This is a genomic window from Rhodococcus sp. IEGM 1409, from assembly GCF_030056735.1.
Lineage (GTDB): Bacteria > Actinomycetota > Actinomycetes > Mycobacteriales > Mycobacteriaceae > Rhodococcus_F.
In genome coordinates this window covers 166,029-221,825 of record NZ_JASHKN010000011.1, presented here as the reverse complement: position 1 = coordinate 221,825, position 55,797 = coordinate 166,029, and the positions used below count along the sequence as shown (strand labels likewise).

General features: G+C 62.2%; 42 protein-coding genes. 31 read left to right on the top strand and 11 right to left on the bottom strand.

Features of this window, described 5'->3' with window-relative positions:
• Positions 1 to 59 precede the first annotated feature (59 nt).
• The 4 genes from QM716_RS25185 to QM716_RS25170 all read left to right on the top strand — a co-directional run bounded on the left by QM716_RS25185 (position 60) and on the right by QM716_RS25170 (position 4,357).
• Positions 60 to 389: a GNAT family N-acetyltransferase gene (locus QM716_RS25185; RefSeq protein ID WP_349307366.1), complete on the top strand. Its 330-nt coding sequence runs from the start codon at positions 60 to 62 to the stop codon at positions 387 to 389.
• A gap of 93 nt (positions 390 to 482) precedes the next feature.
• On the top strand, positions 483 to 2,474 hold the full coding sequence (locus QM716_RS25180) for an ArnT family glycosyltransferase (RefSeq protein WP_283306876.1): 1,992 nt from the start codon (positions 483 to 485) through the stop codon (positions 2,472 to 2,474).
• Positions 2,475 to 2,508: 34 nt separating this feature from the next.
• Positions 2,509 to 3,747, top strand: coding sequence for a hypothetical protein (locus QM716_RS25175; RefSeq protein WP_283306875.1), 1,239 nt, complete (start codon positions 2,509 to 2,511; stop codon positions 3,745 to 3,747).
• A gap of 106 nt (positions 3,748 to 3,853) precedes the next feature.
• The gene (locus QM716_RS25170; protein ID WP_283306873.1) at positions 3,854 to 4,357 is read left to right on the top strand and encodes a GbsR/MarR family transcriptional regulator; all 504 of its coding nucleotides are present in this window, start codon (positions 3,854 to 3,856) and stop codon (positions 4,355 to 4,357) included.
• A 36-nt stretch (positions 4,358 to 4,393) separates the two neighbouring features.
• Here the strand turns inward: QM716_RS25170 and QM716_RS25165 are convergent, their stop codons facing one another.
• Both QM716_RS25165 and QM716_RS25160 read right to left on the bottom strand, forming a co-directional pair.
• Positions 4,394 to 5,425, bottom strand: a complete 1,032-nt coding sequence (locus tag QM716_RS25165; protein WP_283306872.1) for an iron-siderophore ABC transporter substrate-binding protein — start codon at positions 5,423 to 5,425, stop codon at positions 4,394 to 4,396.
• A 201-nt stretch (positions 5,426 to 5,626) separates the two neighbouring features.
• Complete coding sequence (locus tag QM716_RS25160; RefSeq protein WP_283306871.1) at positions 5,627 to 7,486, bottom strand: DUF4012 domain-containing protein; 1,860 nt, start codon at positions 7,484 to 7,486, stop codon at positions 5,627 to 5,629.
• A 192-nt stretch (positions 7,487 to 7,678) separates the two neighbouring features.
• Here QM716_RS25160 and QM716_RS25155 point away from each other — a divergent pair, with 192 nt between their 5' ends.
• Positions 7,679 to 23,944: a non-ribosomal peptide synthetase gene (locus QM716_RS25155; RefSeq protein ID WP_283306870.1), complete on the top strand. Its 16,266-nt coding sequence runs from the start codon at positions 7,679 to 7,681 to the stop codon at positions 23,942 to 23,944.
• A 506-nt stretch (positions 23,945 to 24,450) separates the two neighbouring features.
• On the opposite strand, the gene QM716_RS25150 is transcribed toward QM716_RS25155, so the two are convergent.
• Positions 24,451 to 25,104, bottom strand: coding sequence for a GNAT family N-acetyltransferase (locus QM716_RS25150; protein ID WP_283306869.1), 654 nt, complete (start codon positions 25,102 to 25,104; stop codon positions 24,451 to 24,453).
• A 123-nt stretch (positions 25,105 to 25,227) separates the two neighbouring features.
• On the opposite strand from QM716_RS25150, the gene QM716_RS25145 reads away from it, so the two are divergent.
• The 5 genes from QM716_RS25145 to QM716_RS25125 all read left to right on the top strand — a co-directional run bounded on the left by QM716_RS25145 (position 25,228) and on the right by QM716_RS25125 (position 31,739).
• Positions 25,228 to 26,625 (top strand): MFS transporter, encoded by a 1,398-nt coding sequence (locus QM716_RS25145; RefSeq protein ID WP_283306867.1) that lies wholly within the window; start codon positions 25,228 to 25,230, stop codon positions 26,623 to 26,625.
• Entirely contained in the window at positions 26,622 to 28,184 is a 1,563-nt protein-coding gene (locus tag QM716_RS25140; protein ID WP_283306866.1) for a pyridoxal phosphate-dependent decarboxylase family protein, read from the top strand. The genes QM716_RS25145 and QM716_RS25140 overlap by 4 nt, the downstream gene beginning before the upstream one ends.
• A 127-nt stretch (positions 28,185 to 28,311) precedes the next feature.
• A complete protein-coding gene (locus tag QM716_RS25135; RefSeq protein WP_283306865.1) occupies positions 28,312 to 29,643 on the top strand; it encodes a class I SAM-dependent methyltransferase in 1,332 nt (443 codons plus the stop codon).
• 20 nt (positions 29,644 to 29,663) lie between these two features.
• Positions 29,664 to 30,983 (top strand): lipase family protein, encoded by a 1,320-nt coding sequence (locus tag QM716_RS25130; protein ID WP_283306864.1) that lies wholly within the window; start codon positions 29,664 to 29,666, stop codon positions 30,981 to 30,983.
• A gap of 84 nt (positions 30,984 to 31,067) precedes the next feature.
• Positions 31,068 to 31,739: a DUF1345 domain-containing protein gene (locus QM716_RS25125; RefSeq protein ID WP_283306863.1), complete on the top strand. Its 672-nt coding sequence runs from the start codon at positions 31,068 to 31,070 to the stop codon at positions 31,737 to 31,739.
• A 4-nt stretch (positions 31,740 to 31,743) separates the two neighbouring features.
• Here QM716_RS25125 and QM716_RS25120 read toward each other — a convergent pair whose 3' ends face one another.
• Complete coding sequence (locus QM716_RS25120) at positions 31,744 to 32,373, bottom strand: LysE family transporter (RefSeq protein WP_283306861.1); 630 nt, start codon at positions 32,371 to 32,373, stop codon at positions 31,744 to 31,746.
• Positions 32,374 to 32,484: 111 nt separating this feature from the next.
• On the opposite strand from QM716_RS25120, the gene QM716_RS25115 reads away from it, so the two are divergent.
• Entirely contained in the window at positions 32,485 to 33,141 is a 657-nt protein-coding gene (locus QM716_RS25115; protein ID WP_003942413.1) for a nitroreductase family protein, read from the top strand.
• Positions 33,135 to 33,740 carry a dihydrofolate reductase family protein gene (locus QM716_RS25110; RefSeq protein ID WP_283306860.1) on the top strand — a complete coding sequence of 202 codons (606 nt, stop codon included), beginning with the start codon at positions 33,135 to 33,137 and terminating at the stop codon, positions 33,738 to 33,740. The genes QM716_RS25115 and QM716_RS25110 overlap by 7 nt, the downstream gene beginning before the upstream one ends.
• On the opposite strand, the gene QM716_RS25105 is transcribed toward QM716_RS25110, so the two are convergent.
• Positions 33,737 to 34,540, bottom strand: a complete 804-nt coding sequence (locus QM716_RS25105) for a sulfite exporter TauE/SafE family protein (protein ID WP_502942140.1) — start codon at positions 34,538 to 34,540, stop codon at positions 33,737 to 33,739. The genes QM716_RS25110 and QM716_RS25105 overlap by 4 nt on opposite strands.
• A gap of 92 nt (positions 34,541 to 34,632) precedes the next feature.
• Between QM716_RS25105 and QM716_RS25100 the strand changes: the two genes are divergently transcribed.
• The gene (locus tag QM716_RS25100) at positions 34,633 to 35,436 is read left to right on the top strand and encodes an AraC family transcriptional regulator (RefSeq protein ID WP_283306857.1); all 804 of its coding nucleotides are present in this window, start codon (positions 34,633 to 34,635) and stop codon (positions 35,434 to 35,436) included.
• Here QM716_RS25100 and QM716_RS25095 read toward each other — a convergent pair.
• The 3 genes from QM716_RS25095 to QM716_RS25085 all read right to left on the bottom strand — a co-directional run bounded on the left by QM716_RS25095 (position 35,414) and on the right by QM716_RS25085 (position 40,574).
• Positions 35,414 to 35,863, bottom strand: coding sequence for a DUF8021 domain-containing protein (locus QM716_RS25095; RefSeq protein ID WP_283306856.1), 450 nt, complete (start codon positions 35,861 to 35,863; stop codon positions 35,414 to 35,416). The genes QM716_RS25100 and QM716_RS25095 overlap by 23 nt on opposite strands.
• A 46-nt stretch (positions 35,864 to 35,909) precedes the next feature.
• On the bottom strand, positions 35,910 to 37,163 hold the full coding sequence (locus QM716_RS25090) for a glycoside hydrolase family 1 protein (RefSeq protein WP_283306886.1): 1,254 nt from the start codon (positions 37,161 to 37,163) through the stop codon (positions 35,910 to 35,912).
• A gap of 141 nt (positions 37,164 to 37,304) precedes the next feature.
• Complete coding sequence (locus tag QM716_RS25085; RefSeq protein WP_502942139.1) at positions 37,305 to 40,574, bottom strand: arabinosyltransferase domain-containing protein; 3,270 nt, start codon at positions 40,572 to 40,574, stop codon at positions 37,305 to 37,307.
• Between the two features lie 317 nt (positions 40,575 to 40,891).
• On the opposite strand from QM716_RS25085, the gene QM716_RS25080 reads away from it, so the two are divergent.
• The 11 genes from QM716_RS25080 (at position 40,892) to hisF (ending at position 49,048) form a co-directional block, all read left to right on the top strand.
• Positions 40,892 to 41,191 (top strand): hypothetical protein, encoded by a 300-nt coding sequence (locus tag QM716_RS25080; protein WP_283306855.1) that lies wholly within the window; start codon positions 40,892 to 40,894, stop codon positions 41,189 to 41,191.
• A 152-nt stretch (positions 41,192 to 41,343) separates the two neighbouring features.
• On the top strand, positions 41,344 to 42,666 hold the full coding sequence (hisD, locus tag QM716_RS25075; protein WP_283306854.1) for a histidinol dehydrogenase: 1,323 nt from the start codon (positions 41,344 to 41,346) through the stop codon (positions 42,664 to 42,666).
• 26 nt (positions 42,667 to 42,692) lie between these two features.
• Positions 42,693 to 43,835 (top strand): histidinol-phosphate transaminase, encoded by a 1,143-nt coding sequence (locus QM716_RS25070; RefSeq protein WP_283306853.1) that lies wholly within the window; start codon positions 42,693 to 42,695, stop codon positions 43,833 to 43,835.
• Positions 43,832 to 44,446 carry an imidazoleglycerol-phosphate dehydratase HisB gene (gene hisB, locus QM716_RS25065; RefSeq protein ID WP_003942383.1) on the top strand — a complete coding sequence of 205 codons (615 nt, stop codon included), beginning with the start codon at positions 43,832 to 43,834 and terminating at the stop codon, positions 44,444 to 44,446. The genes QM716_RS25070 and hisB overlap by 4 nt, the downstream gene beginning before the upstream one ends.
• A complete protein-coding gene (locus QM716_RS25060) occupies positions 44,443 to 44,592 on the top strand; it encodes a hypothetical protein (RefSeq protein WP_230813421.1) in 150 nt (49 codons plus the stop codon). Before hisB ends, QM716_RS25060 begins: the two co-directional genes overlap by 4 nt.
• A 74-nt stretch (positions 44,593 to 44,666) precedes the next feature.
• On the top strand, positions 44,667 to 45,788 hold the full coding sequence (locus QM716_RS25055) for an MFS transporter (RefSeq protein WP_283306852.1): 1,122 nt from the start codon (positions 44,667 to 44,669) through the stop codon (positions 45,786 to 45,788).
• A 9-nt stretch (positions 45,789 to 45,797) separates the two neighbouring features.
• A complete protein-coding gene (hisH, locus tag QM716_RS25050; RefSeq protein ID WP_003942389.1) occupies positions 45,798 to 46,433 on the top strand; it encodes an imidazole glycerol phosphate synthase subunit HisH in 636 nt (211 codons plus the stop codon).
• Positions 46,430 to 46,681 (top strand): hypothetical protein, encoded by a 252-nt coding sequence (locus tag QM716_RS25045; protein ID WP_283306851.1) that lies wholly within the window; start codon positions 46,430 to 46,432, stop codon positions 46,679 to 46,681. Before hisH ends, QM716_RS25045 begins: the two co-directional genes overlap by 4 nt.
• Positions 46,682 to 46,700: 19 nt before the next feature.
• Complete coding sequence (gene priA, locus QM716_RS25040; protein ID WP_003942371.1) at positions 46,701 to 47,435, top strand: bifunctional 1-(5-phosphoribosyl)-5-((5-phosphoribosylamino)methylideneamino)imidazole-4-carboxamide isomerase/phosphoribosylanthranilate isomerase PriA; 735 nt, start codon at positions 46,701 to 46,703, stop codon at positions 47,433 to 47,435.
• A gap of 9 nt (positions 47,436 to 47,444) precedes the next feature.
• The gene (locus tag QM716_RS25035; RefSeq protein WP_283306850.1) at positions 47,445 to 48,278 is read left to right on the top strand and encodes an inositol monophosphatase family protein; all 834 of its coding nucleotides are present in this window, start codon (positions 47,445 to 47,447) and stop codon (positions 48,276 to 48,278) included.
• Positions 48,275 to 49,048, top strand: coding sequence for an imidazole glycerol phosphate synthase subunit HisF (gene hisF, locus QM716_RS25030; protein ID WP_095969965.1), 774 nt, complete (start codon positions 48,275 to 48,277; stop codon positions 49,046 to 49,048). The genes QM716_RS25035 and hisF overlap by 4 nt, the downstream gene beginning before the upstream one ends.
• Here hisF and QM716_RS25025 read toward each other — a convergent pair.
• Entirely contained in the window at positions 49,045 to 49,662 is a 618-nt protein-coding gene (locus tag QM716_RS25025) for a TetR/AcrR family transcriptional regulator (protein WP_378449660.1), read from the bottom strand. The two genes, hisF and QM716_RS25025, sit on opposite strands and share 4 nt — an antisense overlap.
• Positions 49,663 to 49,780: 118 nt before the next feature.
• On the opposite strand from QM716_RS25025, the gene QM716_RS25020 reads away from it, so the two are divergent.
• Positions 49,781 to 51,262 (top strand): flavin-containing monooxygenase, encoded by a 1,482-nt coding sequence (locus QM716_RS25020; protein WP_283306848.1) that lies wholly within the window; start codon positions 49,781 to 49,783, stop codon positions 51,260 to 51,262.
• A gap of 22 nt (positions 51,263 to 51,284) precedes the next feature.
• Here QM716_RS25020 and QM716_RS25015 read toward each other — a convergent pair whose 3' ends face one another.
• Positions 51,285 to 51,806 (bottom strand): universal stress protein, encoded by a 522-nt coding sequence (locus QM716_RS25015; RefSeq protein ID WP_283306847.1) that lies wholly within the window; start codon positions 51,804 to 51,806, stop codon positions 51,285 to 51,287.
• 100 nt (positions 51,807 to 51,906) lie between these two features.
• On the opposite strand from QM716_RS25015, the gene hisI reads away from it, so the two are divergent.
• The 4 genes from hisI (at position 51,907) to QM716_RS24995 (ending at position 53,480) form a co-directional block, all read left to right on the top strand.
• Positions 51,907 to 52,254, top strand: coding sequence for a phosphoribosyl-AMP cyclohydrolase (gene hisI / locus QM716_RS25010; protein WP_283306846.1), 348 nt, complete (start codon positions 51,907 to 51,909; stop codon positions 52,252 to 52,254).
• Positions 52,255 to 52,260: 6 nt separating this feature from the next.
• On the top strand, positions 52,261 to 52,554 hold the full coding sequence (locus tag QM716_RS25005) for a DUF1905 domain-containing protein (RefSeq protein ID WP_283306844.1): 294 nt from the start codon (positions 52,261 to 52,263) through the stop codon (positions 52,552 to 52,554).
• A gap of 25 nt (positions 52,555 to 52,579) precedes the next feature.
• Positions 52,580 to 53,020: an SRPBCC family protein gene (locus QM716_RS25000; RefSeq protein ID WP_283306843.1), complete on the top strand. Its 441-nt coding sequence runs from the start codon at positions 52,580 to 52,582 to the stop codon at positions 53,018 to 53,020.
• 73 nt (positions 53,021 to 53,093) lie between these two features.
• Positions 53,094 to 53,480 (top strand): DUF2784 domain-containing protein, encoded by a 387-nt coding sequence (locus QM716_RS24995; protein ID WP_283306842.1) that lies wholly within the window; start codon positions 53,094 to 53,096, stop codon positions 53,478 to 53,480.
• Positions 53,481 to 53,542: 62 nt separating this feature from the next.
• Here QM716_RS24995 and QM716_RS24990 read toward each other — a convergent pair whose 3' ends face one another.
• The gene (locus tag QM716_RS24990) at positions 53,543 to 53,968 is read right to left on the bottom strand and encodes a nitroreductase/quinone reductase family protein (protein WP_283306840.1); all 426 of its coding nucleotides are present in this window, start codon (positions 53,966 to 53,968) and stop codon (positions 53,543 to 53,545) included.
• Positions 53,969 to 54,080: 112 nt separating this feature from the next.
• Between QM716_RS24990 and QM716_RS24985 the strand changes: the two genes are divergently transcribed.
• Together QM716_RS24985 and QM716_RS24980 are read left to right on the top strand one after the other, a co-directional pair.
• Entirely contained in the window at positions 54,081 to 54,503 is a 423-nt protein-coding gene (locus QM716_RS24985) for an ArsR/SmtB family transcription factor (RefSeq protein ID WP_230813410.1), read from the top strand.
• On the top strand, positions 54,500 to 55,537 hold the full coding sequence (locus tag QM716_RS24980; protein WP_283306838.1) for a cation diffusion facilitator family transporter: 1,038 nt from the start codon (positions 54,500 to 54,502) through the stop codon (positions 55,535 to 55,537). Before QM716_RS24985 ends, QM716_RS24980 begins: the two co-directional genes overlap by 4 nt.
• The last annotated feature ends 260 nt before the right edge of the window (positions 55,538 to 55,797 follow it).

Sequence of the window (55,797 nt, the reverse complement as noted above, 5' to 3'; positions counted from 1 at the left end):
CTCGATCGACCCGCAGCAGCACCCGCGACCGGCGAACACCACATTCAAAACCTGACCGGGTGGTGGGACCCGGTCAGACACACAACTTCACGCCGATAGGCTCCATCTCGCAGATACATCCGAGGTGGAGCCCAGAGGCCGTGCACGGATTGGTAATCGATCGAGCATTTTCGGGAGCCTCGATGGGTGAACGCCTACTGCGCTGGGCGCTTCGACGGTCTGCGGAGGAAGGCGCGCAGTACCTGCGGCTCGATTGTGTGGAAACGAACGTGCGATTGCGTCGCTACTACTTGGACGCGGGTTTCGTCGAGGTCGGGCGTCGTGACTTCGGAGATGATGCCGACAACGGTTGGTTCAGCGTCGTGCTGTTCGAGCGCACTCCGACCTGATCCATTCACAGCAACCTTCCAGCCGGGTCCCAGTGCCGCCGGGGTTGGAGACGCGATCGTTGGCAGGACAGTAACTCGTGAAGGGACTTCCTGATGACCGCCGTTCTGCATCCGGCCCCACCTCAGCGGCCGGCACCAACTGCCCATCGAGCCGAGCCCTCGCCGTCGTGGTTCCGCACTCGCGGTACAGGATTGGCGCTGACAATCCTGTTGGCAGCAACGGCGGTCTTGTATCTGTGGAATCTGACCGCGAGTGGATACGCCAACACGTTCTACGCTGCGGCTGCGCAGGCCGGCTCACAAAATTGGAAAGCGTGGTTCTTCGGTTCCCTCGACACCTCGAATTTCATCACGGTCGACAAACCGCCCGCTTCGTTGTGGGTCATGGGTCTGTCCGGACGAATCTTCGGATTTTCGAGTGCCAGCCTCCTCGTTCCGCAGGCATTGATGGGCGTCGGATCGGTTGCACTCGTATATGCGGCCGTCAAACGAGTGGCATCGCCCGCTGCGGGTCTTGTGGCAGGAGCTGTGTTGGCAGCTACGCCAGCTGCCGCCCTGATGTTCAAATTCGACAATCCTGATGCGCTATTGGTTCTGCTCATGACTCTCGCCGGCTACTTCGTGATTCGGGCTATGGGCACGGTGACGGGTCGGCGAGCTGCGCTGTGGGTAGCCCTCGCCGGTGTTGCGCTGGGGTTCGCTTTTCTCACCAAGATGTTGCAAGGGTTGATGGTATTGCCTGCATTCGGAGGTGCGTATGTGATTGCCGGACAGGCACGTCTGCGAGCTCGCTTGGTCCACTTGGTGATCGGAGCCACGGCCGTTGTCGTATCGGCCGGTTGGTGGGTATTGGCAGTGTGGCTGTGGCCGGCGGATTCGCGCCCGTACATCGGTGGGTCGACCAACAACAGCGTCATGGACTTGGTGCTGGGATACAACGGATTGGGTCGACTTTTCGGTAACACCGGTGGTGGTGGTGGAATGAACGGTGGCAGTGCAGGTTCGAGCTTCGGGGGGAGTACAGGACTGGAGCGGCTGTTCGGCAGCGAGATGGGTATACAGATTTCCTGGCTGATTCCTGCGGCACTGATCGCATTGGTGTTCGGACTCCTGGCCCGGGGACGCGCACCGCGCACAGATCTTGTCCGTGCGTCGTTGATCCTGTGGGGTGGTTGGTTTCTCGTTACCGGCCTGATCTTCAGCTATATGTCCGGCACGATCCATCCCTACTACACAGTTGCGCTTGCGCCCGCCGTCGCGGGGATGATCGGGACCGGTGGATTCGCTCTGTGGTCGGTTCGTGCCCGCTGGATCGGACGTTGCGGCTTGGCTGCGATGATGCTGGCCGCAGGAATCTGGAGTTGGGTATTGTTGCACCGCAATGCCGACTGGCTGCCGATGCTGAAGTGGATTCTGTTGGTAGGCACGATCGTCGGCGCGATCCTGGTTCTGGTGGGAGCCAAGGATCGATTCCGAAAGCTTGCTGTCGCTGGATTGATCATCGGCTCGTTGGCAGGGATAGCCGGTTCGGCGTCTTACGCGATTGCCACTGCCGCAACCGCGCACGGCGGATCCATTCCTACAGCCGGACCCGTCGGTGCGGTGTCCGATTCCGGAATGGGCGGGAGAGGAGGCATGGGTGGGGGTCCAGAACTGCGAAACGGTGACGCTCCGCCGAATTCTTCTGACGCGACTGTAAATCCGACGTCGAACGGGCAAGAACCAAGCAGCGGTAGCGAAAGTACTTCCGAGTTGACGGCAATGCTGGTCAATGCGGGCACCACATGGTCGGCCGCGACCAACGGTTCGCAAAGCGCAGCAACCTACGAGTTGGCCAGCAATACCGCGGTGATGGCGATCGGCGGTTGGAGTTCCGATCCCGCACCGACATTGGACCAATTCATCCAGTACGTGGCAGACGGAAAAGTTCACTACTACATTGCCGGTGGCCAGGGCGGAAGCCAGAGAGACGGCCAAACCGGGGACAGCACGTCGAGTGCCATCCAGGAATGGGTCGAAGCCAATTTCACATCGACGACAGTGGGAAATTTCACGGTTTACGACCTCGCTGGGTATGTCGGATAGTGACGCAGTTGTTGCCGTACGCAATGATCGAGAAATGTCTGGGCACACCGCACACGAGTCGAACCGTCGTCGCGAGCAATGGACCTGGCGCGACGGGCTGGTGATCGTCTCGATCGTCGCATTGGGAACCGTTGTCGCGGCGGTGACGAACGAGGACGCGGGTACGTCGATTCCTGGCTGCGATTCGGTTGAATCGCCTGGTCCGCCGGTGCGATTCAACTACGGTTTCGCGGGCGAGCCTGGCTATGACGATCCGGACTATCCGTGGTTCTCGGGACCGAAGGCCACCGCTATGAGCGATGCACTACTCGAATCGTTGCCTTCCGATGTCGAGGTTGTATTTGCGAGTCCGTCGAAATCGCTCGAGTTTGCGCCGATCCAGAATTTCCGGGGCGCCTCGTTTCCGGACGGGGTCGACCCGATCGAGTTCAGCGGTTCGACGAAGGCAAGCGGGGCGGTAAGTCGCGGCGGGCAGACAGCCGATGTCTCGGTTCAGGTTCGTGCATGGGAACAGCCGGTGCCGCCATGTTTGGAGGGTCTTGTGGATCGGCGGGAGCATCTCGCGAACGGGACGGTGCTCGACATTGCGGATTTCGAGGAAAAAGTCGGTTCGGAAGTCGGGGGCAAGCGCGGTGTAGTGGCGTATCTCGGCGACGGATCCCGGGTTGTTGCCAGCATCGACACGTCGACGGGGGCTTCGACGGATACTGCCCCGCTTTTGACGATGGACGAACTGATCGCGCTCGCGACCGCACCAGGGCTTGCGGTGAGTGCGCCGGTTCCAGACTCGACGCCGCCGCCGATGGCATCCTGCTACACCGATTCTGTGAATGCCGGCCCACCTGCGACGCGCATGGATATCGACCGACTGAATCAGTTGCTCGATGCACGTTGGAAGGATCTCGGCGCGGCAGGCGTCACCTTGGAACGCCCGCTCGGTTCGTCGGTTCCAGATGATTACGGGCAGGGAGGAGTGTGCGAGCGAATCGTCGCTTCGACAGTGGACGGCCGCGGCGATGTCGAAATATCGGTTGGTACCGCTGTACCGGAACCGGGTGAGACACTCACGTTGCCGGGCTCGACCACCGTGACTCGCCTGGTCGATCCCGATGGCTCGGGCGACGACACGGTCCGGGTTGTCCACCCCTCCGGCGAAACCGTCGTGGTGACCCAGTTCGTGAAATCGGCTGGCTCCACCCCAGCGCTACCCTTGACGATCGAACAACTCGAGTTCATTGCAACCACACCAGGACTGATACTTTCGGCTCGGTGAGTGTGGTGCTGGCACAATAGTGACGAATTGTTCGGACCCAGTTTGTTCGGACCCAGTTTGTTCGGACCGGTTTTGTTCGTACTCAGTGACGTCGGAGGCTCAACGAATGGCCGATGCCAGCCCTGCTCGCGGTGACGATTTCTCCACCTGGTTAATCGACCAGTTCTCCGTGTACTGGCAGTCCGGCGGTGGGGCTCGCATCGAAGGTCGGATTGCGGGCTATCTGTTGATCAGCGAGTCGCCAGGTGTCAGTGCCGAAGAGTTGGCGCAGGCACTCGGAGCAAGTCGCGGATCGGTGTCCACCTACATTCGCCGGTTGATCGACCGGGGCTTCGTCAAGCGCACTCGCAAGCCTCGGGATCGGACTCACTACTACGTCATGGATTCAGACGTGTGGGGCGGATTCCTCGAAACAGAGCATGTGTATCTCGAGAATCAGCGCAAGCTCGCGACCGAAGCGCTACAGTACGCAAACCCCAACGGCCCCGCGTACATTCGTGTGCTCAACATGCGCGACTACATGGGGTGGATCATCGACAATCGCATGCTGAGCAGTGAGTGGATGCGATTCAAGAGCGAACGTGACGACAAGAAGCCCGCATCCGAATAGGACGCGGGCTTCTCGATCGCACGGTGCGTATCTAAATCACTTGTTCAGCTTCGCGATTGCCTCGTCGATCATCGGTACGTAACGCTCGAGCGACCAGGGCACGGTCAGTGGGTTGATCATCGAGGAACCCGTGACGAAGGGTTGTTCGGTCGGAGCGATCACAGTTCTGCGAGCCACAGCGGGGATGGCCTGGTAGGCCGGCTGTGCTTCGATCTCGGCGCGATTGGCCGGGTCCGAGTAGAAGGTGAAGAGTAGGTCGGACTTGTCGAGGAGGTTTGCGTTCTCCAGACCGATGACTGCTGAGTCTGTTCCTTCCGATTCCGTCAAGGTGTAGACGACGGGATCCACCTGCAAGCCGAGTGCGCGGACCATGGCCACACGCTGCTCTTCGGCGAAGAAGACGCCGAGCGTTCCCGGGCCCGTATTGTAGATGAAGGAGAAGCTGACGTCGGCGTAGTTCGCATGTGCTGCAGTCGATTCCGCGAACTTCGTCTTGATCTTGTCGATTTCGGCCGTTGCCTTCTCGGATTCACCCATGGCTTTGCCGATGACGTTGATCTGCTCTTCCCACGTGATGGTCCACGGGCTCTCGGCGTAGGCGACGGTCGGCGCGAATGCGTTGAGTGAGTCGAACTGCTGCTGAGTGATGCCGGACCACGGGGCGAGGATCAGGTCTGGTTCGAGAGCGATGATCGCTTCGATGTTGAGGTCGGTTCCGCCGATGAACTGCTCGGGCAATTCGCCACCTTGCTCAGTGACTGCTTCGTGTACCCACGGCAGATACCCGGTGTCGTCGCTGCCCCATGCGTACTTTTCGACGCCGACCGGGATCGTGCCGAGCGCGATCACGGTCTCCGCCGATCCCATGCCGAGGGTCACGATTCGCTCGGGCTTTTCCGTGATGACGGCGTTTCCGAGCGCACTTTCGATGGTGACGGTTTCGAAGTCGCTGTTGCCTGATTCGGTTTCAGCGTTGTTGTTGCTGCATCCACCGACCACAAGGGCGGCAACGACCAATCCGCTCAGTGTCACAGTTCGGCGAAGTGAGCGCACACGGGCGTATCGCATGAGGAACCTTCCGTTGTCGATGCGCTGAGGAGTGTGACTCCGACGGATCGCAGCCGACGGCCGGTTCCAGGTGCGCCAGGAAGCATAGGCTAGCCTTCTCTAAAGTTTCAAATCTGTTGAAAGTTCATCGAGGGCTGCTGAAAGACGCTGATCGGCAAACGTCCACTCGGAAGGGGAGCGATAGACGTTTGCCGATCACGTTCAGCAGGTAGGCACGTCGACCGTGATCTTCGGTTCGTCGACCAGCGGCTGAACCGGTACGCGGGCCTCGCCCTCGGCTGTGGGCTCGGTCAGATCGAACTTCAGTTCAACCGTTTGTCCTCGCGGAATGACGGCCCTCGTCATGTAGGCCGGGTGACCCTGCTCTGATCCGTTGACGGCAAACGAAATCTGCCCGCCCACCGAGACCGCGTCGAGTTTTGCTCCGGTCGTTGCCAGCAGGGTGACTGCGGCCACGTTGGTGCCGTTGGGCAGTCGTACGGGGTTGTCTACGATCCCGCTGACGTATTCGGTCAGGTCGGCGTCGGGTGCGTTGTTTGTCAGTCGAACGGTGACCGTTGTCTTTCGGGTGTCGCCGCTGCATGTCTGGGCTGTGTAGTCGATTTCTCTTGTGAGGTAATAGTCGAGCTTGTTGCCGGCTTGGTTGTTGATCACCACACCGGCATACGGCGCCGAATCTTCGGGGATCGTATGACCGAGGACCGTGTCGGCGAGAACAGATTGTTCGTCGGGGTGCGCGCTCCACACCGCGATTCTGCCCTCACTGACGCCCTTGCCCAGCGCTTCCAGCAGTGCGCTCGGAGACTTGATGTTCCCGGTCATTTTCTCGACGACGCGAGCCGCGATGGTCTGCAGATATTGCTTTCGTGCCTTGTTGTCGGAAGGGAAGCGTGCATACGCAGTCGACTCGGTCAGTTCCACGACGTTGTCGGCCGTCACCGACTCCCCGTCGGGCATCTTGATCGGCCCCACCGCTTTCAGGATGTAACTCAGGGCGATCGGATCGGTCGCTATCGCACCGTCGACCATCTCACCCCCGGACTCCTGTGACCACAGAGACTGCCAGATCTGTGCCGCGTAGGGAAAGTGCGAGCTGAGGTTGCTGTTGCGAGAATCGGTGGTCGGGCGACTTGTTCCGTACAGCTGGTTGAAGTCAGGACCAAGGTCTATCGGTTGATTGTCCAGTGTTAGTTCGGAGTTGGGGGAGAGTGTGTCCACTCGAGCGGCGCCGTCGTCGACTCGGACGATGCCGTATCCGCCCAAGAGACCCCCGGTTCCGCGGGCCTCCGCATTGGTCTGGAAACCGATGAAGTAATTGCGCGGTCCGTCGGTGCCGAGCATCGCCGGTGCGATGCGAGCCGCTGTGGCGGTGTTCGTCAAGAGGGTAGCCAGTTCGCTTGTCTGCGACTGCAATTCTGCTCGGGCATCGTTAACTCGGCCCAGGTACTTCGATTCGGGAACTTCCTGTGCCTGCGACGACAGAAATTCCGCGGCGATAGCTGTTTCGGCCAGTTTCGGTTCTGCTTCGCGTAACGGTGCGAGTGCCAAGCGTCCGCCGGGCTGCACCAATTCCGTTGGTGCGAGTGAAGTTCCGACAGTGACAGCAGGACCGAGAACGTCACGCGTGAGTCCCTGAACGACTTCGGTCATCTGGCGCGTCGAGTCGAAGGGCGACCCGATGACAGGAACAGCGGCGGCGACGTTCCAGGGAAGCGAATGGGTGTTGTCATAGGCGGTGGATGCCGCGAGATCGGCTTCCGCCGCGGCGGACTCTGCGACCCCCGTATCCCCGGCAAGGAGTGCACTCTTTGCCGATTGTGCATGGTCGCGAGCCGCTTCCAAGTTGCCCTGTGCCTCGTATGCCGTGTACCCGAGCCAGGCCACAAAACCGCCCACGACCAGTGTCGTTGCCGTGATCGCGACTGCAGTTCGGTGGCTTCGGAGAAATGCAGCCGACCCCTTGGGTTCGCGCTCCGGACCGCTCGGTGGGATGTTGACGGAGCCGATCGGTTCAGCCCCGGAATCGTCGTCGGACTTTGGTCCCACCGTGTCGTTGTTCATCCGCTGAAGCTCCTGACGTTTGAGTGCGTGAAAGCTGCGTCGACATGTCTAGCAGTGTTGGCCCGGTGGTGAAAACTTAGACGAGACAGTAGGGTTCGGTTCGGCCGTTCGTGGTGTTCGCTCCCATGGATTCACGTGATCAGCCACCGAACGTTCGTGAATTACAAGGCTGGTGAAATGTGAGGTGACGGGTTGAGTGCTTTTCCGTTGTCTCGGGCTCAGCTCGCGCTGTGGTTCGCGCAGCAACTGAGTCCGTCAACTCCGTTCGTGGTGGCTCAGTACGTGGAACTACGAGGACCGGTTGACGTCGACGCGCTGATCGAGGCAACGAATACGGCATGTCATGAATTGGAGTCGGCGTTCGTTCGCCTCGTCGCTACTGATGCCGAGCCGCTTCAGGTCCTCGATCACTCCATCGTCGACGATCTCGAATACCTCGACCTACGCAGCGATGACGATCCAGTTCAGCGCGCGAACGAGTGGATGACAGCGGAATACTCACGGCCACTTGACGTGATGTCCGATCGCCTGATCTCTGGGGCGCTGCTTCACCTGGAAGACAACCACTTTTTCTGGTACTCGCATGCCCATCACCTCGTGCTCGACGGGTATGCGGCGATGACACTCACCACGCGAGTGGCCGAGCGCTATTCGCATCTTGTTCACGGCAAGAAGCTGACTCCTTTCGGTGGTGTGGGGGTACGTGTGCTGCATGACCTCGATGTCGACTACCGATCCTCGGCGCGGTATCGATCGGACGAGCAGTACTGGACGGAGATGTCCGAGGGCCTGCCTCGCCCGGTTCGCCTCGCCGACGGCGCCGGGCTGACGTCCATGCCGCAGCGCATGATGGTGCAGACCTTGGATCCAACTCTTGCAAAACAGCTTTCGGATGTCTCGACGGAGTGGACTACGTCCGAGGTGGCGATCCTCGTCGGTGCGTTCGCGTCCTATCTCGGTCGGATGACTGATTCCGACGACGTCGTCCTCAGCCTGCCGGTGTCCGGCCGCACCACGGCAAAGTCGAGACGTTCGGGCGGAATGCTGTCCAATATCGTGCCTGTTCGCGCGCAACTTGATCGGGATCTGTCGCCACAAGAGTTGGTGCGTCAGATCTCGGTGCAGATGACCGGCGCACTGCGGCATCAGCGATTCCGATACGAGGACATGGGTTTCCAGGGGGATCAGGGCGGATCTCGCGACTCGGCGGGCCCGGCAGTGAACGTCATGATGTTTCACGAAGCGATTCGGCTCGGTGACGTCGTCGGCGAATTTCACGTCCTCACATCCGGACCCACCGAAGATCTGTTCTTCAGCATTTATCCGTCGATCGCGGGGGAGAACGTTCGCCTGTCCTTCGAAGCCAATCCGCGCCTGTACAGCGAACGTGACCTGTCGATGCACCATCGTCAGTTCGTTCGGCTGCTCGCGGGATTCCTCGACTCGGCCACCAGGGCGCTCGGTGGCCTCCCCATCCTCTCGACGGACGAACTGAAAGATCTGGTCCCCGCGCTAGGTCCGCGGACGGACGGATTCGCGACGCTCGATTCGGTCATCCGAGACGGGGCAGCGCTGGGGAGTGCGGTCGCGATCCGCGACCAAAGCGTGGACGTCACCTACGACCAACTCGGCGCTCGCGCGGATGCACTGTGCGCCTTGCTCGTAGAGAACGGCGTCGGCCGAGGTGACGTCGTCGGGATCCTCGCCGAGCGCTCGACCAATTCCGTAGTTGCGTTTCATGCAGTTGCGCGGGCCGGTGCGGCTCTTCTTTTCTTGGATCCTCAAGCACCCTCCGAGCGTGTCGCTTTCATTCTCGACGATGCCAACGTGTCCGTCGTGATCGGTGACGATCTGGCGGACGTGCCGGCTTGGGTCCGCGTCGTCAGTCCGAGGGTCGACGAAACTGCCGATGGGCAGATCGATCGAAGTGCGGGGGCCGGTTCATCTATCGCCGACGTGTCCCTGGACGATGCCGCCTACGTGGTCTACACCTCGGGTTCGGCCGGACTGCCGAAGGGCGTCGCGGTCACGCACCGAGGAATTTTGCCGTTGCTGCGTTCTCACACACGGCGACTGAACATCGATAGTTCCGCCCGTGTCGCGCTCCTGGCATCCACGTCGTTCGACGTGGCGATCCTCGAGATTCTGCTTGCTCACGGCTGCGGTGCGACTGCCGTGATCGTTCCTTCCGGATTGATCGGCGGAGTGGACCTCGAAGACTATTTGCGGCTCGAGGGTGTCACGCACCTGATCTCGACACCATCGGTTCCGCTGACGATGGATCCTCGGGAACTGCCGGATCTTCGAGTGTTGAACGTGGGCGGCGAGCGACCGCCGGGGGCGCTCGTGGATGCGTGGTCGAGTCACGTCGACATCGTGAATTCGTACGGCCCTAGTGAAGCAACCGTCGCGGCATTCATGAGCGAGCCGCTGGTACCTGGCGGTGATACACCGATCGGGCGCCCGATCGACGGCGTTGCCGCTGTGGTGTTGGATTCGTGGTTGCGTCCCACTCCGGTGGGCGCCGCGGGTGAGCTGTACGTGATGGGACAAGGACTGGCGCGTGGGTACCTTTCGCCGACGCTGACTGCGGAGCGTTTTGTCGCGGCGTCTATAGGTACGGCCGACGCTGGCGCGCGCATGTACCGCACCGGGGACGTGGTGCGGTGGAACGATGCTGGTCAACTCGAGTTCTTGGGCCGCACTGATCAACAAGTGAAGATCCGTGGAGTACGCGTCGAACTGGGCGAGATCGAAGCTGTGCTCCTGTCGACTCCTGGCGTCTCGCAGGCAGCAGTGGTGGAGCGATCCGGGTCGATTGCGGCGTATGTGACCGTGACCGAAGACGGGGAAGACCGACCTCATCCGTTGAGTCAGGAGGCGGTCCTCGACCATCTGGCTTCACTACTGCCGCGTTCCATGCTTCCGAGTTCGGTGACGATTCTGGCGGCGTTGCCCGTCACAAGCCATGGAAAGACAGACCGTACAGCGCTCCCAGAACCGACGACGACCACTGGCGCCGACGAGCGCTCGGCGGTGGGCCGCCCGATCGAGTACGACGAGGAATTGGTTGCCTCGGTGATGGCCGAGGTCCTCGGCGTCGGAGTTCTCGGACCGCACTCCGACTTGTTCGCCTGGGGCGCTAGTTCTCTCGACGCCGTGTACGTCGCCGCGCGCGTGAGTTCCGCCTTCGGAAGACGGGTTGGGGTCAGGGACGTGTTCGGTGCCCCGACGCCGGCGCGGCTGGCCCGGAAGATCCGTGAGGGTCGGGCGGAGTGGGTGGTGGAACCCCAGCGCATTTCGGACGACGTCATCGTGGAAATCGCTCCGGCGCAACAACGTCTGTGGCTACTCAACCGTCTGGATCCGCAGTCGTCGGCGTACAACATTGCGTTCGAGGTCTCGTTCAGTGGTGTTCTGGATGCAGCGGCGATGAGGGAGGCGGTAGGTGACCTGACCGATCGCCATCCCGTCCTTCGCACGGTGTTCTCGTTCGACCAGAATCACGACACGTGGCCGATCCAGGTCGCGTCTGCGGCGTCCGTGACCCCGGTCGAGGTTCCGTCCGAAGAATACGACTCTGCATCAGCGGATCTGGTTTCGGCCGGCTTCGATCTGGCGACCGAATTGCCCCTTCGGTTGACCCTCACCTCGGACAGCGATGCCGACCACCGCATGACCGTGATTGCGCATCACATCGCCCTGGACGGTCTTTCGTTCGCGACGATCGTCTCGGACCTCATCGCGGCGTACGACGCCCGCGCCGCTGGGCGTTCGCCGATCTGGCCTTCGCCCTCGCTCGACTATCGCGACTATTCTGCTTGGCACAGAACCGTTCTCGGTGATCCTGCAGATCCGCAGAGCTTAGCTGGCCGCCAGCTGGAATTCTGGGACGAGGCTCTCGCCGGCGTTGATCCGACTCTTGCGCTTCCCGCGGACAGATCCCGCCGACCGGGCCAATCGTCGTCGGCGCGAGACGTGACGTTCGAATTGTCCTCGCCCGTCCACGCGGCGCTGGACGAGATCGCCAGAGCCCACGACTGCACGACCTTCATGGTGTTGCACGCCTGCCTTGCGATCGTGCTGAGCAAGATCACCGGTGCGCCCGATATTGTCATCGGAACCCCGACGTCCGGCCGAACACACCCCTCGTTCGACGGCGCCGTCGGTATGTTCGTCGGAACCGTGGCGCTGCGAACGCTCCTGCGCGATGGAGACACCTTCGGCGAGTTCTTGAGTCGAGTACGCGACGTCGACGTAGCGGCTCTGTCCAATGCCGACGTCCCGTTCGACTGGGTAGTCGAGCGTGCCGTCGGTGGGGCCGCGGGCGAGAAGAATTCCTTCCTGCACGTGGTCCTCGCTGTCGATCCGGTAGCTTCGGTTCCCGAGATCGCCTTGGGGACGATGACGGCTCGAGGAATTCCGTTGCCTCCCGCGCATCCTCGATTCGATCTCGAAGTGACTGTGCGCGAACATCGTACGGTTGACGGAGGCGCGAACGGTATTTGCGGAACATTCCGATATGCCGCCGATCTGTTCGATTCGGCCACGGTAGGCGGTTGGGTCGAGCGACTACGTCGAGTGTGCGACTCGGTCACCGAGAACTCGTCAATTATCCTGCGTGACATCGATGTTCTCAGCGCCGTCGAGCGCGCAGAACTCCAGATGCATGGGCCGGCGCCCGCACTTGGTGCCGACTCACTGTCCGACCTGTTCGCCGGGGTCGCCACGAAGCGATCGAACGCAATCGCCGTGACGAGTGGAAGTTCTCGGGTCACCTACGCAGAGTTGCAAGTCCGATCGGAGGCGCTCGCAGCCGCCTTGATCGATCGAGGAATTCGAGTGGGGGATCGCGTGGCCGTCGGCCTCCCTCGCTCGATCGACCTGGTAGTTGCGATTCTCGCGGTCGTTCGAGCGGGCGCCGTGTACGTCCCGATCGAACTGCAGTATCCCGACGCTCGCATCCAGTACGTACTTGCCGATGCGCGTCCGAAAGCGATTCTGTCGACGCCCAGTTCCGCTACGCGTTTCGGCGAGTACGAACATGCCGTCGTATCCGTCGACGAGACGGGTGACGCGGCTGAATGCTGGCCAGTTGCGCCCTTGGAATCCGCCGCTTACGTGATCTACACCTCCGGATCGACCGGAGCGCCCAAAGGTGTGGTGGTGTCTCAGCGCAACGTGTTGGCTCTGCTCGCATCGACTCGAGAGACCTTCGACTTCGGGCCCGAAGATGTGTGGACGATGTTTCATTCGTACGCATTCGACTTCTCGGTATGGGAGATGTGGGGTGCGCTGACCACTGGCGGATCCCTGGTGATCGTGGACGGTGACGTCGCGCGCTCACCCGAGAGATTCGCGGATCTGATTGTGCGGGAACGAGTGACTGTTCTGAATCAGACCCCCGCAGCCTTCTATGCGTTGGCGGAAGTCACGCAGGAAGTGCTGCTTCCGCTCCGGTCGATTGTTTTCGGCGGTGATCGCCTCGACGTCGGGCGCGTGGAGGCTTGGTTCGATCGGCACCCGAATGTGCGGGGCGTCAACATGTTCGGAATCACCGAAACCACCGTTCACGTCACCAGTGTCGAACTGCCGGCCGGCGACGGAGCTACCTCGCCGATCGGATCTCCGCTACCAGGGTTGCGCAGCTACGTACTGGACACCGCGCTCGAGCCTGTCCCCCCGGGATCTGTCGGCGAACTGTACGTTGCCGGTCCGCAAGTGGCCGCAGGCTACTTGGGTCAACCAGGAATGACGTCTTCACGGTTTGTGCCTGAACCGGGATTCGACGGATCGAGGATGTACCGCAGCGGCGATCTGGTCCGTTGGCGAGCCGGCCGACTCGAATATATTCGCCGCGCTGACGGTCAGATGGCCCTGCGCGGGTACCGCGTCGAATCGGGCGAGGTGGAGTCCGCGCTACTGGCTCACACGTCGGTGGAGCAGGCTGCGGTGGTGGTGAGAGAACTCGACAGCGGGCCGACATTGGTCGGTTACATCACCCCGGAGAACGGACACGACCTCGACGGAGTGTTGCGGACTGCCCGTTCGTTGTTGCCCGCGTACATGGTGCCGTCGGCTTTGATGCCGCTTGCGTCATTACCGGTCACGATCAACGGCAAGATCGACCGTACGTCGCTGCCGACCCCGGTGTCGCTCGCGCAGCCGTCTCGGCAGTCGCGAGACTTCTTCGAGCAGACAGTCGCAGCGATCCTGGGCGATTTGATGGACGTTCCGCTTGTCGATCCGGTTCGAAATTTTTTCGATCAAGGGGCCAATTCCTTGATCGCCACTCGACTCTCGTCACGACTGAACGCCGTCTTGGGCTGCAACCTCGACGTCCGCGATGTGTTCGAGCACCCATTCGTCGATCAGCTGGCCGGAATTGCTGCTGCCCGAATCGGTGCAGGGCGAAACGGCACGGGGCAGGCGTCTCCGTTGTCCTTGGTACCTCAGTCCCTGGCACCTCTGTCCTTGGTACCTCGTTCGGACACTACTGAGGTGCAGCTGTCGGCTTCCCAACACCGAATGTGGATTCTGAATCAGTTGGATACAGAGTCCGCCGGCTACAACATTCCGATCGTGTTGCGCCTGACGGGTGAATTGAACGTAGTTGCAGCCGAACTGGCAATTCGTGACCTGATCGATCGCCATCGCACCCTGCGGACCGTGTACCCGGTTGTCGGCGAGCGCCCGGTTCAGAAGGTGCTCGAAGACAGGGAGGCGAGTCCGCCGCTTCGGCTCGATGCACTCGACGGCGAGGACGCCGAGAAGCGCGTTGCAGAACTGGTGGGTTCGGGCTTCGATGTCACCACGGATCCGCCTGTACGGGCGGCCCTTTTCCAGGTTTCACCCGACGAGCACGTCCTGGCTGTCGTTATCCATCACATTGCCGCCGACGCTCGATCGCTGGAAGTGTTGGTACGTGACTTCACTGCCGCGTACATCGCTCGCTCGGAGCAGCAAGCTCCGCAGTGGTCGCCGCTCGCGCTCGAATATTCCGATTACAGTGCATGGCACAGGGAATCGGGGATTCCAGACGCGGTATCCAGTTATTGGAAGCAGGCTCTCGAAGGCCTTCCCGAACAGGTGACGCTACCCCTGGACCGCCCACGCTCGACCTCTGCCCGAGCGTCGAGCTGTCGGGTAGAGATCTCAGGTTCCGTACGGACGGGCCTTCAAGTACTGGCGCGATCGAACAATGCAACCATGTTCATGGTTGTCCACGCTGCTCTCGCGGCGCTGCTGGCGAGGCACACCGGCAGCAGTGACGTGGTTGTCGGCACTGTCGTGTCCGGACGCGTCGCCCCTGAACTCGATGAGCTCGTCGGCATGTTTGCCGGCACGATTGTTCTCCGAACCGAAGTCGATCCGTCGAAGTCCTTCGGCCAGTTGGTCGAGCAGGTTCGTCAGCGCGACGTATCGGCGTTCGCCCATGCAGAGATGCCCTTCGAATCGCTGGTTGATTTGATCGATCCACCGCGATCGCGCTCGCGGCACCCGTTGTTCCAGGTGGCGCTCTCGTTCCAAACAGTGCATCCCACCACCTGGTCCGTGCCGGGGTTGTCTGTCACACAGATTGCTCCTGATGTCAGGCACGCAAACTTCGATCTGCAGCTCAACGTCACGGATGCGGGGATCGGCGGCGGTCTCACCCTCGAATTCGTCTACAACGCTGATCTATTCGACGATCTGACGGTATCGAGCTTTGCGGGCCGGTTCGAGCGCTACCTGGATCAAGTGTCGATCGACCCGAAGATCGCCGTAGGGGGAATCGACCTGTTGGACATTACGGAGCGAGCTCTTCTCGTCCCCGTACACGGCGCGGCCGACCGGCCTGATCAATCTCGACGTTCCGGTACGACGCTTGCTTCGATGCTGCGCTTCGGCGTCGAATCCGCCCCGGACGCTGTGGCGGTCGAGGGCGAGGGCAACACACTGACTTATCGGGAACTCGATGCCCAGTCGGATGTCGCAGCCGACGAGTTGCGCTCCCGGGGAGTCGGAGTCGACCGGGTCGCTGCCTGGACTGCCGATCGTTCCATCGCGTCGATCGTGCAATTGTGGGCAATCGCGAAGGTCGGGGCAGCTCCGGCATTGGTGGATCCGGAACAGCCGCAGGCACGACTACGCGATGTCCTCGAAACACTGGGCGACGGCACGCTCGGCAGCCGCGATGCTGGTGGTGAGAACGCTGGTGGTGAGAAGGACACAGACTCGGCGCGCGAATATTCCGACAGCCTTGCGGCATACCTAGTCTTCACTTCGGGTACGAGCGGAACCCCGAAGGCCGTAATCGTGACCAACGGCGGGCTCGGCGTGATCGCCGAAGACCTGCCCGGTAGGTTCTCGGCTGGGCCAGGTTCTCGCGTATTCCATCGCGGAGCACCAGGATTCGACATGACGTTGCTCGAGGTGCTCATCGCGAGTACGTCCGGGGCGACGCTCGTCTTGGCGAAGAACGATGAACTGTTCGGTTCGGGACTCGCATCAGCTCTGAGGCGCGAGCGTATTACTCATCTGTGCGCCACACCTACAGTTGTCGCCTCGATCGGCAATCCGTCGCTGCCGGACCTTGCAACGGTGATGTTCGGAGGCGAGCGGCTCAGCAGTGCGTTGGCGAAGCGTTGGCAAGCCGGACGCAGAGTGATCAACGGATACGGACCCGCTGAGTCGACGATGTATTCGCTTGCTACCGAACCCCTGTCAATTGAGCACTTGTCGACCGACAGTCACAACGGGTCCGTCGGGCATCCGCTGGCCGGGGTCGACGCAGTCGTGCTCGATGATCGACTCGAACCGGTGCCGCCGGGAGTCTCCGGCGAACTGTATCTCTCCGGTCGAATGCTCGCGCGCGGGTACGCCGGCCAACCTGCCCGAACTGCGGAACGATTCGTGGCAACCAGGTCAGGCGCCCGGATGTACCGAACCGGCGACCTGGTGGTGTGGAAGCCAGAAATCTCCAAACCTGCAACCCAGAAGCCCGAAGGCAATACCTATCGCCTGCACTATCTCGGGCGAACCGACGCGCAGGTGAAGGTCAACGGCGTCCGGATAGAGCCGGGTGAAATCGAATCAGTCATTCAGTCTGTCGCGAACGTCGATTTTTGCATCGCCGGAGTTCGGAGCTCCGCAAGTGGTAGTCCTCTGTTGGTCGCCTACGTGAGAAGTTCAGGTGCCGAGAGAGTTGACGCGGGTCAGCTACGCGCCACCATCGCAGAAGTTCTTCCGACGTACATGGTTCCGCACGTCATCGTCGAAATCGAGGGCGACCTTCCGATGCGGAACGGCAAGGTCGACTTCGCCGGTCTACCGTTGCCGGCACTCGATGCTTCCCGCACAGCGGGCCCAGACACTGACACTGAGCACCTGGTTGCTGCGGCTTTTGCCGCCGTTCTGGGCGGGGACGGGGACAATCGCGACGCAGACTTCTTCTCGCTCGGGGGCAACTCGCTCTCGGCCGCGGAGGTCACCTCGCTCTTGAGTAGTTCTCTGGGACAGGTTGTTCCGCTGCGGACCGTATTCGAGCATCCGACAGTTGGGGCGTTGGCAGCCCGGCTCGATTCGCTCGCGCAGAGCGGCTCGGTGACCGATCTTGTCCGACTGGAGCCTCGCCGCGACCCCACGCCCGCACCCCTGTCGCGGAACCAGCGTGCGATGTGGGTACTCAATCAGCGGAACACAGCGAGCGGTGCGTACAACCTGCCGATCTGCATCGAGATCGACGGTGAACTCGACGTGTTCGCGCTGCGTCAGGCCGCGACGGATCTTGTCGGTCGGCATGACGTCCTCAGAACCCGGTATCCAGGCACTCCACCGGTTCAGGTCGTAGATCCCCCGTCTTCGGCGACAGTGGAAACGCGACTGGTCGGCGACATCGAAGTCGAAGTGCTGCTGCGAGAGTTCGGCTCGCGCGGTTTCGACGTAGCCGCAGACCTGCCGGTGCGCTGGATGCTGCTCCAACTGTCGCCGGTCAGACACGTTCTGGCGGTGAGTTTTCATCACATCGCAGTCGACGGGGTGTCGATGCGAACTGTGGTCGGCGACCTCCTGACCGCTTACGGCAAGCGCCGAGCCGGACTGGATCCGCAATGGCCTCCGCTGCCGATCCAGTACGGAGATTTTGCCGCGTGGGAGGCAGCGCGTGACGTTTCCCCTGCCGTCGAAGAGTTCTGGCGCCGAGCACTCGACGGCGTGACGTCGGTTTCGCCGCTGACGGTGGATCACACTGACGACGGACCGCTTTCCGTGGCGCGGCGAGTGAACTTCGTGATACCAGCCGTCGTCACCTCGGCACTGCAGGCGCGAGCGGACCGGTTGAAGGTCTCGCTGTTTGCGGTGGTTCATGCGGCGTTGTCCGTGGTGCTTGCCAAGGTGAGCGGGAATCCCGATGTCGTGATCGCGACCGCTGTCGACGGACGGCGTACGCCCCAACTCGACGGCATGGTCGGAATGTTCGTGGATACGGTGCCTCTGCGCCTGCGGATCGACGGGGACATGCCGATTGATCTTCTGTTGGCTACAGCTTTCGATGCTGACGTGGCAGCGTTCGAATACAGTACTGTTCCTGCCGAATTGGTTGGTGAGTTGCTCGGTGGACGAACTCCCCAGGTTGCGCTGGGTCTGCAGAATTTTGCGGTCCCTGCCGTGGAGGTGGCCGGTCTCACGATCGAGGCTCGTGAAATCGAGACCGCAACAACGAAGTTCCCCATGCATGTCTCGCTCGCACCCGCTGTCGACGGATCATTGACCGGCACTGTCGTCTATGCAGCGAGCGCGTTCGATCCGTCGAGCGCCGACGCGGTTACTCGACATCTGTCGAGAGTGCTCACCTCGATTGCCGAGGATGTGCCAGTACTCGTTTCGGATCTCGCGGTGGGTGCGGCGCCCAGTTGGACTGCTGTCGAGGTCGATTCGTCTCGGACACTCACCGAGATCTTTGCCGCCACAGCGGCGCGATTCCCGAACAACATTGCTCTCGACGACGGACAGAGCACGGTGACGTATGCCGAACTCGACTCGGCCTCGGAGGCTCAAGCCTGGGAACTGGTGGCTCGGGGAGCAGGACCGGGCGCCGTGTACGAGATTCCGGCAGTGCGAACTATCGCTTACCTGGTCCGAATGTTGGCCATCACGAAAACGGGCGCGGCATTCGTGCCGATCGACCCTGACCTGCCGACGGCACGGTTGAAGCAGCTACGCACAGTGCTCTCCGACCGCAGTCCTGTTCCCGGCCGGCAGTATCCGGATTCAGTTGCGTACGTCGTTCACACGTCCGGATCGACCGGTGAACCGAAAGGCGTTGCAGTCACCCACCGAGGACTGGGCCTGCTGACCGACGACGCAATCCGGAAGTACGGCGTGACTTCGGGCTCGGTTGTGCTGCACGGATACAAACCGACGTTCGATGCAGCGATCCTCGAGATGATGCTGGCGATCGGCGCCGGGGCTACCTTGGCGGTCGCGCCCCGGGAGGCTTTCGGCGGAAGGGCACTCGAAGAGTTTGTCGCAGAACGCGGCGTTACCCACATGTTGTCGACTCCGGCCGTACTCGACACCATGGCACCGGAGCGGTTCGACTCGCTCGAGGTGGTGGCTGTCGGCGGCGATGTGCTCTCACCTTCCACCGCGCGCGCGTGGAGTCGCCGTGCGCGAATGCTCAATGCGTACGGACCGACGGAATGCACCGTGGTCACGACTGTTGCCGAGGTGGATCATCGGGTGACCATCGGAGTCCCGCTCACCGGAATCGGTGCAGAGGTACTGGATACGCGACTGCGTCCGGTGCCGTGGGCCGGGATCGGTGAGTTGTACGTCAGCGGACCCGGACTGGCGATGGGCTACGCCGGAGATCCCGCCGGCACCGCCAGTTCGTTTGTCGCCGCACCAGGTGGGCGCCGCCGTTATCGGACTGGTGATCTGGTTCACCGCCGCACCGATGACACCCTCGGATTTGTCGGACGCTCCGACCGCCAGATGAGTGTGCGAGGAATCCGCGTCGAGCCTGCCGAGATCGAATCAGCCCTGCGTCGGTGCCTCGGCGTCGAGGCCGCTGCGGTTGTCCTCGTCGACGAGATCGCCGTGGCATGCGCGGTTGGTGATTGTTTGGAGTCGGATCAGCTGACAATCGAGTTGGCAGCGATGTTGCCTGCATATCTGATGCCCGGCCGAGTAGTCGTGTTGGAGTCGATCCCGCTCACGTCGAACGGAAAGCTGGACGCAGACGCGTTGCGGCGCCATGTGTTCGAGAGACAGACACCCGACGCAGCAGTGACGGTTTCGGAGGAACTCGTCACCGCTGTCATGTCGGAACACGTGTCCGGAAGCTTCGGCGCTCTGCACAACCTGTTCGAATCGGGTGGTGATTCGTTGGCCGCGGCCGCGGTGGCAGGTCGACTCGCCGCGATCTTCGCCCGGGACGTGCCCGTTCGAGCCGTCTTCGACAATCCGTCACCGCGAGCGATGTCTCAGTGGCTTTCGGCGAGCGCATCCGACGGCACTCGCCGTGAATTGACTCGACGCGATCCCGGGATGCCAGCGCCGCTGGCGCCCTCTCAACAGCGACTCTGGCTGATCAATCAGCTTCAGCCGGAATCGACCGCGTACAACCTGACGTTTGCGGTAATCCTGGCAGACGGCATCGATCGTTCGGTCTTGAGCAGCGCACTCGGTGACGTCGTCGATCGCCACGCCGTACTGCGGACTGTGTTGGTTCCGGGTGAATTCGGTCCAGAACAGGCTGAAATAGAGTCTGTTGCATTCGATCTCACCCCGGTGCACGTCGACGATATCCGTGCGAGCGCTCAGGCCTTCGCGAATGTGCAGTTCGATTTCGAACGAGACGTTCCGTTCCGAGTGCGTGTATTCACCGAGAATGCAGGAGTCGACTCTGCAGGATTGACGGTCCTGGTAATCGTTGTTCACCACATCGCAATCGACGGTGCCTCGATGGGCCCGATCCTGGCCGATTTCGCGGCAGCCTTCGAGGCCAGGGCAGTTGGAAAAGAATGGGATCGCTCCGCCGACGGGATCAGCTACGGCGATTACAGTCTGTGGGCGAGAGAGAGTTTGGGTGATCCCGAGGATTCTCTCAGCGTGGCTCACCGGCAACTCGACTACTGGTCGAACGTCCTTCGTGGCGTCGAGGATGTGTTGGCTCTACCCGTCGACAAACCCCGGAGTTCGCTGTCCTCACGATCCGACGAGATGGTGACGGAAGTCTTCGACGGCGCCACCTACGACGCGTTGTCGGCGTTGGCCCGTTCACACGGCGTCACGGTATTCATGGTCGTCCACAGCGTGATTGCCGTGCTGCTCGCTCGTGAGTGCGTCACGGACGACGTCGTTGTGGGAGCAGCGGTGAGTCTGCGGAACGATCCGGCGCTTCTGAATGTCGCCGGCATGATGGTGGGTACCGTCGCGTTGCGCACGAGGATCAACTCCGCCGATCAGTTCACAGCAGTCTTGGACGAGGTTCGCCGCGTCGATCTGGAAGCAATGGCGAACGCGGACGTTTCGTTCGACGATGTAGTCGCAAAGGTCGAGCCGCCGCGCAGGATGAACGAGCATCCGCTGTTCACGGTCATGCTGGCATATCGACGAGCGCTCGAGTTGCCGCAGATCGACGGGTTATCTGTCTTCGACGTCGACACCGCAGGAGCATCGACGGGCTACGACTTGACGTGGGATCTGGTTGACGCCGGTGACAGTCTGACCATTCGATTGTTGTACGCCACGGACAGGTTCCGGAAGTCGACCGCGGAACTGTTCATGCAGCGGGTGACACGTATCGCCGAATCGGTGATAGCCGAACCCGAGATAGTGGTCGGGGAGATCGAATTGTTGTCCGGATTCGAGCGCTCGGCGTTGACCGTTGCGAATCCCCGCAACGTCGATCCTCTGACGATTGCCGACATTTTCGAACGTGCTCTGCGTCAGGCACCCGACGGAGTAGCGCTGGAAGAGAATGGCCAACTCTGGACTTACCGCGACCTGCACGAGGCGTCGTCGCACTGGACGCGCGAGTTGGTGGGCCTGGGAATCGGGCCTGACGACGTCGTCGCCGTTGCGCTAGGTCGCGGACATTTGTGGATCGTTGCATTGTGGGCAGTGGCGCGGGCAGGCGCAGCGTGGCTGTCGCTCGATCCGGCGCTGCCGACAGTGCGCCGGCAGACGATGGTCGAGGAGTGCGGTTCGGTTGTCGGTTTGACAGCAGAAGGTGCAGCCGAGAGTTTGCCCGACTGCGTCGAGTGGCTGTCGATGGATGAATCCCGCACTGCGAGTGAGGCTACCGAGGTAGCGGCGACGCCGGCTCGTGCCGACAACCTTGCCTATGTCATCTACACGTCGGGTTCGACGGGAAGACCGAAAGGCGTCGAGGTTTCGCATCGCGGAATCATGAATGTCTACACCGCGCACGCCGAGATCGCCCAGCTCGATCGTGGCCCCCGCGTCCTGCAATTGGCGTCGTCGACCTTCGATGCGTCGGTGATCGAGATTCTTCTGGCGGCTGCGGGGTGTGGAACGTTGATTCTGGCTCCCGACTTCGTGTACGGGGGAGAGGAACTCACGAGACTGCTGGTGGCTGCCGACGTCACGCATCTGATCGTGACACCGACGGTCCTGGCCACGGTCGATCCGGATTCACTGCAACCGTTGATCGTCGAATCGATGGGAGAGACGCTCTCTGCCCGCCTTGCGTCGGCCTGGTCGAGCCGACATCGCATCGTCAACGGGTACGGACCGACCGAATCAACGGTCGCGGCATCGATTTCGCACCCGATCATCGATGGAGACGTCACTGTCGGCACTCCGGTACCTGGTACGACGGCACTTGTTCTCGATCAAAGGTTACGACCGGTTCCGGATGGCGTGGCGGGAGAACTCTTCCTCGCCGGTGAGAATTTGGCGCGGGGGTATGTCGCCTCCTCAGGTTTGACTGCCGATCGTTTTGTGGCCAATCCCTTTGTCGCAAATCCCGCCGCGGTGGGGACTCGGATGTATCGCACGGGTGACCTCGTGCGTCGTCGGCGTCACGACCGAGCACTCGAGTATCTGGGTCGCAACGACGCACAGGTGAAGGTCCGGGGCGTTCGCGTGGAACCGGCGGAGGTCGACGCGGCTCTGTCAAGCCATGGAGCAGTGACCTTCTCGGTTACCGTTGTCTCCGACGACGGGCGCGGGTCCGCCGAGCTTCGGTCGTATGTAACTCTGGCGGAGAACAATTCGGTGACGGAAAGGGAGCTGCGCGATTTTGTCTCCGGCTCGCTGCCGAAACACCTGCTGCCTTCCTCGATAACGGTGGTGGACCGGTTCCCGTTGCTCGCATCGGGAAAGATCGACGTCGCGGCTCTTCCTGCTCCTGCACCGCAGGTAGGGTCGAGTGTGGATCGACCCGTCTCGGCTACCGAACGTCAAGTGGCACAGGCATTCGAGAGTGTCACAGGCGCGGTATCGGTGGGCCGTCACGACGACTTCTTCGAACTCGGCGGTACGTCCATGGCAGCCGTTCAGGTGGCTTCGCGCTTGCGTGAGGCCCTGAACAGGGAATTCCCTGTTCAATGGATTTTCACCGATCGAACTGTGGCTGAGCTTGCCTCTCGGTTGGATCTCGTTCATGCCGATGTCTTGGAGGGTGATTCGTTTCATTCGGATCCGCTGGACACGATCGTCATGTTGGGCGGCAATCCTGATGACGTGCGGCCGCCGTTGTTCTGTGTTCATCCGGTCAGTGGAATTGCCTGGTGCTACGTCGGACTCGTCGGTCGCCTCGAGGGGCGACGGGTCTACGGCATCCAGGCAACGGGAGCAGGTGAGCTACCCGGCACGGTGGCGGAGTTGGCGTCGGGGTACGTCGATGCCTTACGGATAGTGCAACCATCGGGTGAATACCATCTGCTGGGGTGGTCTGCCGGCGGAACGATCGCGCTCGAGATGGCGAGCCAGCTCGAAGAGGCCGGCGATCTGGTCGGTTCGGTTGCAATGCTCGACGCGCTGCTGCCGGAGATGATGCCGTCTGTACAAGCAGCCCCGGAGCCTTCCGAACTGTTCGCGCAGATTGGACTAGCTGAGGCTGAAACTGCGACTGCAGCAGTGACTTTCGTAGACGTCGCAGCAGAGATCAGAAGGCAGACCGGTATGGATTTTCTCACCGACACGGTTCTCGAATCTGTAGTGGGCCGGGTGGAAAAACTGTCACGAATTGTCCGGGATCACAGGCCGAGGCCCTATTCGGGTTCAGTGGAACTCTTTGTGGCGCAGCATGATCTGCCTGAACATCGTCACCTGGTCGAAAAGTGGTCCGAACTGGCAGAGTCGTTGCGAACGTATCTGGTCGACTGCTCTCACTCGGAAATGTCGAGCATGGAGGTTTTGGCGAGCGTTGCGAAAGTCCTCGTCGACAATCGCCAAGACGTCGAATCCGAATCGAGGAAGTGCAATCATACTGGGGTGCAGTAGATCTGCGGCACCGGGACTTTGGTCCGGAATTTTCACCCCCGGGGGTCCCCATACTTCCGTTCCGCAAGTAGAACCCGTAGCATTTCCCTTGTGGCAGTAAGCCATTCAGAAACTATCTCCGGAGGATCGTATGTTGGGTTCCCTTTTTTCCATCAGCTCTGAAATCGGTGTCCCGTCCGTCGACGCGCTCTTCGAGGCTGCTCGGACCATCATCGGCGCGATCTTCGGCCTGAGCTGACACGTCGCAGCGACCTTCCCCCGCGGTGAAGTAGTCCCTGTTCTCCGATGAGGAGAACAGGGACTTTCGTGCTGCATGGCGGTGAGTGAGGGTCCTAGCAGCCGGTTTGTTCATATGCGATCGTCATCAAAGATGCGACATCGTCATTCACGTCCGCGGTACTGGTGAGCCCGATCTTGTGGGTCGACTGGCCGGTAGCTTTTGCGGGCACCAGAAGGTCGGAACCGGGGGCCTCGACAAAAGTTGTCGCTGTGCACGGTTAGCTCGCTCAGTCGATGCCGAGCATCTGCTTGAGCGCGCGCACGCCGGTCACGTCGACGGGATACGGCGGTGCGACAAAGTCTTCGCGACTGAGGGTGAAGAGACGACGCACAGTCATTCGGCCGTCGGCAGCCAACTGCTCTATCGTGCCGTCTGCGCGGTACCCGACTTTGGTTGACACCGTGATCGAGGCGGGGTTGTCGGTGAACGCCGACGACACGACGCTGCGTGCGCCCAAAGAGTCGAATGCGAATGCGCAGATTGCCTGTCGGGCGAGAGTGCCGATACCCCGGCCTTGGAACTCGCGCCCGATCCACGAGCCGGTTTCACCGGTACGACTGCTGGGGAAGTCCGTCGCGGCAAACGCCTGGCAGCCGACGATCTCTCCGTCGACAACGATGGCTGTTTCGAATTTCCAGTCGGCGATGTTCATCGCTCCGCGGACCGACCAGTGATATTGGATGAACCTTCGCGACACTTCGTCCGGCGTGCCCACTGTCCAGGGGACAAGAAAAGGCATCTGTTCGGCAGGGTGAATGCCGGCTCGGACCAGCGCGTCGAGTTCGGGAAATTGGTCGTCGCGCACAGGAGTCAAGGTGACGGGCCCACACGTGATCGCTACCCCGTACGGAGGCCAGATCTCGCTCAGTGGATCAACCATCGTGCCCAGACTTTCGTTCGTGTGCGAATCGGGTCACAGTCTGGCATGCCCGGACTGTCCGAGTGAGCGACTTCTGGTCATCGAGATTCTTTTGCCCTCGCGGTACGGAGTCGTGACATTAGTGTGTGGACGGTGACTACAGACAAACCGGTACGTCTTCGTGAAGGTAGATCGCCTGACAGGCTTTCGCGTGGTGTGGTGGCCGGATACGCAGCGGGAAGTGTGGGTACGGGTGGATTCGGTGTTCTGCCAGGTCTGGTACTGGCGTACTACCTGACCGACACGCTCGGCGTTGCCGCGGCGCTCGCGTCGCTCGTGGTCATCGTTCCGAAAATTGCCGATGTCCTGATCGACCCGCTGATCGGGTCGATCAGCGATCGAGGCTCCCATCGAACTGGTACGCGAGTGCCACTCATGCTCGCAGGTGCTCTGGCTCTGCCCTTGCTCTTCATACTCACGTTCTCGGCTCCCGTGTCTGCCGGCCCTGGATTCGGGGCGTTGTGGGTGCTCGTCTTCTTCCTGCTCGCGGCCAGCGCCTACAGTCTCTTTCAGGTTCCGTACATCGCGTTGCCCACCGAGTTGACCGGCGACTATCACGAGCGCACTCGCTTGGTATCGGTTCGAATTGCGGTGTTGGCCCTGACAATTCTGGTCATCGGCGCCGGCGGACCCGAACTCCGCGATGCTGCCGGGGGCGGGGCGCGCGGCTATCTCGTCATGGCGATCGGAGTGTCGGCGCTGATGTGCGGGGCAATGATCTGGGCAGTTCGCGGAGCGGCGCGCCACACGGTGACTCACGCGGATGCCCCGGTCGGCTCGTTGCTCTCGCAGTATCGGGACGGGTTCGACGCGATACGACACACACGCGCGTTCCGATTGCTGGTCATCGTGTTCGTGCTCCAAGCGCTTGCGACCGCGGTGATGTTGGCGGGTGCGCAATACCTGGCGACGTATGTGATGGGCAACGAAGGCGCACTCACAGGTCTGTTCGTCGCACTCGTCGGACCAGCCCTCGTCGTGATGCCGCTGTGGTATCGGTTCTCTCATCGGTATGGAAAGCTGCGCGGTTACGTCGTGTCTTCGATTCTGTTTGTCGTGGCGACGGCGTTGTTGACGCTCGCGGCGCTCGACGCCGGCCCGTGGATCTACGCCGCCGTCGCCCTTGCCGGCGTTGCCTATGCCGGTATGCAGGTGTTCCCGCTGGCGATGCTTCCGGACGTCATCGAGGACGACGCGCGAATCGGTGGTCGCCAGCGTGGTGGCTCGCTCAGTGGTATCTGGACCGCCTCGGAAACCGCGGGCCTGGCCCTCGGACCCGCCGTGTTCTTGGGTGTTCTCGCAGTAACCGGGTTCGTCTCGAAAACTGCGGGGGAGACTGTCGTACAACCGGAATCAGCGCTCACCGGTATCGCCCTGGGCTTCTCGATCGTGCCGGCAATCCTGGTTGCGATAAGTCTGGTCGTATTGCGGAATTACCACACCGAACAAGAATCCACTCACGAGAACGCAGGTGAACGATGAGTTCCAGTCAGGTCGAGGCACTTCAGGGCAAGATCCTCGAGAGCGCGAACCTCGAGCGCCGAGCCGCTGACATCTTGGGCCGGTTGCGTTCGCTTCGTGAGCAGGATGCTCCGACGCACGGCGGCCGGGTTCTGTCGTACGTGTACGACAGCGGTCTCGCAGCCCTCGACGAGTTGGCAGCGAACGCAGCTCGATTGGTTCAGCCCGTCAACGGTCTCGACCCGACGGTGTTTCCCTCCACTGCGGTAATGGAGCGTGAGCTGGTGGCGTTCGCGCGCGAGTTCCTCCATGGAACTTCAGGCACGGCCGCAGATACAGACGCAGAAGCAGGAGGGGTGGTAGTCGGCAATGTCACCAGCGGCGGAACGGAAAGTTGTGTGTTGGCCGTCAAGGCCGCTCGCGACTTCCGTGGCCTCCCGCCGGGGGAGGGCTCGCTGGTTCTTCCGACCACCGCGCATGCCGCTTTCCACAAGGCGGCACACTTACTCGGACTGGAACTGATCCTGGTGCCGGTGGATCCCACGTCGGGGCGCGTCGACGCAGAAGATATCGCGGCTGCGGTGCGCCAGGACACGGTCCTGATCGTCGTCTCCGCGCCCAATTACCCGTTCGCGGCGCTCGACCCGATCGCCGAAGTCGCGGAAGTTGCTCGTGCACAGTCGATTCCATTGCACGTTGATGCCTGCATCGGCGGACTTGCGTTGCCGTGGTGGGGTGATCTGCCGCTCTGGGATTTCCGGGTGGCCGGTGTCACCAGCATGTCGGTCGACTTCCACAAGTACGGATACTCACCCAAAGGCGTCTCGGTTTTGCTGCACCGTGGGCGCGATCTGCATCGCAAGCAGTATTTCGGACTCACGGACTGGCCGGGCTATCCGGTGGTCAATCCCACTCTTCTCGGTTCCAAATCCGTTGCTGCCCTCGCCGGGGCGTGGGCGATTTCGCAAGTCCTCGGTCAATCCGGGTATGCCGAATTGGTGTCCCGGGCGCAGCGGGCGACCCGTGCGCTCATCGACACGGTCCAGAGCATCGACGGGCTTCGCGTCGTGGGCTCGCCGGTGGGACCACTGTTCGCCGTCGCTACCGACGATTCCGTGCCGCTCGAACGCCGAGTCGATCCGCATCGCTGGGTGAGCGCTGTCGGTGCCCGGGGTTTCGTCCTTCAGGCGCAGCCGGCGTCGACGCAATCCGACGGGACGACGTTGCCTCGAACAACCCACCTCACCGTCACTCCGGTGACCGAGTCGGTGCTCGGCGAGTTGACCAGCGCGCTCGTCCTCGGCGCCGACGACGTTCGCGGCGTGGCGGCTGCCGAGGCGCCGCCGGCCTTGGCAGAGTTGGCCCGAGCATTCGAACGTGGCGATGTCACCGTCGCCGATGTACTCGCGTTGCCCAGTGACGCCGTTGCGGCAGCTTTGACGTCGGCGGGGCTGGATCCGCGGGGCTCTTCTGATTCTCCGCTGGATATGGCGGCGGTCCTGGCGGCAGTGGAATCGCTGCCACGCGAGGTAACCAAGCGGTTGTTGGTGGAGTTCCTCGCCGGACTGGTGGAGCCCTGAGCTCAGCGACGAATACCGAAACCGTGATGAACACTGCCTAAAACTCGGACAAATGGCACGAAAGATTCGCGCATCGGGCGTAAGTTTCCTGTCATCGGCTAACCATCTTTCATCGGAGGGTTGATTTGTGACTGGTGCCGCAACCAAGATTCTGACAGTTTTCGAGGACGTGATCGGCGTTCCGCTTCCGATTCGAGTGCGTTGTTGGGACGGTTCCGAGGCAGGCCCACCGGACGCCGCTGCGCAGGTGCATTTCCGGAATCGGCGTGCCCTGCGCCGAGTCCTTTACTCTCCCAACGAATTGGGGTTGGCGAGGGCGTACGTGTCCGGGGATCTTGACGTCGACGGCGATATCTTTGCACTCCTCGACGTCCCTGACCTGGTCACGCGGCTCGGTGAGGATCGGTTGTCGGCGTTGCCGTTGCGCTCGATCGTGCGGGCCGTCGGTACTTTCGCCGGCTTGGGGGCGGTAGGTCTACCGCCATCACCCCCGTCGATCGAGATGCGTCGTAAGCGAGGCAAACGACACAGCAAATCGCGCGATTCGGCGACCGTCTCCCATCACTACGACGTCGGGAACCGCTTCTATGAACTGTTTCTCGGGCCGAGCATGGTCTATTCGTGCGGATACTGGCCCGAAGGGGTCGAATCCCTCGAAGCCGCTCAGTTCGCGAAGCTGGACCTGATTTGCCGCAAGCTCGATCTGAAGCCGGGAATGCGACTGCTCGACGTCGGCTGTGGTTGGGGATCGATGGCACTGCATGCTGCCCAGAACTACGGCGTCGACGTCGTCGGAGTCTCGCTGAGTAACGAGCAGGTCGAGTACGCCAAGGGGCGAGTTGCCGATGCAGGTTTGACCGATCGCATCGAGATTCGGGTGCAGGACTATCGCGACGTCGATGACGGCCCGTACGACGCGATTTCGAGCATCGGCATGTCCGAGCATGTGGGCCTGGTCAATTTGCCGGTGTACACGGCAAAACTCCACGATCTGCTCGTACCGCAGGGCCGTCTGCTCAATCACGCCATTGCGGCGGTGAAGTCGTTGTCGGACAAGGCCGAAGACGGACCCAGTTTCATCGACAGCTACATCTTCCCGGACGGCGAGATACTTCCGCTGAGTAAAACCATTGATGCGCTGGAACTTTCAGGTTTCGAGACACGTGACAGCGAAGCGTTGCGTGAGCATTACGCACTGACTTTGCGCGCGTGGGTGCAGAACCTTCGCGAGAACTGGGACGGCGCAGTCCTACAGGTCGGTGCTCCTCGGGTGCGTACCTGGTTGCTGTACCTCGCCGCCAGTGCGCTGGGTTTCGAGGAACCACACAGGCTTACGATTCATCAGGTTCTGGCCGTGAAACCAGGGGATCGGGGGGCCAGCGGCATGGCCCGCTCACGTAACAGTTGGTACCGATGGATTGAAGTCCCGCAGATCGAAACCGGTCCGCGCATCGACTGAGGCCTATACGTTGGATTTCCATGAGCACCCGGAAGGTTGTCCTCGCGGCGCTGAAGATTTCGGCCGTTGCGGTATCGGCGCTTTTGCCGACCTCGCTGCTGTTCACACCGATATCGAACGCCGAACCGTTGAACGATTTCTACGACGCGAGCCCAGGCGACGTCGGTGATCCGGGATCGGTGATTCGGACGGAACCCCTTCCGCTTGCCGGTGCCGTCGGCCCAGTGCCTGGTGTAGGGACTCGGATCCTGTACGCGAGCACCGACACCCACGGATCCAAGGTTGCCGTGTCGGGCTCGTACCTGGAACCGGCCGCCCCGTGGTCAGGGGCGGGTCCGCGCCCGACGGTCGTGATCGGTCCGGGCACACAGGGTCAAGGTGATCAGTGCGCGCCGTCGAGGATGTTCCCCACTGCCGGTCAGCTCCGCCTGGCGGAACCCGGGAATCCGTCGAACTACGGTGCCGGTGTGGACAGTTTCGGTGTCAATTACGAGTCCGCTTTCGCGTTTGCGTTCCTCGCCCAGGGCGTTCGAGTGTTTGTCACCGACTACATCGGACTCGGAACGCCCGGCGTCCATACCTACGTCAATCGCGCCGAGGAGGCTCACGCGATGTTGGACGGTGCACGCGCCGTCCGAGCCCTGGCGAAAGCAGGGGCGGACGACCCGATAGCGCTTTGGGGGCATTCGCAGGGCGGCGGCGCCACTGCCGCAGCAACCGAACTGGCGCCCGAGTACGCGCCTGAGGTGAATCTGGTCGGGAGCTACGCGAGCGCGCCCCCGGCCGACCTGGCAAGCGTTCTGCGTCATATCGACGGTACCGGCCTGATGGCCGCGATCGGCTACACGATCAACGGCGTCCTCGACCGCTATCCAGCCGCCCGAGAACCGATCGAATCTCGACTGAACGACTACGGCCGGTCCGTGCTCGCCGACGTCGCTGGGCAATGCCTCATCGATTCTCGAACCAAGTACGGAAAGCAGTCGACGGCGTCATGGACCACAGACGGACGACCCCTTGCCGACGTGGTGGAATCGGTACCGGAGATCCAGCAGGTGATCGAGGAACAACGCATCGGGCGGCGAACCCCGGCCTCGCCGATACTCGTCAACGGAGCGCTCAACGACGATTTCATCCCGTACGAGCAAACCCGGCGCCTGGTTCAGGACTGGTGCGCGCGTGGGGCCGAGGCGACGTTGTTCACCGACACCCTGCCCGCGGTGAATCCTGGGAGCGGCAACAATCACCTCGCACCGGCGGTGGCGGATTTCGGCGTTGGATTGCAGTACGTGCTGGACAGATTCAACGGCAATCCGATAGTCGGTGCGTGCAACGCATGACAGACCCTGCTTCTGACTGACCTGCTCCTCAATTGGCCTGTCCCGTAACCACCGTCTCAGCGCGAACGGTGGTTGACTGAGCCCGTGAACGATCGATCGCACGACCTTCCGATCAGCCCGGTTCCTCGCAGCGCGCTCGGTGCCGGGCCGGCGCTGAGAGTGTCGACAGGTCTGCTGCTCGGTGTGGCCGCAGGTGTCGTCACGGCGTTGGTCGGCTATCCGCGGTTTGCGTTCCTGATCGGCTGGGATGTGGCCGCAACGGTGTTCACGGTGTGGACGTGGATTCTGGTCTGGCCCTTCGACGCGACGCTCACCGCAAGCCACGCAACGCGCGAAGAGCCGGCCCGCAACGTCGCGCACCTGCTGATCCTCGGCGCTGCCGTCGCAAGCCTGGTCGGTATCGCGTTCCTGCTCTTGGCGGCACCCGACGGACATCACTACCAAGTCGTGGCGGCATCGGTTGCAGTCGGCAGCGTGGTGATCTCGTGGTTGGCGGTCCACACGCTCTTCGCCCTCGGATATGCGCGGCTGTACTATTCCGGCCCCGACGGCGGAATCGATTTCAATCAGGAAGAACCGCCGAGGTACAGCGATTTCGCCTACGTGGCGTACACGGTCGGGATGAGCTTCGCGATTTCCGACACCAACTTGAAGTCGTCGGACATGCGTGCAATGGCGCTCGGGCACGCCCTGCTGTCGTACCTGTTCGGTTCGGTGATCGTGGCGTCCGTCGTCAACTTGATTGCCGGCCTGTGATCGATCAGGCCGCCGCACGGCCGATGCTCGAGAGAAAGCCTGCAGCGCCGAAGAACAGACCGGCGAACACTCGATTGGTGGTTCGCTGCTGTTTGGGGGAGCGCATCAAGGTGAGCACTCGTGCGGCAAGCCCGGTGTACCCGGTCATCACGATCACGTCGACGGCGCACATGGTGGCGGCGATGATCAGATACTGGGGCAGCAGCGGTGCCGACGGATCGAGGAACTGCGGGAGCACTGCGAGCATGAAAACGACGGCTTTCGGGTTGCTCGCGTTCACGAGAAATCCGCGAAGCATCATCATCGGACCGGAACTGCTCGCGGCGGTTTCGTCGGTCTCCACCTCGGTGGGCGCCGATCGCCACTGCCTGATCCCCAGGTAGACGAGGTATGCGACACCGAACCACTTGATCAAGGAAAAGGCCACGGTCGAACTGGCGAGAATTGCACCGACGCCGGCCGCAACAATTCCGATCTGCAACAACAATCCCAACTGCAGCCCGAAAATGTTCCAATATCCGCGTCGCAGACCGTATGCAAGCCCCGACGACATCGACGCAATGGCGCCGGCCCCTGGTGACAGGCTGATCACCCAACTTGCTCCGAAGAACGCCAACCAGACGTGCCAACTCATGTCGAAAGTCCTTTGATCCGTGAAAGCTCCCGACACACCAGCACGTACGGGATCAGAAAAGTGTAGACGGACTGCCCTGCTCACTGCTCGCGACAGTGCAATGATCGGGAGATGACGTCGTATCCCGTGCTCGACCTGACACCCGACGAATTACTGACCACAACACGGACGGTGCGAAAGCGTCTGGATCTGACCCGTCCGGTGCCGTTGGATCTGGTGAAGGAGTGCCTCCAGATCGCCCTGCAGGCACCCTCCGGCTCGAATCGCCAGGGCTGGCAGTGGATGGTGGTGACCGATCCGGCACTGCGAGCAGCAGTTGGGCAGATCTACAAGGAAGTCACCGATGAATACCTTGCTTCTCACGGTTCGGCGGCAAAGCTCTTCGCCGACGATCCCGATCGCGCGCCGATCCAGCAGCGAGTAGGCACCAGCGTCGCGTGGCTCGGTGAGCACATGGGTGAGGTACCGGTCCTTCTCATTCCGTGCATCAAGGCGGGTAAGACATTGCCGGAGGGGAATCAGGCGGGTCTGTGGGGTTCGCTACTCCCGGCCGCGTGGAGTTATGCGTTGGCAGCACGGGCACGTGGACTCGGTACGGCATGGACAACATTGCACCTGCAGCGTGAGGCGGAAGTTGCGGAGCTGCTGGGCATTCCGGCCGGATTCCATCAAGCGGCACTGATCCCGACAGCGTACTTCACCGGCGAGACGTTCAAACCCGCCGCGCGCGAACCCGTCGACAACGTGCTGCACGTGGACCGATGGTGAGCCTGATCTACTCGGCGATCTGCTCGATCGACGGGTACGTGGCGGACAGGGACGGGAACTTCGACTGGGCTGTTCCCGACGCGCAGGTCCATTCGTTTGTCAACGAGCTCGAGAGGGGAGTCGGCACGTACCTGCTCGGGCGCCGGATGTACGAGACGATGATTCCCTGGGAAACAATGGCAGCCGAGGACCTCGAGCGTTCGTCAGTGCCAGGAGGTTCTTCGGTTCCGGACGAGTTTGCCGGTATTGAGGCGGCGACCGTCGAATTCGCTCAGATCTGGCGTGGAATCGACAAGATCGTGTACTCCACGACGCTGAACGAGGTGTCGACTGCGCGCACCAGGATCGTCCCGCGCTTCGAAGCAGATTTCGTCAGCTCGATCAAGAGCGAAGCGGTACAAGATATCTCGATCGGTGGACCTACGGTTGCGGTTAGTGCTTTCGCGGCGGGTTTGGTCGATGAAGTGAGACTGTTTCTGTGTCCGGTCAGTGTCGGCAGCGGATTGCGAGCTCTCCCTGAAGGAAGGCTTGACCTGCGACTGCTCGAGGAGAAAACCTTCGACGGCGGCGTGATCTACCTGCGGTACGCCGTTCGCTAGGCCGCGATCATCACTGCCGTGACGACGCAGAGTAGAGCGATGTAGGCGCAGGCATGGACGCGGTCCGGAATAGCACCGACTAGTCGCCGGCACAGCACAATCGCAGGCAGAGAGCCGGCGAGAAGCGCGCAGACGGCCAGAAGGTCGACAGCGCCGACTCTGCCCGCCGACAGATCCGAGGCAGTGCCTTGTCCGGATGCCGCCGCGTACACCGCAGTCGCGACGACGGCGACAGGCAGGCTCAACGGTTTGGCGCTCGCGGCGGCATCGGCCATCGGAACTCCGCCGCGTCGCATCATCGGCACCGTCATGACGCTCCCGCCGACTCCGAGGAAACTTGCGACGGCACCGATGCCTATCCCGACAGCGCGGACGCCGTGATGGTCAAGATATTCGCGAGGTTCAGGTGGTGTCAGAAACCCTTGTCGCAGAAGGCTGTCGAGGATCGTCACGACGAGGTAGAGGACAAACAGGATCCGGACGATGCCGTCGTCGACGTGGCCTGCCGCAACCGCTCCGAGGCCTGCTCCGGCTGCGACGGGGCCGATCAGTGGTCGGATGTACTCCGTCCGAAGGCGCCCTGTCTTCCTGAATGCGACTGTGGCACTGAGTGAATTGACCACCATCACGGCCGCCGAGGATGCCACGGCGACATGCATCGGATCGATGACGTGTGACCGAAACGCGGATGCCGCGTAAACGACTGGGACGGTGACAAACCCGCCACCGAATCCGAAAAGAACGGTGGTGATACCGGTCAAGGCGCCGAAAGCGAGCAGGATGAGGGCGTAGTGAAGCACGTGATGAACGGTAGCGATTTCCCTACTGGCGCACATTCGAAGGTTCGCCAACTTCCATTGTCAATCAGACACGGACTCGGTAGGTTCCTCCGGTGCGCAACATCTCGATCAACGACGTCGATCACTCACCTCGCGGTGTTCTCGCAATCGGAACGGACTACCCGCCCGGTCATGCGCTCGCCGCCCACGAACATCGGCGAGCCCAGTTCCTCTTCGCTGTGAACGGTGCGATGAACGTCGAAACCGAAGACGGTGAGTGGACGGTTCTGCCGTCGAATGCGGTCATGATTCCAGCCGGCGTCGCTCATGCGGTGACGATGGACGGCGTCAGCACACGAAGCCTCTACATCGAACCGTCTGCAGTTCCCTGGTTTCCGGTCAGGTGCCGAGTGGTCGCGGTCTCGCCGCTACTACGCGAGCTACTTGTCGCTGCGGTCGACATGGATGTCGAATTGAACGTGGAGGACGACTTCTCTGCCCACGGACGAGAGGCCGCAGTAGTTCAGCTGATCCTCCACGAACTTCGCGACCTTGCACCCCTACCTGTGGAACTCCCACTGCCTCGGCACCCGGGATTGCGGGCGTTGTGCACGCGGTATCTGGCAGGCCCGTCGATTCACGACTCGCCCGCGCGGTGGGCCGGGCGACTCCACATCAGTGAACGAACGCTGCACCGCTTGCTGATCTCGGAAACGGGGATGAGCGCGTCGTCGTGGATGCAGCGTGCCTGCATTCTTCATGCGCTTCCGAAACTCTCCGCCGGCGCCAGTGTGACGTCCGTTGCGTCTGAACTCGGATACTCGACGCCGGCTGCCTTCGCGGCGATGTGCACCCGGGTCTCGGGTGCACCGCCCAGTAGCTATCGGGCGCGCGTTACGACACCGACACCGGGATAATGTCGGCGACGACGTCGTGGATGAGCCCGTCACGGACTTCGAAGGTTTCACGAATCTCCACGGTCATGAGACGAGTGCCACCGATTCCCGAGTCCAGCAGGTAGGTGGTCGAGACGATGTCCCCGGCTTCCGACATTTCGAGGTCGCGTACGCCCTGGATGACGCGGTACTGGATGCCGTTTTCGAGGTCGGCGGTCATCTGCGGTCCGGAGAACCCGGTCTTGATTCCGGCTTCGACGCGCGTCGCGTCCGGGGCGAAATGCACATCGGAGACGTCATGGGAGACGAGGGCGTCGATGTAGGCACGTGCCTGCGCCTCACGGGGTGAATCGGCCGGGTTGGGGGCTGCCGTCGCAGCGCCTCCCGCAGCCAGGATCAGGGCAGCAGTGGCAGCAGCAGTTCCGGCGATCTTTTGCAGTGTTCGCATGGGGCATCCTAACGACGGGGAGTGGAGGAAATTCGGAAAACGGCTGTTATCGAGTAGCCGTGCAGCTGCGTGGAGGGTCGACGAGCGAGCAGAATGCCGGGGCCATGACGGGCACGTAGTCGGCTCCGACGCCGTTGTCGCGAATGATCCGGCGGTAGGTGTCGACTCCGTCAGTCGGGATTCGGGCCGCGGTGGGATCGCCGAGAACATCTACGGTGTAGAGGCCGAATCGAGGTCGGTACGAACCCCATTCGTAGTTGTCGGTGATGGACCAGTAGTTGTAGCCGATCACGTCGGCGCCGTCTTCTCGGGCGCGTTCCATCCAATAGATGTGATCGCGTAAGTGATTCGAGCGTGTGTATCCGTCGGCGCGCGGCGCTCCGTTGTCGGTGGGCATACCGTTCTCGACGATGTAGAGGGGGAGTTCGGGATACTTGCCCGAGTAACGCATCAATGCGTCGTACAGGCCTTCCGGTTGTGGTGTGACGTTGTAGAACTCGTCGAGTGCGGCGTACGCGGCAGTCGGATTGTTCAGAGCCACACCGTAGTAGTAGTCGATCCCGAGAAAGTCGAGCTTGTCGCGCACTCGATCCGTGAACACCGAATCGATCGCCTCGGACACACCGGGAATGAAGGAGAAATTACTGCTCACGCGGGCACCGGGATCGAGAACATGGATGCGGTCGTAGATCGCCCGGTGAGCTCGAACCAATGAGTCGAACATCGACGGTGCCTGGGTGAGAGCGATTCCGCCGTAGGTCAATTCACGCTGAACATACACAGTCGGCTCATTGATCGTGATCCACAGCGCGCCGATTCCGGAGTAACGCTCGACTACCTTCTCTGCGTTGACCAGCCAGTCGGCTTCAGTCTTCGGATTTGTCCATCCTCCTTGATCGACAACCCATCCTGGATACACCCAGTGATCGAGCGTGATCATCGGAGTCATGCCCCGCGCGCGGATGTGAGCCACCACATCGTCGTAGTACGCGAATTCGGTCGCGTTCCAGCTCCCGGCGGAGGGCTGAACCCGCGCCCACTCGACGCCGAAGCGGAAAACCTTCGACCCCAGATCGGCCGCCCGGTCGATGTCCTCGGCGTAGCGATGGCGGAAGTCGACCGAATCGCCGATCTTGTCGTGAGTTCGCCCGGAGTCGGAGTATCGCGACCAGTTGCTGTCCGGTGACGATCCTTCCGATTGGAATCCGGAGGTGGCAACGCCCCAAAGGAAATTGTCCGGTACCTCCGCCGAGGCGCGAGCGGGAAGTGCGAGCGCCCCGAGCAGGCACGTCAGTGCCATCAGCGCAGGCGCGATAGACCGTGACAGGGCTCCCATGCCTGGGAGACTAAGTCATACAAGTGTCCAGTCGCAGGCGTTTCGTCCGATCCGCCCGCGACTGGACCTCGTCACTCAGAACATTCGCGCTCAGAGCCTTCCCGCTCAGAACACCATGGTCATCGGACCAGGGTTCCACGTTCCGGAACGTGGAACTCGTGTTTCGTCGACCTGGGCGGGCACTGCGCTCGGATCGATTGGTGTGTACCTCTCGATCGAACCCCAGTCGCGAGCCCAGTCGTTGTCGAGGTACGACGGAATGGTCTGAGCGCTGAGCAGCAGATCGATCCACCCCAACGGTCCGCCGCCGTAGTGGTCCTGCCATGCACTGGTCACGAGCGCGCCGGAATGGTCGGGAAGGATCCGGTACTCGGGGACCTCGGCGATTCCGACCCGATGATCGAAGGGGCGTTGGCACGGGAATGCCAGGCCAACAGCCCAATCCAGCATGACGGGCGCCTGCGAACCCACGACGTCGTTGAGCTTCTGGGTCTTCGGAACGCGTGGCGGGGTAACGGCTACCCATTGGTCGGCCTTGCTGTCGTAATCGCTGACGACAAGTCGAATGCTGTTGGCTTCGACGGGAATCTGATCCAGCGGCACGCGCAGGTTCCGCCATGACGGTGCCGGCCCGATGTCGAGAGGTGCGATCTTTCCGAGTGTTTCCACATCGTCCGCTTCCGCGTCGTCGACGCCGCGCGCTGTGCCGTACTCGACCTCAACGTTCTGGCCGTAAGTGACGATTCCGTCCTTGTCGACGGATCGGACACGACCAGCCGTTGCAATCGAGATGATGTCGCCACGTGTGGCGTTCTCACCCACGTCGGGTAGTTGGTACCAGTCGCTGGTCAGAGTGCCGGGGGAGGATTGACCGTAACTGCCCATGACCGGTGTTGTCGCCGGGTCGAGACCGAACGGCAACGCGACCGAACTGCCGTTGACACCGGTCTGTCCGGCGCCACCACCGGTTCCGGCCGAGTTACCGGCGGCGTCCTCGGAGGTGTCGACGGTGTTCGCGCCGCCGGTAGCGGTGGCTTCCTTGTCTGCTCGAAGGTCGGAGGCGACACCATTCGGATCGAATCCGGTTGCCCCACCTGCGGAGAGCGCCGTGGCGACGTTGCCGGAGAGAGGAGTCAACGTCGACGCATTCGGATCGGTTTCGAGCAGAACGTCATTGGCGAGCCCGCAGTGTTGGCCGAGAACCGCGTCGACGTTCGCGCGGCCCACCGAATAGGCCGGGTATTGGGTGATCACACCTTTGGACATGGACAGCACCTCGAAGAGGACCATGGCGCCTGCGGCGATCGTCAGCGGAGAGATGGCAAGCAGTCGAGCGTGCTTCGCGGACGGTTCCTTTCCGGCGGTGTACGGCTCACGGAAGAAGTACCACGCGGCGACGCCGAGCATCAGCACGGTCAATCCGAGGAGGACGGTGCTCGCGCCGAGTCCGCCGATCGACACCGGCTTGTCCCACCACGGAACGCTGTAGCTGGACACGTAGTAGTAGCTGTTGCTGCCGGTGAATGCGACCGCCAGCAGGAACAGGACAGCCGCCGCGAAGAGGGCGCGATTGCGCGGCGAGCGCAGGAGTTTCGTTCCCACGGCGACGGCCGTCATCATCGCCAGAACTGCGGTGAGTCCGGCAAAGATTCCGAAGTGGTGCGTCCATTTGGTCGGCGAGAACATCAGCAGTGGCAGTGCGCCGATCGTCAGTCCCACTACGCGGCGTGACGGGCCGGCGGCCAAACCGGGAATCCGGCCACCCTTGCGCAGCATCATCGCGGTGCAGACGCCAAGGCACAGAACCATCACGAACACACCGAATCGGCGGGTCAGGGAACCGTCGACGGAGATGTTGAAGAGGTACTGATAGCGGAGGTACTCGTCGAACCAGGGCTGGTTCGGTGAAATCGAGTGGACGCGCTGCATCTCGATGACGGCAGCGAGGCTCTGATCACCGAACGCGGGGATGAGGATCGAGAGTCCGGCAGCCAGCAGTGGCCCGACAGCTGCGACGTAACCGGTGGTGCGCGCACGTTCGATGATGATGCGCATGATCGGGCGTATGCCGGCGATGAGTGCGGCGAAGCAGATGAGGCCGGAAGGCCCGGCAGTCAAGGTGAATCCGGCGATCAGAATTGCAATTGCGACCGGAAGAAGTCGTCTTGTCGCGACGGCGCGTTCGATCGAGCACCACGTCAGCAGGACGCCGAGAGCAACGATCGGTTCGGGGCGCAGTCCGTTGTTGAAAGGAAGCCAGAATGCGAGGAAGACGAGCGCACCGGTCCAGAGAGCGAGCCGGTTTCCGCGAATTGCGGCGCCCAGCCGAGGCGCGACCTCCCGACTGATGACGAGCCAGGTGATGATGCCCGCCAGCAGCGCAGGCAGGCGGACCCAGGGGCTTGCAGTGCTGACGTGCGCGAGGAGTCCGAGGATGTTGTAGTACGGAGTTCCGAACGGGGTTTCGGGGACTGCGAACCACCGGAAGTAGTTGGACATGTAGCCGGATTGCTCGGAGGCCCTGGCCATCGTGAACTGGTAGCCGTCGTCGGTGGTGGTAGCGCCGATGAAGTGCCACAGCACCAGAGTTCCGACCACGACGCCGTCGAGGACGGTGAACTTCCACCACCGGGCGGGCAGGAATTTGCGTGTGCCCCGGCCGTCGCGGTTGTCGAGGCGGTGCAGGGCGACGAGGGATACGACAGCCGTGAGCGCCCCGAGAATCATGGCGAGTGTTTTGATCACCGACGGGCTCGACGTGAAGCGAGAGTCTGCCTCGATCGAGACGTTCAAACCGGCTGCTGCCGAATCGAGGTCACTGAAGACACCGACTACCTGTGGCCGGCTGTCGCCCTCGATGACGCGCGGTTCGGAACCGGTGGCATCGAAGGTGGTTCGGGTCGGCTCGGCTGAAAGTGTGAGCGCGCATCCACTCGGCAGATCAGCGACCGGCGTCGAGAGCAACACTTGATCGCGCAGGACCACATCGACCTTGGCGGGAGCGTCGGCGGATTCGGGGGAGACCGTGGCGACAAAACCGTAGCGGCGCGCGTCGGCGGCACCCGGGGGAGCAGTCGAGACGAGTGTTCCGCCTGCGGCGGTCAACTCGTTGATCGACGCGCACGGAATCGATGCCTCCATACGCAGCGGTGTGTACGAGACCAATGGCGCCTTGACGCTCGTCGTCGATCCGGACTGCGGCCAGTTGACGGCGGCCGTGTCCTGTTCGATCGGTAGGAACGGCACCGATCCGCACAAAATTATGCCGAGGATCGATGCGACAATCGCAACGATCCGTGCTCGGTTCGGTCCGCTGGATCGCTCGGGGGTCGGCAGGGCCGGAGGTGCGGTCGTGGCCACGTCACTGTCTGTCACGACTTTGGACCCTATCTGTGCGTGACGTATTTGTTATAAAAGCGCGAGTAATGGGATGGTCGTGTTCCCGGTGCCGTTCCTCGGGGTGGGGTTGTCGACGATCGGGGCGGGGGTGCTGTGCACGAAGTTCACGAGTCCATTCCGCTGAGCCCAACTACTGCGGCGGTCGGCGGTCGCATTGTGCGTCGTCCTCGGAATTATCTTGGTGATTGTCTGCGGGTTCGCGGCGATCGTGGAACGCGACCCGGCGGGCTACCTCGGTGCTGTTATCCGCGATCCTGTGCTTCGGGTTGGCCGCGTACATGTGGAAGGTGCGCGTGATCATCACCACAGACGTCGATCGAGTGTCGATCGCGCTGTCTCCGGGCGTGCGTCAGGTATTTCGGCTGCGTCAGGTTTTTCGGTGGGACGAAGTTGTGTCGGCAACTGCGGTCCATGTCGGGATGGGCTCCGGAATCGGTTATCGAATGACCGGCCCAGGGATGCGGGTAATTCTCGCGTCACCCGGCGCCGGGGTCCGCTTTCGTCTGCACGACGGACGCGAAATCTCGGTGGCAACGGACCGAAGGGACGAGCTGATCGAACTTGCCGGACGGCGGGCGCCGGACCTGCAGTGAGCGTCGCAGGTGGACCGGTGAAAAATGGGGTGCGCCTATCCTGGATAATTGACGTCAGTTCTGTGTTTCGGGCCCGTTGTTCAGTCCTGTAATGCCGGACCGGTTTGCTGCCGCTTGCACAGGCACCCCGTTTGCGTACGAGAGGAACTCTCATGCTTGCCCGCACCGACCTGCGTGGTCGTACCCCATCCACGGCCGAACTTCGCGCCGCGCTTCCCCGAGGTGGAGTGGATGTGGACGCGGTACTGCATCAGGTTCGCCCGATGGTCGAAGCCGTTCGTGATCGCGGGGCAGAAGCCGCGCTCGAGTTCGGCGAGACGTTCGATGGTGTTCGTCCGTCTTCGGTCCGAGTTCCGGCAGCAGAGCTCGAGCGCGCACTTCGTGAACTCGACCCCGCAGTGAAGGAAGCGCTCGAGGTAGCAATCGAGCGGACCCGCAAGGTGCACGCCGATCAGCGTCGTAAGGACACCGTCACTGAGGTGGTCCCAGGTGGCACGGTCACCGAGCGTTGGGTTCCGGTCGAGCGCGTCGGGCTGTACGTGCCCGGCGGCAATGCCGTGTACCCGTCGAGCGTTGTCATGAACGTCGTGCCGGCTCAGACTGCCGGTGTCGGATCGCTCGTAGTCGCCTCGCCCCCTCAAGCTGATTTCGGTGGGTTGCCGCACCCCACGATCCTTGCCGCGGCAGCCATGCTCGGTGTCGACGAAGTGTGGGCTGTCGGCGGCGGCCAGGGCGTCGCCCTGTTGACCTACGGCGGGACCGATACCGATGGCTCCGAGTTGGTGCCGGTAGACCTGATCACCGGCCCCGGCAACATCTACGTCACCGCCGCCAAGCGTCTGTGCCGTGGCCTGGTCGGCATTGACGCCGAGGCCGGACCGACCGAAATCGCGATCCTCGCCGACCACACGGCTGATCCGGTTCACGTTGCCGCCGATCTCATCAGCCAGGCCGAGCACGATGTCATGGCTGCCAGCGTCCTCGTCACCACCAGCGTCGAGTTGGCCGACGCCGTCGACAAGGCTCTGTCCGCGCAGCTCGAGATCACCAAGCACCGCGAGCGCGTCACCACCGCACTCACCGGCAGCCAGTCGGGCACCGTGCTGGTCTCCGATGTTTCCGCCGGTCTGCGCGTCGTCAACGCCTATGCGGCCGAGCACCTCGAGATCCAGACCGAGGACGCAACCGGTGTCGCAGCTCAGGTGACCAGTGCCGGTGCCGTGTTCGTCGGCCCGTGGGCGCCGGTCAGCCTCGGCGACTACTGCGCCGGCTCCAACCACGTTCTGCCGACGGCTGGGTGTGCACGCCACTCTTCCGGTCTGAGTGTGCAGACGTTCCTTCGTGGGATCCACGTGATCGATTACTCCGAGTCGGCTCTGAAGGACGTTGCCGGACATGTCATCACGCTCGCCAATGCCGAAGACCTGCCTGCGCACGGTGAAGCTGTGCGCCTGCGCTTCGAGGCTTTGCGATGAGTAGCTCTGCGATGAGTAGCTCTGCGATGAGTAGCGTTCCTGGAGGATCGATTTCGGTCGACGCACTTCCGATTCGTGAGAACCTGCGTGGCAAGTCGGCGTACGGCGCACCGCAGTTGACGGTTCCGGTTCAACTCAACACCAACGAGAACCCGCATCCGCCGACGCAGGCGCTCATCGACGATGTCGCCGAGTCCGTGCGCGAGGCCGCGAAAGAACTGCACCGATACCCCGACCGCGATGCCGTGGCACTGCGGACGGATCTCGCTGCGTACCTGTCGAAGCAGACGGGAGTGCCGGTCACCGTCGACAATCTATGGGCGGCAAACGGATCGAACGAGATTCTGCAGCAGTTGTTGCAGGCGTTCGCAGGTCCGGGACGTAGCGCGATGGGATTTGTGCCCTCGTACTCGATGCACCCGATCATCGCCGACGGGACCGATACCGAGTGGGTCGAGGTCTTCCGTCGGGACGATTTCGCACTCGACGTTGATGCTGCCGTCACCGTGATCGCGGAACGTCGGCCGGATGTCGTGTTCGTGACCAGTCCCAACAACCCGACCGGGCACAGCGTCGGCATCGCGGAACTGCGACGCATTCTCGACGTGGCGCCGGGCATCGTGATCGTCGACGAGGCGTACGCGGAGTTCTCGACCGCTCCGAGCGCGATGACGCTGATCGACGAGTTCCCGGCCAAGCTGGTTGTCACCCGCACCATGAGCAAGGCTTTCGCGTTTGCCGGTGGCCGACTCGGCTACCTCGCAGCCGCGCCCGCGTTCATCGACGCACTGTTGTTGGTGCGCTTGCCGTATCACCTCTCGGTGGTGACACAAGCGGCGGCGCGTGCTGCCCTGCGTCACGCCGACGAGACCCTCGGTAGCGTCCACGCCCTGTCGGCCGAGCGTGATCGGGTGTCGAAGGCGCTGGCGGACACCGGTTTTCGAGTGATTCCCAGTGACGCGAACTTCATCTTGTTCGGTCAGTTCACCGACAGTGCGCAGGCGTGGAAGGAATACCTCGACCGCGGGGTTCTCATCCGCGACATCGGCATCCCCGGGTACCTGCGGGCCACCGTGGGGCTCGAAGCCGAGAACGACGCGTTCATCAAGGCCAGTGACGAAATCGCAGGCACCCAGCTGGTCGACACGAATTCAGGAGAGACGGCATGAGCGATCGCATTGCGCGGATCGAACGTACAACTCGGGAATCAAGCATCGTCGTCGAACTGAATCTGGACGGGACCGGCATCGTCGACGTCTCCACCGGCGTTCCGTTCTTCGACCACATGCTCAACGCGTTGGGTACGCACGCGAGCTTCGATCTCGACGTCAAGGCGAAGGGCGACGTCGAGATCGACGCTCACCACACCGTCGAGGACACCGCGATCGTTTTCGGCCAGGCGCTCGGCCAGGCTCTCGGAGACAAGAAGGGCATCCGTCGTTTCGGTGACGCCTTCATCCCGATGGACGAAACGCTGGCGCACGCGTCGGTCGACGTCTCCGGTCGCCCGTACTGCGTGCATACCGGCGAGCCCGACTACATGGTGCACTCCGTCATCGGCGGGTACCCGGGCGTGCCGTATCACGCGGTGATCAACCGCCACGTGTTCGAGTCGATCGCCTTGAATGCGCGTATCGCACTGCACGTTCGGGTTCTGTACGGTCGCGATCAGCACCACATCACCGAGGCCGAGTACAAGGCCGTTGCGCGCGCTCTGCGTGAGGCGGTCGAGCCGGATCCGCGCGTGAGCGGCGTGCCGTCGACGAAGGGCACACTGTGAGCGTCCTCTTCACCTATCTGCTGTTCATCGGTGCGGGAATTGCTGTGGGCGGCGCTTACTCGATGTTCAAGGTCAACAAGCTGGCGTCGGGAATCCTCCTCGCGATGGCGGTTCTGGCGGCGGTAGCGGGCGCACTGCGTCTGTGACGCGAAAAGTTACTGCGTCTGTGACGCCAAAACCTGTTCCGTCTCCATCGCCGGGGTTACTTCGTACTCCGGGCATGGTCGGTGTCCTGGTCATGGCGGCAGCAGCTTTCGGTGGCTGGTCGTTGCTGTTGCCCGTGGTGCCGTTGCTGGTTGCGCAATCCGGTGGATCGGATGCGCTTGCCGGATCGGTGACCGGTGTCTTCATGGCGGCCACGGTCTTGACGCAACTGCTCGTGCCTCGGTTGTTGCGGACGCAGGGCTACCGGCGCGTGCTTGCGGTCGGGTGTCTGCTTCTCGGTCCTCCGTCGTTGGTGCTGTTGATCTCGGCCGACGCCGGCCCTGTCCTGGCCGTTTCCGCTGTGCGTGGGGTCGGTTTCGGCATGCTGACGGTGGCCGGCAGTGCACTGGTGGCGGAGTTGGCGCCCAAGCGAATTCTGGGCCGTGCCACCGGCGCTCAGGGGATCGCGATCGCAGCGTCGCAAATGGCGGGGCTGCCGCTGGGGCTTGCGCTCATGGAGCGGTGGTCGGCGACACCGGTGTTCGTTCTCGGTGCGCTGGTCCCGGCACTCGCACTGGTGGCCATTGCCCGGTTGCCGAAGCTCTTCGCCCAGCCCACCGGGGAATCCGCTCGGTTGAGTGTGTTCGCAGTCTTGGTTCCAGTACTCGCTTTGGCGTGCGTGTCCGCGTCGTTCGGCGGGCTGTCGTCTCTGCTGCCGATCGCCATCTCGGAGCGCGCGGCCGTTGCGGGCGTGGTGTTGGCGACGGCGAGTGGGTCGATGTTGGTCGGCCGGTACTCGGCGGGGCTGATCGCCGACCGTCTCGGCAGCGGTCGGACACTCGCACCGGCATTGGCGTCGTCGACCATCGGATTGGTGCTGTTCGCGATCAACGTCGACGGCGGTTCGACGCCGGTCTTGTTCTGCGCGGCGGTCCTTTTCGGGCTCGGATTCGGGGCGGTGCAGAACGAATCCTTGGTCATGGCGTTTCAGGCTGCCGGCCCGAGGCAACTCGGGTCCGCGAGCGCGATCTGGAACATCGGCTATGACGCCGGTACCGGGATCGGAGCGCTGGCGTTGGGATTCGTGGCTACTACAGCCGGCTATGCGTGGGTGTTCGCGGTCTCCGCGGTAGTTGTGGCTCTCCTTCCTGCACTGGCCGCGGGCGGCAAAGTGATCGGCAGCAGGGTTGCCCGATAGAGTTGGGGCATGAGCGCTTCCACGATTGCTGTACTCGATTACGGCTCCGGCAACCTGCATTCGGCTACTCGCGCATTGGCGCGCACCGGGGCGCAGGTGGAGGTGACCAACGATATGAAGGTTGCATTGGCGGCGGACGGTCTGGTGGTGCCCGGCGTCGGCGCGTTCGCGGCCTGCATGGAAGGTCTGCGCGCAGTCCAGGGTGACCGAATCATCGGCAGACGCCTGGCAGGTGGCCGACCGGTGCTGGGCATCTGCGTCGGCATGCAGATTCTGTTCGACCGGGGAGTCGAATTCGGTGTCGAGGCGGAGGGCTGCGGCGAATGGCCCGGCACCGTCGAGAGGCTGCAAGCAGAGGTCCTGCCGCACATGGGCTGGAACACCGTGGAGGCTCCGGAGTCCAGCACCCTGTTCAAGGGTATCGACGCCGATACCCGCTTCTACTTCGTCCACTCGTACGGTGTGCAGAGTTGGGAACTCGCGCCGTCCGAGCACATTGCACCTCCGAAGCTGACGTGGGCAGATCACGGCGGAAAGTTCCTCGCTGCCGTCGAGAACGGTGCGTTGTCCGCGACGCAGTTCCACCCCGAGAAGTCCGGCGATGCAGGCGCCGAGTTGCTGAGCAATTGGGTGCAGAGTTTGTGACCGGGAGATCCGGACCGAACCGCGGCGACGATTTTTCCCTCGCCCGTTTGGCGTTGTTCTCGCTCGGCGCTGCGGTGGCTGCGCTGGCGGTCGCCACGGTCGTCATCGTTGTGCTCGAACCCTCGCCGGGTGTCAGCCTCGCGATCGGTCTCGTGGGGGTCGTCGCTGCGATTGCGGCAATGGGCGTCGTATCCAAGCGGATGACCCGAAAAGCGTTCGGTGACCCGGAGGACGGTTCGAGGTCCTGACCCACTAGGGTTACCGCACGTGAGCCTGGTCCTTTTGCCTGCTGTAGATGTTGTCAACGGTGAAGCTGTTCGCCTCGTGCAAGGAGAGGCGGGAAGTGAGACCGGTTACGGGTCGCCCCGCGACGCTGCTCTTGCGTGGCAGAACGACGGTGCCGAATGGGTGCACCTGGTCGACCTCGACGCTGCTTTCGGGCGTGGATCGAACAGCGAACTGCTGGCCGGCGTCATCGGCGACCTGACGGTCAAGGTGGAACTGTCCGGTGGAATCCGCGACGACGCCTCCCTGGAAGCTGCGCTGGCCACCGGCTGTGCTCGCGTGAATCTCGGTACAGCCGCAATCGAAGATCCCGAATGGTGTGCGCGTGCCTTGGCCAAGTACGGCGACAAGATCGCTGTCGGCCTCGACGTTCGTCTCGTCGACGGCCAGTACCGCACCCGTGGTCGCGGCTGGGTCACCGACGGCGGCGATCTGTGGGAGACCCTCGCGCGTCTGGACCGTGACGGCTGCACCCGTTACGTCGTCACCGACGTCTCCAAGGACGGCACGCTCACCGGGCCCAATCTCGAACTTCTCAGCCAGGTATGCGCGGTCACCGACGCGCACGTCGTCGCCTCCGGCGGTGTGTCGACCATCGAGGATCTCCTCGCCATTTCCAGCCTGGTTGATCAGGGTGTCGAGGGCGCGATCGTGGGCAAGGCGCTCTATGCCGGTCGCTTCACACTCCCCGAAGCACTGGCAGCAGTTTCCGGATAGATTTTCCAGATGACACCGACGCGTGACCTCGACGAACTTCTCGCGATTGCGGGTCGGCTTCTCGACGGCGTCCACGATCAGTTCGTCTCCGGTGTCGGTGCCCCGAGCGCGGTCCGCAAGGGTTGGGGCGATTTTGCCACCGAGGTTGATCTCGCGCTCGAGAAGCGGTTGAGCGCGGAGTTGTTCGAGCAGACCGGCATCGAGGTGCACGGCGAGGAATTCGGTGGCCCCGACGTCGGTTCGGGACTTGTCTGGGTTCTCGACCCCGTCGACGGCACTTTCAACTACTCGGCCGGATTACCAACTGCCGGAACGCTGTTGGCGCTTCTCGACGACGGTGTCCCGGTGCTCGGATTGACCTGGCTTCCGTTGATCGGTCACACGTACGCCACCCGCGCAGGCGGTTCACTGTTGGTCAACGGAGTCGCCGTACCGCCGCTGGAGCCAACCGATCTGGCGTCGTCGATCGTCGGCTTGGGCGCACTCAACGTCAACAGTCGTGGCCGGATTCCCGGTAGCTTCCGACTCGACCTGCTCGCCGAGATCAGCAAGGTGTCCTCGCGGATCCGGATACACGGCTCCACCGGAGTCGATCTGGCTTTCACTGCAGCGGGCATCTTGGGTGGAGCGATCGTCTACGGCCGCAACGCGTGGGACAACGCGGCCGGGGTCGCGCTCGTTCGCGGTGCGGGTGGGGTGGTCACCGATCTAGCCGGCAATCCGTGGACCGTAGAATCGGAGTCGGTGCTCGCCGCCGCTCCGGGCATCCACGGTGAGATTCTCGATATCCTCAACGCGCTCGGTGATCCGCGCGCTTCGTCCTCAGGAGGACCACAGTCATGACCCTCGCAGTTCGTGTGATTCCGTGCCTCGACGTCGACGCCGGACGAGTGGTCAAGGGTGTCAATTTCGAGAATCTTCGCGACGCCGGAGATCCCGTGGAACTCGCGGCAGCGTACGACGCTCAGGGTGCCGACGAACTGACCTTCCTGGACGTGACCGCATCCACGTCGGATCGCGGCACGATGCTCGACGTCGTAAGTCGTACTGCCGAGCAGGTTTTCATTCCCCTCACCGTCGGCGGTGGAGTGCGCACGGTCGCGGACGTCGATCGTCTGCTGCGTGCCGGTGCCGACAAGGTCAGCGTCAATACCGCCGCGATCGCGCGCCCGGAACTGCTCAAGGAACTGAGTGAGCGTTTCGGCTCGCAGTGCATCGTCCTCTCGGTCGATGCCCGCACCGTTCCCCAGGGTCAGCCGGACACACCGTCGGGCTGGGAGGTCACCACGCACGGAGGCAAACGCGGCACCGGGATCGACGCGGTGGAGTGGGCCGAGCGTGGCGCGGAGTTGGGAGTGGGGGAGATCCTGCTGAACTCGATGGATGCCGACGGCACCAAAGCCGGCTTCGACCTGCTGATGATCCGCGCTGTCCGGGCGGCGGTCCACGTACCGGTGATCGCCAGTGGCGGCGCCGGCCTGGTCGAGCATTTCGCCCCTGCTGTCGAAGCGGGCGCGGACGCAGTTCTCGCAGCAAGCGTCTTCCACTTCGGCGATCTGAGCATCCCGCAGGTCAAGGATGCGATGCGTGCCGAGGGAATTGTTGTTCGCTAGGCGTTCTCGGCGCGGATTCCGTCGAACATGAGGCGGCTGATGGCCTGGTTCAGTGCCGTGCAGTCGACGGACGAATCGGCTCGCAATCCTTGAATCGCACTTGCCAGCATCATGCCGTTGACGGCCTGCGCAGTGTTGTCGACGTCGAGGTCGGCGCGTAGATAGCCGCATTCGACTCCGTGGTGCAGGTACGCCGCGGTCAACGATGCCGACTGGTCGAGTAGATCGAGCATCCGGCCCGTGAGATCGGCGTCGACGCCCGTCGTCTCGAAAAGCAGAACCCGCGGGATTCGTGGGTCGTCGAAGAAGATGCGGGGGAGCGCTTCGGCGATCCGTCCCACTTGAGCGCGGTACTCGTCCAGAGTGCTTGCTGCGTCAGGTGAATTCTCGGTAGCCAGTGCGCTGATGATCTTGGCGATCAGGTCGTCGATGACGTGGTCGATGATGTCGCGTTTGTTTTCGAAGTACCGGTAGAAGGTCCCGTGGCCGATTCCGAGAGTTGTTGCGATGTCGGCAATTCCGGTTGCGTGATAGCCGCGCTCGGCGAAGCACTCGAATGATGCGTCGATGATCTCGCGGCGTAATTCCGCTTTTTTTCGTTCCGCTCGGGTCATGGCCTTCGTCACGTCTGGAATGATACCGTTCTCAATAACGGAATGACGTGTCAGTTTCTGATGTGCAGTTCACGGGTGCGTAGTTCATGAGTGCGTAGTTCATGAGAGGGATTCTCCGATGGCAGTGCAGTACGACGCAGTAGTGGTGGGGGCGGGCTTCGGCGGAATGGGTGCAGCCATTCAACTCAAGCGACTTGGCCTGAAAAACCTTGCGATCCTCGAGCGCGAGGACGATTTGGGCGGAACGTGGCACGTCAACCGCTATCCCGGGTTGGCTGTCGACATCGCGTCGGTCACGTACTCGTATTCGTTCGAGCCCAATCCGAACTGGTCCAGGCTCTTTGCGCCGGGCGCCGAACTCAAGAAGTACGCCGATCATGTCGCAGACAAATACGACCTGCGTAAGCACATGACGTTCGGTGCCGTGGTCAACGGAGCCCGCTGGGACGAGGATTCGTCGCACTGGGTCGTATCCGTCGAAGGGGCGCCAGACATTACTGCCAAGTATCTCCTGACTGCGACGGGCTTCCTGTCGCAACCGCATCGGCCGGACATCTCCGGTATCGACGACTTCGCCGGCAAGATCATCCACACCACTGCCTGGGACGATTCCTACGATCTGTCCGGCACCAAGACCGCAATCATCGGAACCGGTGCTACCGCTGTGCAGTTGATCCCCGAGGTGGCGCGTCAGGCCGCAGAGTTGACCGTCTACCAGCGCACGCCGATCTGGGTGGTTCCCAAGATCGACGTCCCCATCCCGAACGCAGTGCAGAAGCTGTTCTCGCGCATTCCGCTCACGCAGCGAATCGCCCGCGCCGTCAGTTCGTCAATTCTCGAAATGATCATGGTCAGCGCAGTCCTGCACTACAAGCAGGTCAAACTGTTGAACAAGGGTGCGTCGGCCGCATCACGCGCGTTTCTGCGGTCCCAGGTACGAGATGTGACCCTGCGCAAGCAACTCACACCGGACTACGACTTCGGTTGCAAGCGACCCACGTTCTCCAACAGCTACTTCCGTACGTTCACCAAGGACAACGTGCATCTTGAAACGGCGTCGATCGATCACATAACTGCCGACGGAATCGTCACCGCCGACGGCCGCAAGACCGAGATCGACACCTTGGTGCTGGCAACGGGCTTCAACCTCTGGGATGTGAATTTTCCGGCCATCGAGGTTATCGGTCGCGAGGGCCGAAACCTCGGTAAGTGGTGGCGTGACAACCGTTTCCAGGCCTACGAAGGGGTCGCGGTTCCCTACTTCCCCAATTTCCTCACGCTCGCCAGTCCGTACTCGTACAGTGGATTGTCCTACTTCACGACGATCGAATCCCAGATGCAGCACATGGATCGACTGTTCGGCGAGGTGAAACGGCGCGGCGCGGAAACATTCGAGGTCACCGAAACTGCCAACGCCGAGTTCCTTGACCGGATGACGGAGAACCTGGCGGACTCCGTCTTCTACGGCGGCAGTTGCCAGACTGCGCGAAGTTATTACTTCAATCAGCACGGTGAGGCGGCGATCCTGCGGCCCACGTCGACACGCAACGCTTTCATCGAAGCGAAACGCTTTCCGCTCGAAGACTATTCGATCGTCTAGGCGGACATGTGCCGGTGCTCGGCTATCTGGCTGATCTGACGCCGGCGGGCACCGATATCACGGGATAGCGGTTCTGCCGGTTCAGTCGGGAAGAGACCGAGCTGTGAATCAGTTGGCTCACCGCGGAGGCAGCGCCTTTTCGCGGTGAGCCGATCACGATGGTGAAGGCGTCATATTTGTCCGCGGTCGCGAGAATGACACCGGCCGGATCTCCGTAGGTGCAGTCGTACGTCCAGGTGTCGGTGTGCGAGGTGAGTGTCGAGGTTGTCTGCTCGCGTTGCGCCACCATCTCGTCGTGCAGGCGCGTTTCGAATTGTGGTGAGTCGGTTTCGACAGGCAGGTCCTCGGACGTGATGCAGTGAACGACGTGGAGGGCTGAATCCTCCTTGGCGGCAAGCGTCAGTGCGTAGCTGAGCACATTCTGGCTGGTAGTACCCGGGCCGATGCCGAGAACGATGTGGCGTGTTCGGACGCGATCGGTACCCGGGTTCGCGAGATGGCACGAGTACTCCGGGTGCGGACCGTCATGGTGCTGATGGTTCATGTCGGATCTTCTTCCACGGTGACGGCGAAGGAACTTCCATTCTAGGGCGGGCACGCAGGGGAATTCCACGGAAGTCACAGGTGGAAGGTATAAACGTCATATGAGCCTTGATCCCGCAATCGCGGCGAAGCTGAAGCGAAACGACGCCGGACTGTTCAGCGCGGTTGCGCAGGAGAAGTCGACCGGTGATGTGCTGATGGTCGCGTGGATGGACGACGAAGCGCTCGCGCGAACACTGGAAACCCGTAAGGGGACGTACTATTCGCGCTCGCGGCAGCAGTACTGGGTCAAGGGAGAGACCTCGGGGCACACCCAGTACGTACACGAAGTGCGCCTCGACTGTGACGGCGATTCCGTCCTGCTGATCGTCGATCAGGAGGGCGCCGCATGCCACACCGGCTCTCACACGTGTTTCGACACCGACGTCCTGCTCGCCGCTCAGCAGTGACGCGACATGGCCACTGACAAGACTCCACAACCGCTCGACTACTCGTTCACCTCACACATCGAGAAAGACGGGGCGTTCGCGACGTTTTTGACCGTGCCCGGCTCGGCGGAACTTCTGGGAACCAGGCGCGCTGTCAAGGTGGTCGGGACCCTCGATGGTGAGCATCCCTTCGAGGCGACGCTGATGCCCTCCGGCGATGGACCTCACTGGCTTCCGCTGCGCGTGGCCCTCTGCAAGGCGATCGGCAAGAGCTCCGCTGGAGAAGAAGTATCAGTACATCTACAGCAGCGACTGAGCTGAAGTTTCGCTCGAACCGAGGAACCTCATGGCCGACAAAGCAGTTGATTCGTTGCAGTTGGTAGCGCGAGAACTGGGCCCGTTCGGCGGTGACGAAGGGAAAAACGCACGCTCCGCATGTCGCGGACACTCGCGGCACCCATCGATACGGTCTGGGCGTCGGTCACCGAGTTCGACCGCATCCCCTGTGGTTCATGCCGGTGTCGGGGGAGGCTCGGATCGGCGGGCCGAGTACGGTCCTGGCGCCGTCGGCGTCGGGTGGGACATGGGATTGCTCGGGTTGGCTCGACACGTGGAACTCGGGATTGCGACGCCGCTCGAGACACCCGAATGGTCGGCGAGTGACGAGGCCAAGGCGTTCATCGCGGGAAGTAGTGAATTATTGGCTGATGCCGCAATCGCATCGGGCGACGACCCGGATGCCACCCGCGCTGCCGCTGCTCGCACGACGGCTGCATACACCGGGTAGATCGCCGCTTCGGGGACTAACATCGGAATAGTCTGATTGTTGCGGGACTTCCGCGCCACGAGCGGAGACGACGATGGTGTATCGGCTCATCGAAGTAGTGACGGTGTTCGTTCACTTCGGGTTTGTTCTCTATGTGGTGCTGGGTGGATTCGTGGCGTGGAAATGGCGCCGTACCATTGCATTCCATCTTGTTGCGGTTGTCTGGGGAGCCGGCTCGATAGCGGTCGGATATGACTGCCCGCTGACCAATCTCGAGAATTGGGCCCGCCGGATGGCCGGAATCGCGGAATTACCGTCCACCGGATTCATCTCGCACTACATCACCGGTGTGTTTTATCCGGTGAGTATCGAAGGTCTTGTGCAAGCGCTCGCGGCGACGGTGGTTGTCGGATCCTGGGTCGGATACGTGCTGCTCGGACGGCATTCGAAGGCTGAGGTCAACGCGTCGTCAGTGTCGTGATTCCGTTTCGAACGATCCCTGCCGTTTCGTGATGGAAACGGCAGGGTGGCGCATCGCAGGATTTACGCTCGAGTCAGTGCCACAACTGGAATGGTGCGGATCCCGGCTGTCTTCTCCGCGTATTCGGCAAATCCGGGATATCTGCTGGCCTGTTCGTCGTAGATTCGGTCGCGCTTCTCGCCAGTTACTTCTCTGACGGAGACCGGGTACGTTTCGGTGCCGACCTCGACCTCGGCCTGGTCAACGGCAACAAGGTTGTAGTACCAGTCGGGGTTGGTCGGGGCGCCGGCCTTCGATGCGAAGACGTAAACGGTGTTCGGATCCTGCTCGTCTGGCATATACATCATCGGGCTCACGAACTCGCGTCTGGACTTGCGTCCCGTGTGATGGACCAACACCATAGGCGCACCTTCGAATGGTCCGCCAACTTTGCCCTCGTTCGCGCGGAATTCCGCAATGATGCCGGCGTTCCAGTCGTCAGGACTCATCTCTGTTGTCTCCCTGTCTGCGAGTGGAGAAGTGCTCTGGCGTCAAGCTTTGCACAACTGGTGAATCGAGGAGAGGTCATCCTCGACGCCGATGATGATCTACTATCTACGTATGAACGCAGATAGTGGTGTTTGTCGCCGAAAACTTCCCGATGATCAAGTCGACCTGGTCGTCGAGGTGTTCCGCATGCTGGCCGACGCAACCCGTGTGCAGGTGTTGTGGGCATTGGTCGACCGAGAGTGCTCGGTGAACGAACTGGCAGAACGCGTCGGCAAGCCGGCGCCTTCGGTGTCGCAGCACCTGGCAAAGCTGCGCATGGCGAGGTTGGTACGAACGCGCCGCGACGGTACGACGGTGTTCTACCGTCTCGAGAACGACCATGTGCGCCAACTGGTTACGGATGCGGTCTTCAATGCCGAGCATGCCGGACCTGGGTTGCCGGGACATCACCGTAGTGAGGGTGAGCTTCGGGAGATTCACCCGGAGCGCTCCGCGAAGGTCGAGCGGACCGATCAAGAAGAAGGCGCGTCATGACGCACGAGCCCAAAACATCCCACGGTCACGGTCACGGACATGGCTACGGGCCGAAGGGATTTCGATCGGCAGTCAGGGAGGTGTTCTCCCCGCACAGTCATGACGCTGCGGACAGCGTCGACGATGCACTGGAATCGAGCGAGATCGGCATCCGGGCGGTCAAGATCAGCCTTGTTGCTCTGGGTGTCACCGCGGTCGCTCAGGTTGCAATCGTGGCGATTTCGGGTTCGGTGGCCCTGCTGGCGGACACCATTCACAACTTCTCCGATGCGCTCACGGCTGTCCCACTCTGGATTGCGTTTGCACTCGGTCGGCGAGCTGCGACGAGGCGCTATACGTACGGTTTCGGGCGTGCAGAGGACCTGGCCGGATTGTTCGTGCTTGCGATGATCGCGCTGTCGGCGGTGATTGCCGGGGTGGAGGCGGTACGGCGATTGATCAATCCGGTCGAGATCGAGCATCTCGGTTGGGTAGCGGCGGCAGGGTTGATCGGTTTCATCGGTAATGAACTCGTGGCGTTGTACCGGATCCGAGTCGGAAGGCAGATCGGCTCAGCTGCATTGGTCGCTGATGGAGTGCATGCTCGGACGGATGGATTCACCTCGCTCGCAGTCCTTCTGGGAGCGGGCGGAGTCGCTCTGGGGTTCCCGTTGGCAGATCCGATCATCGGTCTTGTCATCACAGTGGCGATCGTGGCCGTGCTGCGGACCGCGGCAAGAGACGTCTTCCGGCGGCTGATGGACGGTGTCGAACCGGCGTTGTTGGACGATGCCGAACATGCGCTACAGCGCGAGCCTGGGGTTCTCGGCGTACGTGATTTGAAGATGCGGTGGATCGGGCACCGATTGCATGCCGATGCAGAACTCGACATCGATCCCCGGGCAACCCTTGCCGAAGCCCATGCGATCGCGCACAGCGCCGAGCATTCGCTCACCCACGCGGTGCCCAAGCTCGCTACTGCCCTTGTCCACGCGTATCCGGGGCATGATTCGCCGAACTTCGAGGCGGCGCGACTGGCCAACCGACGCCACTGATATCTCCTCCGTCGGTGATCTTGTCGCGGCGAAGCCGGTCACGATCGGGTCGCCCGTACGCGGTTTCGGCACGCTGATCCTCGACGCGCGACTGCTACCGGTGCGGATCGGGACACCTGGTGAGCTGTACGTGTCGGGGGCCGGCTCCAGCCCGGCGGTACCACGATCAGCCCACGCTCACGGCAACCCGATTTGTTCGCAACCCGCATGGGCAGGCGGGGGATCGTATGTATCGAACGGGTGACATCGCCGCGTGGACA

Bases quoted from the DNA above. Each gene is read 5' to 3' on its own strand.
- hisF (WP_095969965.1), top strand. From the start codon at position 48,275: ATGACCCTCGCAGTTCGTGTGATTCCGTGCCTCGACGTCGACGCCGGA.
- QM716_RS25020 (WP_283306848.1), top strand. From the start codon at position 49,781: ATGGCAGTGCAGTACGACGCAGTAGTGGTGGGGGCGGGCTTCGGCGGA.
- QM716_RS25180 (WP_283306876.1), top strand. From the start codon at position 483: ATGACCGCCGTTCTGCATCCGGCCCCACCTCAGCGGCCGGCACCAACT.
- QM716_RS25130 (WP_283306864.1), top strand. From the start codon at position 29,664: ATGAGCACCCGGAAGGTTGTCCTCGCGGCGCTGAAGATTTCGGCCGTT.
- hisH (WP_003942389.1), top strand. From the start codon at position 45,798: ATGAGCGCTTCCACGATTGCTGTACTCGATTACGGCTCCGGCAACCTG.
- QM716_RS25170 (WP_283306873.1), top strand. From the start codon at position 3,854: ATGGCCGATGCCAGCCCTGCTCGCGGTGACGATTTCTCCACCTGGTTA.
- hisI (WP_283306846.1), top strand. From the start codon at position 51,907: ATGAGCCTTGATCCCGCAATCGCGGCGAAGCTGAAGCGAAACGACGCC.
- QM716_RS25015 (WP_283306847.1), bottom strand. From the start codon at position 51,806: ATGAACCATCAGCACCATGACGGTCCGCACCCGGAGTACTCGTGCCAT.
- QM716_RS24980 (WP_283306838.1), top strand. From the start codon at position 54,500: ATGACGCACGAGCCCAAAACATCCCACGGTCACGGTCACGGACATGGC.
- QM716_RS24985 (WP_230813410.1), top strand. From the start codon at position 54,081: ATGAACGCAGATAGTGGTGTTTGTCGCCGAAAACTTCCCGATGATCAA.
- QM716_RS25090 (WP_283306886.1), bottom strand. From the start codon at position 37,163: ATGGCACTGACGTGCCTGCTCGGGGCGCTCGCACTTCCCGCTCGCGCC.
- QM716_RS25165 (WP_283306872.1), bottom strand. From the start codon at position 5,425: ATGCGATACGCCCGTGTGCGCTCACTTCGCCGAACTGTGACACTGAGC.
- QM716_RS25000 (WP_283306843.1), top strand. From the start codon at position 52,580: ATGGCCGACAAAGCAGTTGATTCGTTGCAGTTGGTAGCGCGAGAACTG.
- QM716_RS25035 (WP_283306850.1), top strand. From the start codon at position 47,445: ATGACACCGACGCGTGACCTCGACGAACTTCTCGCGATTGCGGGTCGG.
- QM716_RS25055 (WP_283306852.1), top strand. From the start codon at position 44,667: ATGGTCGGTGTCCTGGTCATGGCGGCAGCAGCTTTCGGTGGCTGGTCG.
- QM716_RS24995 (WP_283306842.1), top strand. From the start codon at position 53,094: ATGGTGTATCGGCTCATCGAAGTAGTGACGGTGTTCGTTCACTTCGGG.
- QM716_RS24990 (WP_283306840.1), bottom strand. From the start codon at position 53,968: ATGAGTCCTGACGACTGGAACGCCGGCATCATTGCGGAATTCCGCGCG.
- QM716_RS25110 (WP_283306860.1), top strand. From the start codon at position 33,135: ATGGTGAGCCTGATCTACTCGGCGATCTGCTCGATCGACGGGTACGTG.
- hisD (WP_283306854.1), top strand. From the start codon at position 41,344: ATGCTTGCCCGCACCGACCTGCGTGGTCGTACCCCATCCACGGCCGAA.
- QM716_RS25120 (WP_283306861.1), bottom strand. From the start codon at position 32,373: ATGAGTTGGCACGTCTGGTTGGCGTTCTTCGGAGCAAGTTGGGTGATC.
- QM716_RS25140 (WP_283306866.1), top strand. From the start codon at position 26,622: ATGAGTTCCAGTCAGGTCGAGGCACTTCAGGGCAAGATCCTCGAGAGC.
- QM716_RS25005 (WP_283306844.1), top strand. From the start codon at position 52,261: ATGGCCACTGACAAGACTCCACAACCGCTCGACTACTCGTTCACCTCA.
- QM716_RS25025 (WP_378449660.1), bottom strand. From the start codon at position 49,662: ATGACCCGAGCGGAACGAAAAAAAGCGGAATTACGCCGCGAGATCATC.
- QM716_RS25160 (WP_283306871.1), bottom strand. From the start codon at position 7,486: ATGAACAACGACACGGTGGGACCAAAGTCCGACGACGATTCCGGGGCT.
- QM716_RS25150 (WP_283306869.1), bottom strand. From the start codon at position 25,104: ATGGTTGATCCACTGAGCGAGATCTGGCCTCCGTACGGGGTAGCGATC.
- QM716_RS25095 (WP_283306856.1), bottom strand. From the start codon at position 35,863: ATGCGAACACTGCAAAAGATCGCCGGAACTGCTGCTGCCACTGCTGCC.
- hisB (WP_003942383.1), top strand. From the start codon at position 43,832: ATGAGCGATCGCATTGCGCGGATCGAACGTACAACTCGGGAATCAAGC.
- QM716_RS25070 (WP_283306853.1), top strand. From the start codon at position 42,693: ATGAGTAGCGTTCCTGGAGGATCGATTTCGGTCGACGCACTTCCGATT.
- QM716_RS25115 (WP_003942413.1), top strand. From the start codon at position 32,485: ATGACGTCGTATCCCGTGCTCGACCTGACACCCGACGAATTACTGACC.
- QM716_RS25175 (WP_283306875.1), top strand. From the start codon at position 2,509: ATGTCTGGGCACACCGCACACGAGTCGAACCGTCGTCGCGAGCAATGG.